This window comes from candidate division WOR-3 bacterium (assembly GCA_039801905.1).
GTDB lineage: Bacteria > Hydrothermota > Tepidihabitantia > Tepidihabitantales > JBDRVQ01 > JBDRVQ01.
Window position 1 is genome coordinate 1 of record JBDRVQ010000012.1, and the last position, 47,231, is coordinate 47,231.

At 41.6% G+C, this 47,231-nt stretch carries 37 protein-coding genes; 21 read left to right on the plus strand and 16 right to left on the minus strand.

Features of this window, described 5'->3' with window-relative positions:
• Positions 1-202: 202 nt before the first annotated feature.
• From ABIL00_03465 to panC, 11 genes are all read left to right on the plus strand, one after another.
• Entirely contained in the window at positions 203-1,531 is a 1,329-nt protein-coding gene (locus ABIL00_03465) for an acetyl ornithine aminotransferase family protein (protein MEO0109818.1), read from the plus strand.
• A gap of 506 nt (positions 1,532-2,037) precedes the next feature.
• Positions 2,038-3,435 (plus strand): tRNA lysidine(34) synthetase TilS, encoded by a 1,398-nt coding sequence (gene tilS, locus ABIL00_03470; GenBank protein ID MEO0109819.1) that lies wholly within the window; start codon positions 2,038-2,040, stop codon positions 3,433-3,435.
• Entirely contained in the window at positions 3,405-5,237 is a 1,833-nt protein-coding gene (gene ftsH, locus ABIL00_03475; GenBank protein MEO0109820.1) for an ATP-dependent zinc metalloprotease FtsH, read from the plus strand. The genes tilS and ftsH overlap by 31 nt, the downstream gene beginning before the upstream one ends.
• Positions 5,237-6,127: a 4-hydroxy-tetrahydrodipicolinate synthase gene (dapA, locus tag ABIL00_03480; protein MEO0109821.1), complete on the plus strand. Its 891-nt coding sequence runs from the start codon at positions 5,237-5,239 to the stop codon at positions 6,125-6,127. The genes ftsH and dapA overlap by 1 nt, the downstream gene beginning before the upstream one ends.
• Positions 6,127-6,843, plus strand: a complete 717-nt coding sequence (gene dapB / locus ABIL00_03485; protein MEO0109822.1) for a 4-hydroxy-tetrahydrodipicolinate reductase — start codon at positions 6,127-6,129, stop codon at positions 6,841-6,843. Before dapA ends, dapB begins: the two co-directional genes overlap by 1 nt.
• Before the next feature lie 17 nt (positions 6,844-6,860).
• Positions 6,861-7,550 carry a hypothetical protein gene (locus tag ABIL00_03490; protein ID MEO0109823.1) on the plus strand — a complete coding sequence of 230 codons (690 nt, stop codon included), beginning with the start codon at positions 6,861-6,863 and terminating at the stop codon, positions 7,548-7,550.
• Positions 7,547-8,431, plus strand: a complete 885-nt coding sequence (locus ABIL00_03495) for a site-specific DNA-methyltransferase (protein ID MEO0109824.1) — start codon at positions 7,547-7,549, stop codon at positions 8,429-8,431. The genes ABIL00_03490 and ABIL00_03495 overlap by 4 nt, the downstream gene beginning before the upstream one ends.
• Complete coding sequence (gene folK, locus ABIL00_03500) at positions 8,428-8,913, plus strand: 2-amino-4-hydroxy-6-hydroxymethyldihydropteridine diphosphokinase (protein ID MEO0109825.1); 486 nt, start codon at positions 8,428-8,430, stop codon at positions 8,911-8,913. Before ABIL00_03495 ends, folK begins: the two co-directional genes overlap by 4 nt.
• Entirely contained in the window at positions 8,882-9,511 is a 630-nt protein-coding gene (locus ABIL00_03505; protein MEO0109826.1) for a deoxynucleoside kinase, read from the plus strand. Before folK ends, ABIL00_03505 begins: the two co-directional genes overlap by 32 nt.
• On the plus strand, positions 9,508-10,317 hold the full coding sequence (gene panB / locus ABIL00_03510) for a 3-methyl-2-oxobutanoate hydroxymethyltransferase (GenBank protein MEO0109827.1): 810 nt from the start codon (positions 9,508-9,510) through the stop codon (positions 10,315-10,317). Before ABIL00_03505 ends, panB begins: the two co-directional genes overlap by 4 nt.
• Entirely contained in the window at positions 10,304-11,146 is an 843-nt protein-coding gene (panC, locus tag ABIL00_03515) for a pantoate--beta-alanine ligase (GenBank protein MEO0109828.1), read from the plus strand. The genes panB and panC overlap by 14 nt, the downstream gene beginning before the upstream one ends.
• 404 nt (positions 11,147-11,550) lie before the next feature.
• Here panC and ABIL00_03520 read toward each other — a convergent pair whose 3' ends face one another.
• Together ABIL00_03520 and ABIL00_03525 are read right to left on the minus strand one after the other, a co-directional pair.
• Positions 11,551-14,145: a UvrD-helicase domain-containing protein gene (locus ABIL00_03520; protein ID MEO0109829.1), complete on the minus strand. Its 2,595-nt coding sequence runs from the start codon at positions 14,143-14,145 to the stop codon at positions 11,551-11,553.
• A 93-nt stretch (positions 14,146-14,238) separates the two neighbouring features.
• Positions 14,239-15,636, minus strand: coding sequence for a transglutaminase-like domain-containing protein (locus ABIL00_03525; GenBank protein ID MEO0109830.1), 1,398 nt, complete (start codon positions 15,634-15,636; stop codon positions 14,239-14,241).
• A gap of 209 nt (positions 15,637-15,845) precedes the next feature.
• On the opposite strand from ABIL00_03525, the gene ABIL00_03530 reads away from it, so the two are divergent.
• Positions 15,846-16,091, plus strand: a complete 246-nt coding sequence (locus tag ABIL00_03530) for a hypothetical protein (GenBank protein ID MEO0109831.1) — start codon at positions 15,846-15,848, stop codon at positions 16,089-16,091.
• 39 nt (positions 16,092-16,130) lie between these two features.
• On the opposite strand, the gene ABIL00_03535 is transcribed toward ABIL00_03530, so the two are convergent.
• Together ABIL00_03535 and ABIL00_03540 are read right to left on the minus strand one after the other, a co-directional pair.
• Complete coding sequence (locus tag ABIL00_03535; protein MEO0109832.1) at positions 16,131-16,397, minus strand: hypothetical protein; 267 nt, start codon at positions 16,395-16,397, stop codon at positions 16,131-16,133.
• A 267-nt stretch (positions 16,398-16,664) separates the two neighbouring features.
• Positions 16,665-17,090: a hypothetical protein gene (locus ABIL00_03540; protein ID MEO0109833.1), complete on the minus strand. Its 426-nt coding sequence runs from the start codon at positions 17,088-17,090 to the stop codon at positions 16,665-16,667.
• 204 nt (positions 17,091-17,294) lie between these two features.
• Between ABIL00_03540 and ABIL00_03545 the strand changes: the two genes are divergently transcribed.
• The 3 genes from ABIL00_03545 to ABIL00_03555 are packed head-to-tail and all read left to right on the plus strand — an operon-like array spanning position 17,295 to position 21,314.
• Positions 17,295-19,565, plus strand: a complete 2,271-nt coding sequence (locus ABIL00_03545; GenBank protein MEO0109834.1) for a YfhO family protein — start codon at positions 17,295-17,297, stop codon at positions 19,563-19,565.
• 1 nt (position 19,566) lies between these two features.
• On the plus strand, positions 19,567-20,229 hold the full coding sequence (locus tag ABIL00_03550) for a DUF1614 domain-containing protein (protein MEO0109835.1): 663 nt from the start codon (positions 19,567-19,569) through the stop codon (positions 20,227-20,229).
• A gap of 56 nt (positions 20,230-20,285) precedes the next feature.
• On the plus strand, positions 20,286-21,314 hold the full coding sequence (locus ABIL00_03555; protein MEO0109836.1) for a DNA recombination protein RmuC: 1,029 nt from the start codon (positions 20,286-20,288) through the stop codon (positions 21,312-21,314).
• Here the strand turns inward: ABIL00_03555 and ABIL00_03560 are convergent.
• From ABIL00_03560 to ABIL00_03575, 4 genes are all read right to left on the minus strand, one after another.
• Positions 21,311-23,938: a sigma 54-interacting transcriptional regulator gene (locus ABIL00_03560; GenBank protein ID MEO0109837.1), complete on the minus strand. Its 2,628-nt coding sequence runs from the start codon at positions 23,936-23,938 to the stop codon at positions 21,311-21,313. The genes ABIL00_03555 and ABIL00_03560 overlap by 4 nt on opposite strands.
• Positions 23,939-24,099: 161 nt before the next feature.
• Positions 24,100-26,646, minus strand: a complete 2,547-nt coding sequence (locus ABIL00_03565; GenBank protein MEO0109838.1) for a T9SS type A sorting domain-containing protein — start codon at positions 26,644-26,646, stop codon at positions 24,100-24,102.
• 736 nt (positions 26,647-27,382) lie between these two features.
• Positions 27,383-30,100 carry a T9SS type A sorting domain-containing protein gene (locus ABIL00_03570; GenBank protein MEO0109839.1) on the minus strand — a complete coding sequence of 906 codons (2,718 nt, stop codon included), beginning with the start codon at positions 30,098-30,100 and terminating at the stop codon, positions 27,383-27,385.
• Between the two features lie 393 nt (positions 30,101-30,493).
• Complete coding sequence (locus ABIL00_03575) at positions 30,494-30,748, minus strand: hypothetical protein (protein MEO0109840.1); 255 nt, start codon at positions 30,746-30,748, stop codon at positions 30,494-30,496.
• Between the two features lie 55 nt (positions 30,749-30,803).
• Between ABIL00_03575 and ABIL00_03580 the strand changes: the two genes are divergently transcribed.
• From ABIL00_03580 to ABIL00_03595, 4 genes are read left to right on the plus strand one after another with little or no spacing between them, the layout of a single operon-like run.
• A complete protein-coding gene (locus tag ABIL00_03580) occupies positions 30,804-31,673 on the plus strand; it encodes a DUF2520 domain-containing protein (GenBank protein ID MEO0109841.1) in 870 nt (289 codons plus the stop codon).
• Positions 31,660-32,601: a hypothetical protein gene (locus ABIL00_03585; GenBank protein MEO0109842.1), complete on the plus strand. Its 942-nt coding sequence runs from the start codon at positions 31,660-31,662 to the stop codon at positions 32,599-32,601. Before ABIL00_03580 ends, ABIL00_03585 begins: the two co-directional genes overlap by 14 nt.
• Positions 32,598-34,553 (plus strand): hypothetical protein, encoded by a 1,956-nt coding sequence (locus ABIL00_03590; GenBank protein MEO0109843.1) that lies wholly within the window; start codon positions 32,598-32,600, stop codon positions 34,551-34,553. Before ABIL00_03585 ends, ABIL00_03590 begins: the two co-directional genes overlap by 4 nt.
• A 3-nt stretch (positions 34,554-34,556) precedes the next feature.
• The gene (locus tag ABIL00_03595; protein MEO0109844.1) at positions 34,557-35,630 is read left to right on the plus strand and encodes a radical SAM protein; all 1,074 of its coding nucleotides are present in this window, start codon (positions 34,557-34,559) and stop codon (positions 35,628-35,630) included.
• Between the two features lie 21 nt (positions 35,631-35,651).
• Here ABIL00_03595 and tyrS read toward each other — a convergent pair whose 3' ends face one another.
• From tyrS to rpsR, 4 genes are read right to left on the minus strand one after another with little or no spacing between them, the layout of a single operon-like run.
• Positions 35,652-36,881: a tyrosine--tRNA ligase gene (gene tyrS, locus ABIL00_03600; protein MEO0109845.1), complete on the minus strand. Its 1,230-nt coding sequence runs from the start codon at positions 36,879-36,881 to the stop codon at positions 35,652-35,654.
• 39 nt (positions 36,882-36,920) lie between these two features.
• On the minus strand, positions 36,921-37,403 hold the full coding sequence (locus tag ABIL00_03605; GenBank protein MEO0109846.1) for a bifunctional nuclease family protein: 483 nt from the start codon (positions 37,401-37,403) through the stop codon (positions 36,921-36,923).
• Positions 37,400-37,849, minus strand: coding sequence for a 50S ribosomal protein L9 (gene rplI, locus ABIL00_03610; protein ID MEO0109847.1), 450 nt, complete (start codon positions 37,847-37,849; stop codon positions 37,400-37,402). Before rplI ends, ABIL00_03605 begins: the two co-directional genes overlap by 4 nt.
• Position 37,850: 1 nt before the next feature.
• Positions 37,851-38,099 (minus strand): 30S ribosomal protein S18, encoded by a 249-nt coding sequence (rpsR, locus tag ABIL00_03615; GenBank protein ID MEO0109848.1) that lies wholly within the window; start codon positions 38,097-38,099, stop codon positions 37,851-37,853.
• Between the two features lie 210 nt (positions 38,100-38,309).
• Here rpsR and ABIL00_03620 point away from each other — a divergent pair, with 210 nt between their 5' ends.
• Entirely contained in the window at positions 38,310-39,809 is a 1,500-nt protein-coding gene (locus tag ABIL00_03620) for a hypothetical protein (GenBank protein MEO0109849.1), read from the plus strand.
• Between the two features lie 5 nt (positions 39,810-39,814).
• Here ABIL00_03620 and ABIL00_03625 read toward each other — a convergent pair whose 3' ends face one another.
• Genes ABIL00_03625 through uvrB form a run of 3 tightly spaced genes read right to left on the minus strand, consistent with a single transcriptional unit; the run spans position 39,815 to position 45,990 of the window.
• A complete protein-coding gene (locus ABIL00_03625) occupies positions 39,815-40,765 on the minus strand; it encodes a tetratricopeptide repeat protein (protein ID MEO0109850.1) in 951 nt (316 codons plus the stop codon).
• On the minus strand, positions 40,755-43,952 hold the full coding sequence (locus ABIL00_03630) for a hypothetical protein (protein MEO0109851.1): 3,198 nt from the start codon (positions 43,950-43,952) through the stop codon (positions 40,755-40,757). Before ABIL00_03630 ends, ABIL00_03625 begins: the two co-directional genes overlap by 11 nt.
• Positions 43,953-43,965: 13 nt before the next feature.
• Positions 43,966-45,990, minus strand: coding sequence for an excinuclease ABC subunit UvrB (uvrB, locus tag ABIL00_03635; GenBank protein MEO0109852.1), 2,025 nt, complete (start codon positions 45,988-45,990; stop codon positions 43,966-43,968).
• Positions 45,991-46,114: 124 nt separating this feature from the next.
• Between uvrB and ABIL00_03640 the strand changes: the two genes are divergently transcribed.
• Positions 46,115-46,342, plus strand: coding sequence for a hypothetical protein (locus tag ABIL00_03640; protein ID MEO0109853.1), 228 nt, complete (start codon positions 46,115-46,117; stop codon positions 46,340-46,342).
• Positions 46,343-46,374: 32 nt separating this feature from the next.
• Here the strand turns inward: ABIL00_03640 and ABIL00_03645 are convergent.
• Positions 46,375-47,231: transposase family protein (locus ABIL00_03645; GenBank protein ID MEO0109854.1), on the minus strand; the 857-nt coding region annotated here is incomplete at its 5' end.

A 47,231-nucleotide genomic window follows, 5' to 3' on the forward strand; every position in this document is an offset into this window, starting at 1 on the left:
TAATTCTCTTACTCTTTTAATTCTTTTTTGAACGCCTATTATTTTAAGAAACTTATTAAATAATTTCAACACATCTACTACCTTAATACCCTTATTAACCTGGTAACCATGTCTTAACACATTTACTTTTTTTAAGGTTGACATTCTCTCTTTTTGGGTTAAAATGTTTTTTAATAATTATATAAAAAATTTGGAGGAAAGAATGACGAAACCAAAAATTATAACGAAGTTGCCTGGTATTAAGGCACAGAAGATATTAAAAAAGGATAAGAAATATATCTCCCCTTCCTATACCCGCTCCTATCCGGCGGTGATTGAGCAGGGAGAAGGTTGCTGGGTATGGGATGTGGATGGTAATAAGTTTTTAGATTTTAACGCCGGAATCGCAGTCTGTGCTACGGGCCATTGCCATCCTGAGGTGGTAGAAGCAATTAGAAAACAAGTTGGTAAACTTATCCATATCTCCGGGACCGACTATTATTATCCCCAACAGGTTGAATTAGCCGAAAAGTTAGCAGAAATTACCCCCGGGGGAAAGAATAAGAAGGTATTTTTCTGTAATTCTGGGGCGGAGGCAGTAGAAGGTGCCTTTAAGTTAGCCCGTTTTCATACCAAAAGGCCTTATGCCCTTTCCTTTTTTGGTTCTTTTCACGGTCGGACGATGGGTGCTCTCTCTTTAACCGCCAGTAAGGTTGTCCATAAGAGAGGTTTCGGTCCTTTAATTCCCGGGGTCTTTCATATTCCCTTCGGCTATTGTTTCCGTTGCTTTTTTAAGTTGGAATATCCGGGATGTGATTTCTATTGCGTAAAATATATTGAAGAAGAAGTATTTAAGAAGATTGTACCACCGGAGGAAGTCTGTGCATTATTTGCGGAACCGATTCAGGGTGAGGGTGGTTACATCATTCCGCCGGATGGCTATTTCCAGAGAATTCGGGAACTCTGCGATAAGTATGGGATTCTTTTTGTGGTTGATGAGGTGCAATCTGGTTTTGGTAGAACCGGTAAGATGTTTGCCATTGAACATTATGGAGTGATGGCGGACATTTACTGTTTAGCGAAAGGGATTGCCTCGGGAATGCCGATTGGGGCGTTTGTCTCCCGCTCCGGAATTATGAACTGGCCACCGGGTGCTCATGCTTCAACCTTTGGCGGCAATCCGGTCTCTTGTGTTGCGGCGATGGCGACGATTCGCCTTTTAGAGAATGGTCTAATTGAGAATGCGGAAAAGATTGGGAAATATCTCTTAAAGGAATTGGAGAAGATTCAGAGTAAGTTTGAGGCGATCGGCGATGTCCGGGGAAAGGGTCTAATGATTGGCATTGAATTGATTGAGGATTCTATTTCCAAAAAACCGATTCCGGAGAGGCGGGATGCGGTTGTTTATAAATGCTTTGAGAAGGGATTAATTCTGCAGGGTTGTGGTCCGACGACGATAAGATTTTCGCCACCTTTGATTGTGACGAAGGAAGAGGCGGATACCGCCTTGGAGATATTTGAAGAGGCATTAAAAGAGGTCTTTAAGTCTTAAAAAAACCGAAAGGTTTTCGGCTATTTTTAACTCTAACCCTTTTGCTCCAATTACGGCACTGGGAATTAGACTGCTGGATAGGTTACTTATCGGAGAAGGGAAGAGGGAGGAAATTAGGAATTTTTTTGGGGAGTTTAGGGAAGAGTAGATTAGGGGAAAGATTGGAGAGAGGAGTAGGGAGGATAAGATTAGGAAAAATGGGGGAAAAGAGGCATATTTTTAACCCCCAGGGATACCGTAGGGGGGACTGACCCCTATCTTTTAAGCGCAATGCTTATAAGTTATTGATAATGAATAACTTAAAGCGATTTTACCACTTCCTAAAAAGTTATCTCATCAGATAATTTTTGTCCGGGAAAGATGCTTGTCTTCAAAAACTTTTTCGGGCATTTTTACCTTTCAACCAAATTCTCTTTTAAGTCTCTCTTGAGGGCAGCAAGTGATTTCCTTGATTTTTTCCGATTATTCCCTTATCATACCTAATTAAATTTAGGGGAACTAGATTGATGAGGAAAGGACTTTTAATAGATAGAGTAAAGGAAACACTCCAAAGACTCATTGGGGAGTTTCTTTCTAAAAAGAAGAAGACAAGCATTTTGGTCGGGTTTTCTGGTGGAAAGGATTCAACTTTTCTCCTCTATGCCCTTTGCCAGTTGAAGGATTGGCTAAACTTAGAACTTTTTGCCTTTCACTTAAATCATTTGTTAAGGGGCGAAGAGGCAAAAAGGGATGAAAGATTCTGTCAAGAATTTTGCCGAAAATTAAAGGTGCCCTTGGTTATAAAGAGATATGATGTGAAAGGTTATGCGAAGAGAAGGAAGATTTCCTTAGAGGAGGCGGGAAGAGTTATCCGGTATCGCTTCTTAGAGGAGATAAGAAAAAAGAAAGGGTTAGATTTTATCGTTTTGGGTCATAATGCCACGGATAATTGCGAAACGATGCTTCTCGGCTTAATAAAAGGGCAAGGGCTCTCGGGAATTGCTGGCATCCCGCCGACAAGGGGTAAGATTATTAGACCTTTAATTGATATTAAAAGGGAAGAGATAGAAGAATTCTTAAAGAAAAATAATATCCCCTATGTTTTTGATACAACAAATTTATCCCTCTCCCATCCTCGCAATTATATTCGGCATATCATTTTGCCATTTCTTAAAGAGGTCAATCCCAATTTGGAAGAGACGATGCGCCAGACCGCCCAAATTTTACAGGAAGAGGATGCTTTCCAGAAGGTGGTTGCGAAAGAAAAGATCGCGGAAGGGGGCATAAAGAAAGTGAGGGAAGGTTATTTTATTGACAATAAGATATTTTTGCCTTATAATTTGGCAATTAAGAGAAGAGTCTTGAAGGAGTTATTTAAAAAGATGCCCTACGAGGATGTGGAAAGGGTAATCGGTTTGGTGGAAAAGCCTTCAGGAAAGGAGGTGATTTTGAAAGGCGGTCTCTGGGCGGTAAAGGAGTCAGATGGGGTATTTATTGGGAAAATCCCCAAAAGGAGTACCTTTTATAAGGTATTAAAGTTTGGGGTAAATCGGATTGAAGGTATGGGTTTAGATTTGGAGATCAAAAGGAGAGAGAAGGGGGGGGAGATAAAGGATTTGCTAGCTGCCCCTATGGTAGAATACTTTGACGAGGATGAGATCTTACCTCCTCTCTATATCCGCTTCTGGCAACCAGGAGATTTCTTGGCCTACGAAGAGGGAAAGAAGAAATTGCAGGATTTATTCGTTGACTACAAAATACCGAAGCGAATAAAGAATGAGATACCAATTCTTTTTGACCAAAAGGGAGTTTTATGGGTTTTAGGTTTGAGAAGGGCAAATCGGGCAAAGATTACGGAAAAGACAGGAATGATATTGGAGGTTAAGATAAAAAGATGGAAAGAGAACCCAATAAGAGGAATATAGCCTCTTCTCTCTTCATTTGGCTCCTAATCCTCACTGCTATCTGGCTTCTCTGGAATTTCTTCAATACAAGGCGAAAAGAAAGGGTCTTAATTGATTATACCCATTTCATCAAAGAAGTAGAGAAGGGAAATGTCCTGTCAGTGGTGATAATGGAAAAAGAGATTTTGGGGCAATTAAAGAAAGAGGCGGAATTGGAAGGGGTGACACCGATAAAGAAATTTACTGAATTTAAAACCTATTTGCCTTTTCCCGACCCAAGTTTAGTCCAGAAATTAATTGATAAAAAGGTCTTGGTCTCTTCTAAACCTTCTTCTCCCTGGTCAAATCTTATTGTGGGTGCTATCCCTTGGATTTTATTTTTAGGTTTGTGGTTGTTCTTTATTCGGAGGTTGACCGCGGGGCAGGACCGGGCATTTACCTTTGGTCGGAGTCGGGCAAAAATTCTTACCGAAAATAAACCGAAGGTCACATTTGATGATGTCGCCGGGGTTGATGAGGCAAAGGAGGAGTTGAAGGAGGTGATTGAGTTCTTAAAGGCGCCTCAGAAATTTCAGAGGTTGGGAGGAAGGATTCCGAAAGGGGTCCTTTTGGTCGGACCGACCGGAACCGGTAAGACCTTATTAGCAAGGGCAGTAGCAGGTGAGGCAGGAGTGCCATTCATCTCTATATCCGGTTCTAACTTTGTGGAGATGTTCGTTGGGGTGGGTGCCGCTCGGGTTCGGGATTTATTCGAACAAGGGAGAAGGAATGCCCCCTGCATCATATTCATTGATGAGATCGATGCGGTGGGTCGACAGCGAGGAGCAGGTTTGGGAGGTGGGCATGACGAAAGGGAGCAGACCTTAAATCAACTCTTAGTGGAGATGGACGGTTTTGATACCTCAGAAGGCGTAATAATTATGGCGGCGACCAATCGCCCGGATATTTTAGATCCTGCTCTTTTAAGACCCGGAAGATTTGACCGCCAGATTGTCGTTGACCGACCAGATGTGAAAGGTCGAGAGGAAATCTTAAAGGTCCATACCCGAAAGATTCCTTTGGCGAAAGAAGTTGACCTTAAAGTCTTAGCCCGGGGAACACCCGGTTTTTCCGGAGCGGACTTAGCGAATATGGTAAACGAAGCGGCACTTTTAGCCGCCCGCCGGAATCACGATGTGGTGATGATGGAAGATTTGGAAGACGCTAAGGATAAAGTATTAATGGGAGTGGAACGAAGGAGTCTTTTAATCTCCGAAGAGGAGAAGAGATGGATTGCCTACCATGAGGCAGGTCATGTTTTAGTTTCTAAGATGATCCCCGGAACCGACCCGATTCATAAAGTGACAATCATACCCCGAGGGAGGGCATTGGGGACAACCCAGCAATTACCAATTGATGACCGAAGGATCTATTCCAAGACTTATTGCCTTAATCAATTGGCGGTGATGCTGGGAGGAAGGGCGGCAGAGGAGGCGGTATTTTCTGATATCTCAACCGGTGCCCGGGATGATATTGATCGGGCGACCCAATTGGCGAGAATGATGGTGACGGAATGGGGGATGTCAGAAAAGGTTGGACCATTAACCTTAGGGAAGGCGGAAGAAGAAGTCTTTTTGGGTAGAGAGATGGGACTCCATCGGAATATCTCCGAGGAGACCGCCCGGTTGATTGATCAGGAGATAATAAGATTTGTGGAAGAAGCCTATGAGAAGGCGAAGAAGATTGTGCGGGAGAATATGGAAAAGTTACACAAAATTGCCAAAGCACTTTTAGAAAAGGAGATACTGGAAGGACAAGAGATTGATGCCCTTCTTATCCCGTGATTAAAAGTTCTATCCTCAAAGGTTCATTTACTGCCTTGGTTACTCCGTTCCAAAACGGAGAAGTTGATTTGGCAGGACTCAGGAGAAATATAGAATTTCAACTGGCTAATGATACCGCCGGTTTAGTTCCCTGTGGTACAACCGGTGAGTCGCCAACCCTTTCTCTTGAAGAATGGGAAATGGTGATAAGGACCACAGTGGAGAGTGTCCAAGGTAGAATTCCGGTTATTGCCGGAACCGGAACCAACGATACGAAGAAGACGATTAAATTGACCGAGAGGGCGAAGGAATTGGGTTGTGATGGTTGTTTAGTTGTTTGCCCTTATTATAATAAGCCAACTCAGGAAGGGCTTTATCGCCATTTTGCCGAAATTGCCCAGAGTGTTGATATACCAATTATTATCTACAATATCCCAAGCCGGACCGGGGTAAATATCTTACCGAAAACGATTGAGAAGTTGGTAAAGGAATTTAATAATATCATTGGGATTAAAGAGGCATCAGGCAATTTGGACCAGGTTTCAGAAATTTTGGTGCGCTGTGGCGAAAGGATTAGCATCCTCTCCGGTGACGATGCCTTAACCTTACCCATCCTTTCGGTCGGAGGTCAGGGGGTAATTTCGGTAATATCAAATATCCTTCCGAAGGCGATGGCGGATTTAGTCAAGAGTTATCTAAAGGGGGATATAAAAGGAGCCCGGGAATTACACCAGAAGTTATTTCCCTTGATGAAAGTATTATTCATTGAGACCAACCCAATACCGATTAAAACTGCTATGAACCTCTTAAAGATGCCTAGCGGCGATTTGCGTCCTCCCCTTTATCCACCGAACGAAGAGACACTTAATCAGATAAAAAGGGAATTAGAAAATTACGGACTTCTAAGATGATGAGGATAATAATTATCGGTGCCGGGGGGAGAATGGGAAGCGCTATCGCCCAAGGGATTCAAGAGACGAAGGATATGGAAGTAATTTATGGGGTGGAAAAGGAAGGCCATTTCGCAGTTGGTTCTCCTTTTGGTAAGAATTTTATCGTTGATAAATTAGAAAAGGTAATAAGGGAAGGGGATGTGGTGGTTGATTTTTCCGAGCGGGAGGCGGTTTTAAGTAATAGGGAGATATTAATTCAAGGTGGTAAGCCTTACCTCTGTGGGGTGACGGGTTTCCGAGAAGAGGAATTGAAGGATTTGAAGGAGATGGGGAGGTATATCCCTTTTCTCTATTCTCCAAATTTCTCCTTTGGTGCCAATCTGCTCATCAGGTCGGTCGGGGAAATTGCCCGTTTTTTACCAGAAGATTACGAAATAAAAATTATTGAGACCCACCATAAGATGAAAAAGGATGCTCCGAGTGGGACGGCAAAGAGACTGGTCACAGAAGTTGAAGAGAAGAAAGGGGAGAAGGTGGAGGTCTTTTCTCTGCGGGCGGGGGAAATCGTTGGTGAACATAGGGTTATCTTTTTTGGTCCCGGGGAGGTCTTAGAGATTACCCATTCTGCCTTATCCCGGAAAGCATTTGTCCGAGGGGTAATAGAAGGAATAAGATTTATTATTAATCAGGCAAGGGGATTTTATACCTTTGATGATATTATAAAAAAGGTATGAACCAAGAATTGGCACAGGTGATAAAGATGTATACAACTGGAACTCACAAGGAGTTGAGCAGTTACCTAATTGGGAAATCAAAGGATACCCTCATTGCTATCCTGGTTGATTTATTAACGATGTATATCAATGATAAAAACTCCTCAACAATACGAGAATTCATAAACGTGACTTTAGCCGGTTATCAACATAAAGAAGGGAAAATTGGTTATAATGGTTTCAAACAAGATACATTTGTTCCCGGGAGGACAATAAGATGTGAGGCGAAACCGAAAAATGTAAATAGCGAGGAGTTTGAAAAATATAAGAGAGGTGAGAGGAGAACACCCCCTGCAAAATTGAATGGTAGGGGTAATTTTACTGATTATACTCCGGAACGATTAGAGAAGGATAAAAGGGAGAAAGATTTGAATATGTTAGTAAGTGGTTTTGTTGATGGCAAACTCATTTATATTATTGAATTTCCTTTTTCCACTCCTGATTTTGTAAGAAATTTAGAGAAGAAATTAAAAAAATGGCAGGAGAAGTTAAAAGGAAGTAAAAGTATAAAAGGTCAGTTCTTAAGGAGTGCGGATTTTGATTACAAAGATTATATTAATTGTCCAGATTTAAAAGTAGTTTATCTTTTAAGTAAGGATGAATTAGCAAAATATGAACCATATATAGCCAAAGGATTTTATGAATTTTTAAGGGAAAAGACAAAATGAAATTGAATGAGTATTTAAATAAGATAATTCAAGGGGATGCCTTAACCGTATTGAAAAATTTACCGGAGGAGATTGTTGATTTGGGTGTGACATCACCTCCGTATAATAAGGGTGAAAATAAAAAAGGATGGCTGGTGACAAGTGTCAAATATTCGGGTGTTTCGGACCGATTGCCCGAAAAAGTTTACCAAAGTCAACAAATAGATGTCTTGAATGAAATTTATCGGATTACAAAACCTGGTGGTTCTTTTTTTTATAATCATAAAATCCGTTGGGAAAGGGGTGAGTTGCTTCACCCGATGGATTGGTTGAGGAAGACCAAATGGATAATTAGGCAGGAGATAATATGGGATCGGATGATTGCCGCAAATATTCGCGGTTGGCGATTCTGGCAAGTAGAGGAAAGGATATATTGGCTTTATAAACCAAAGGGGAAAAAACTGATCGGTGAGGAATTAAAGCCGAAACATGCCCTTTTAACTTCAATTTGGCGGTTTCCACCAGAGAAGAAAAATCCCCATCCCGCACCTTTTCCTTTGGCTCTCCCAGTGCGGGTAATTTATTCTATTATGGATGAAAGAAAGGGGGTGGTAATTGACCCTTACTGTGGAAGTGGGACAACGCTGGTGGCGGCAAAGATTTTGGGGCACGATTTTATTGGAATTGAAATATCTGAGGAATATGTTAAATCTGCTGAGAAGCGGCTTTTAAATTATAAAAACGAAAGGTGTGAGGCAGAAGAGGAGATTGCTAAACACATTGTTATCAAAACATTTAAGGAGAGAAAAGAGAAGGGAGAATTTACTGGGAAATACGGGAAGAGGGCAAATCAAGGAATGAATGCGCTCCTTTTATTTCGGGAGAAGGGTGAGGAAAGATGAACCGAGTCTTTTTTGCCTTAGGCTCTAATTTGGGTAATCGGAAAAGGAATTTGGAAAAAGGGTTACAATTATTAGAGAGGATGGGGATAAAAATCCGAAAGAAGTCAAGGATTTATGAGACGGAACCGGACGGTTTCCCTTATCAGCCGAAGTTTCTCAATCTGGTGGTAGAAGGAGAGACGGAAAAAAGTCCGGAGGAATGCCTTCTGATAATAAATGAGATTGAGAAAAGATTAAAAAGGGTGAGGATTTTTAAGAATGCACCCCGGCCCTTAGATATTGATTTATTATTCTATAATCAAGAGATAATTGAAAAGCCGAATCTTAAAGTTCCCCATCCAAAACTTCAAGAACGGGAATTCGTTTTGCGACCCTTAGCGGAGATTGCTCCCCAACTTTACCATCCCAAATTAAATAAGAGAATAGAAGAGTTACTAAAAGAGAAAGGTAATGGAAAGGGAATTAAACTATATTGCGATTGAAGGCGGTATCGCTTTGGGTAAGAAAGAATTGGCGCAAAAACTGGCAAAACGGATAGATGCGCGAGCGCTTACCTTTGACGAGGAAAATCCTTTCCTTCCTTTATTTTACCAGGACCAAAGTTATGCCTTCCAAACTCAAATCTATTTTCTTTTGGCGCGCTACAAACACCAACTCCTTCTTAAGCAACCAGAACTTTTTTACCCGAAGGTAGTTACCAATTACATCTTTGAAAAAGATTGGATTTATGCCCATCTTAATTTGAAAGGGCAGGAACTTTCCCTCTACGAAAAGATTTACGAAATTCTGAAAAAGGATGTGCTGAAGCCTGATTTGGTCATCTATCTCCAAGCGCAACCGGAAACGGTTCTGGAGCGCATCAAAAGAAAGGGGAGACCTTATGAGAGAGATTTACCAATCGAATATATCAATTCCTTACTGAATCAGTATGATGCCTTCTTTATGCACTGGGAGGAGTCTCCTTTGCTTATTGTTCGTCTGGAAAAAGTTGACCTCTTAAATCGGCAAGAAGATTTTGATAGCCTCTTTCACCAGATATTAGAGACAAAAAGGGGGAGGAAATTTTTTTCTAAGGTATGAAGATCACAACCAAGACCTTAATTAGGATGAAGGAGAGAAAAGAGCCTATTGTCGCCCTTACTGCTTATGATTATCCAACAGCAAAGATTTTAGATGAGGTGGGAGTGGAAGTTATCTTGGTGGGCGACTCTTGTGCTAATGTCTTTTATGGTTACGAGACAACTTTACCCATTGGGATGGAGGAGATGCTTTATCATACCAGGGCGGTAGTGAAAGGGGTGAAAAGGGCATTAGTGGTTGGTGATATGCCTTTTCTTTCCTTTCAGACTGGAATTGATGAGGCGGTGAAAAATGCCGGCCTGTTCCTAAAAGCAGGAGCGCAAGCGGTAAAGATTGAGGGTGGAGAGATTGTCTTTAAGACAATTGAGACCTTAGTTAAATACGGGATTCCGGTGATGGGGCATCTCGGTTTAACTCCGCAATGGGTTCATCAATTTGGTGGTTATAAATTGCAGGCAAAGGGAAAAGAGGAACAAGAGCGTTTAATAAAGGAGGCAAAAGAATTAGAAAATCTCGGTTGTTTTGCGATTGTCTTAGAGAAAATTCCTTTGGCGGTGGCGAAAAGGGTAACGGAAGCAGTTAAAATTCCAACTATCGGTATTGGTGCTGGTCCATATTGCGATGGTCAAATTTTAGTCTTACACGATTTATTAGGGATTTTTGATACACCCAAACTGAAATTTGTTAAGGTCTATGCGGATTTGCACAGGGTCATAAAAGAAGCGGTAAGGAATTATTTTGAAGATGTGAAAGAAAAAAAATTTCCCGGAGAGGAGCATAGTTTTCAGGAAGATGAGAGTTGTTAGGAAGATTAAGACGATGCAAGATCTTGCCCAAGAAGCCAAGAAAAAAGGGAAAATTATTGGCTTCGTGCCAACGATGGGTTATCTCCACGAAGGGCATCTCCGTTTGGTAAGAATTGCCCGAAAGAAAAGCGATTTGTGCGTTGTTAGTATTTTTGTCAACCCCTTACAATTTGGACCAAAAGAGGATTTCAAGGAATATCCGAGGGATATAAAGAGGGATAAGAAATTATTGGAAAAAGAAGGGGTTGATATCCTCTTTTATCCCGAAGAGAAAGAGATGTATCCGGATGACTTCTCAACTTATGTAAAGGTTGAGGGACTAACTGAAGGCTTATGTGGCCGCTCGCGACCGGGTCATTTCCAAGGTGTCACTACAGTGGTCACTAAACTTTTTAACAGCGTATTACCTCACTTTGCGGTTTTTGGAGAAAAGGACGCCCAACAGGCATTGGTGATAAAGAGAATGGTGAGGGATTTGAATATGCCGATTAAAATAATTGTCGCCCCAACTGTCCGAGAAAAAAATGGATTGGCGATGAGTTCAAGGAATGTTTATCTCTCCCCAAAAGAAAGGGAAGAAGCGACGGTTCTCTACCGATCTTTATTAAAAGCAAAGGAGATGATTGAAAGAGGGGAGAGGAATTCCAATGTGATTATTGGCAAAATGCGGGAGATGATTGAAGAAACAAGTGGTAAGATAGATTATATTGCGATTGTTGATACGAAGGATTTAAAGGAGATGGAGGTAATTAAAGGGGAGGTTTTAATCGCCCTGGCGGTTTACTTTTCCAAAGCGAGGTTAATTGATAATATAAGGGTTAAAGTATAAAATTTTATAGAAATCTTAATTGCGAGAGTAATTCGGGGAAAGGGAAATTCTTAAAAGCCGGGATGATGATTTGATTTATAGAATTTTTATGTTTAACAATCATCGGTCACCCCAACTCAACGGTTGATATCTATTCCATCCTACTGGTTTTGTTAATGCTTACTCAATTATCCAGATGAGTGATTACCTTCTCCTCTGGTGATACGGGTACATATTTTTTATCTTTGCCATTCGGATACTGGTCACACATTCCTCAGAGAGCCCTGATTTTGGTGATACTTTTGCGAAATTAATTATATCCTTTTCGTAAGAAGGTGCGATATATGTGTTACCGAAAAGATTATCTCCGGAAATAAAAGAATTAGCCGGAGTTCATTTTAATGGATAGCCAGAGGGAAAATTTGTCAAATGCCCAGCATCTCGGGAAGAAAGCGTGATACCTGTTGAATTTTTCCCCCGATCTTTTTGGGATAGGAGATGTAAAGCCTTTCGGTCGCCCTGGTGATTGCCACATAACAAAGCCTTCGCTCTTCAGCCAGACTTCTTTTATTTAGTGTTGTTCCCAGTAAAGGGAAAAGGCCTTCCACCATTCCTACCAGAAAGACGATGGGAAATTCTAAACCCTTAGCGGCATGGACGGTTAAGAGCCGAACCAAGTCCTTCCCCCAATCAACCAATGCCAGGTCCTCAAGGAGTTGAACCCGTTCTAAAAAGTCTTTCAATTCCTCCCTCTTAAATGCCTTTGCCTCATTTACCAACTCCTTCACATTCTCAATCTTTCTTCTTCCCATCTCCTGCTTCTCCCAGGAAGAAAAGAGGGGGGATTGGAAAATGAGGGGGATGAGGATTTCTTCGGTTTTACTCTCTTCCGCCAATAACCGATTAACCAGAATGAAAAATTCTTTCACTCTCTTTTCGGAACCCTGAAAGAGGAAGCGATTCTCTTTGAGCATTAAACTCCCTTCGGGGATGCCGGCAAGCCAGGCAAGGACCGGAAGGAGAAGTTTTTTGTCTTGCTGGGTGATTCCATCCAAAAGTTGAATAATTTTTCTGATCTCTTCCCGCTCGTAAAACTTTTCATCACCAATCACAGTGTAGGGGATATCCTCATTGATTAACCCTTCTTCGTAAATTCGCGATTGGTAGTTAACACGGTATAAGACTGCTATTTCGGAATAAGAACGTTTCTCCTTCTTCACAATCTCTGTTATCTTTTTTGTTAGAAATAACACCTCTTCCGCTTCGTTTTCCGCGGCGAATAGTTCTAAAACCCCGCCCTCTTTCAGAGAGAACATAGAACCTTTTTCCCTTTCGGTGCGAAGCAAATTTTCGCAGATCCGGCAGATCTTCTCCGGCAGCCGAAAATTGGTGAGGAGGTGATAGGTTTTTATCCCAGGGAAATCGGTTTGGGCTAAAATGATATTCTCCGGTCGGGCATTGCGCCATTCGTAGATTGATTGGCTTTCATCTCCTGTCAAGAAAATATAGCCATGGACGGAGGAGAGGAGGGGTAAGAGTTTGTATTGAACTGGTGTCAAATCTTGTAATTCATCTACCAGAATCCTCTGGAACTGGCGTGAATATTTTTCTCTAATCTCGGGAAATTTTGTGAGGAGAATATAGGTATAGTAGATGAGGTCGTCAAAGTCGATTAAATTATTACTCTTTAAGTGAGTCTGGTATTTTTTGTAAACCGCGGCCGTTAGTTTTTGGAATTCATTTTCTGCTTTCCGTTCTAATTCCTCCGGAGCAATAGGAATTGACTTAAATTTTTCAATTTCCTTCTTTATGCGGTTAATCTGGTTCTTACCGAGACCGATAAATTTTAAGCGAAGGGATTCAGAAAAAGGGGGGACTACGTTAAAATCTTGACCAAAATCTAAAAATTCCGCTTCCGCCTTCAGGAGGGAGAGGCAGAGATTGTGAAAGGTGCAAATATTGATATTTCTCACCTCTCTCTTCATTAGTTTTTCTAACCTTTCTTTTAAATCTTTTGCTGCCTTGTGGGTAAAGGTTAAGACCAAGATTGATTCGGGTTCAATCCCTTCCTCTTTTAGAAAGTAGTAAACTTTATAGGTTAAGACGGTTGTCTTGCCGGTTCCCGGGCCGCCAGTTACCAAAATCTTTTTTTCCTTAGAGTTTATTATTTCCCTTTGTTGGGGGGTGAGATTGATCTCAGATTCTCGGGGGAGGAGGACTAAGGGTTTTATCTCCAGACTTTTACGCAAAAGGAGTTGTGAAAATTCTTTTGCAGAGCTTGGCCGCTCTTCCCGGTTTTTGCTTAAAGACTTTATAATCGCCTTCTCTATCGTCTCCGGTAGGGAGGGGTTAAAAAATCTTGGCGGGAGGGGATTTTTTAGAAAAACCAAATTCCGAATCTCTTCCAGATTCTCTCCCAAAAAGGGAGGTCTTTTGGTTACCATTTCGTAAAAAACCGCACCAAGGGAATAAAGGTCGGATTCTGGATAAAACTCTCCCTTCCAGGCTTCCGGCGGCATATAGATTGGGGTGCCGGCAATGGAGGCGGAGAGGCTCCCTTTCTTTAGGAATTTACCGAGTCCAAAATCAGTAATCTTCACTAATCCTTCTTTTGAAACTAAAATATTCTCAGGTTTTAAGTCCCGATGGATTATTCCTTTTTTATGGGCATAAGCCAAAGCGGAAAGACACTGCTCAATAATATCCAGCGAGCGGGTTAAATCCAATTCCTTTTTTTCCATCAACTCCCTTAAGGAATCCCCTTTCACGTATTCCGTAATTAAAACCAATTTGCCTTCTAAGTAATCAATATTATAAAAACGGACAATATTTTTATGCTCTAACTGACTTAAAAGTCTTGCTTCTTCTTTTAGGATTTGAGTATCTTCTCTGCGCATTCGGGAGATTTTTAAGGCAAAACTCTCTTTTAAGATGGTATCGTAGGCTAAGTAGACATCACCAAATTGACCACCCCCGAGCCATTTAATAATTCGGTATTTTCCCAAATTCTGAGTAAGCATATCTAATTTTAATAGAAGAACCTTTGCCGTCAAATAGAAAATAAAAGTAAAAATGAAATGGATAAAATTCTTTCGAGTTAATGCCGGATGAGATTAATTAAATTCTAAAACCTTTATTTTAATTTTTCCCACTGCGTTTAAGACCTTTGCTTGCTCTTCAATTTCTCCCACCTTTAAGATGATATGGGTGGGATTGGCAGGAAATTCGCCGAAGGTCGGGTCACAAGCAACCCATCGGTCAAGATAGATCAAATTCCAGGCGTGGTAGTAGAAACTACCTTGGAAGTAGACAAGACCAACACAGATTTTTGCTGGGATACCAGCGGCCCGGCATAAGGCGGCAAAGAGGATGGAGTGCTCATTACAATCCCCTTCTTTACTCTTTAAGACATCAACTGCGGAAGGTAAGGAAGCGGTTGGTACTTTTCTCAGGTTTTCATAAACCCAAAAAAGGATTTTTTTCGCCACCTCTTGGGCATCTTCCTTTTCCCCTTTTACCTCTTTTGCTTTATTGATAATATCTCTATCATCAGATTGGATATAAAGGGAAGGTTTTAGAAATTCCTTTTGTTGATTGATGGGTAAAGGAATAGGTTTTTCTTGAAGGTGCGGATATCTTATCTCTAAGATTAATGGGTCTTCAGAAATGACCTTTTGCTCAGCAAGATTTAGGTCAAAATCCGAAGGTTTAATACCCGTGATTTGGATTTTTAGATATTCCAAGCCCTGGGCTTTTGGAATTACGGTATCTGCCTTAATTGAGAAATAGGAGATGATGTCAATTGCCTCTTCTCCTTTTTCCTGAGATAGCGCTTCTTGGGGCGATTCCCTTATTGCCAACATCTGGGGTGGAGTCTCTTCTTTAATCTCCCGGCCAAGAGTGTCAATCCAATAGAAGGAAGTATTATTTGCCATTACCACTTTCGCTTTGGTGCAGAGATAAGTTGAATCACCGATTTTCACTTCTTCCTTTCCTAAAACCGTTACCGTGGCTAAGAGGATTTTATTGAGAATAGGTTCAAAGATATGGAAATTATAATCTTTATTCGGTGTCAATTTCTTCTGGTGAACAATCTTACCCAGAGCAAAGGAGGGATAAATTTTATCTTCTAAGGAAATTTTTGTGCGCCGCGGACCTTTTTCGGTAAAGACTTCTTGGTAAAGTTCATTTTCCCTCACTAAGGCGTTTATCCGCACTTTTTGTTTTGGGGCAATTAGGTCAAAACGCAAGCCTTGAATACTAAAATCCGGATTGGTGGTGCAGTCGGTGGTGGTCAAAAGTTCTTGGACGCTCCCCGCCATTGCCAAACGCATTTTGGCGCGGTTGTAGAACCGAAAGTTTTTCGGTCCGATTTGAAATTTTTGGAAGGAATAGCCCACCTTTTTTCCGTTGAGATAAAAACCAAGCCAGGTCTCATCTTCTCTTAGGGTTTGTCCCTTTTGGCAAAAGAAAAAGAGAAACCAAGTAGAGAAAAGAATTATTCTTTTCATAATTGATTATAAAAGAAGAAATTAAGAAAGTCAAATGTTCATTTGGCTAAAATGAAGATATTACGGAAATAGAGACGACACCGATTCCTCTCTCCTTTGCTACTGATAACTTTAATTATATGGTATCTAAGGGTTGAATTTGGCGCCCTTCAACTAGTGCTATTTCCCGATTGTTTACAATTTTTTTTCTTTAAGATTGGCGTAGGGTGATGGAGAAAAGAAGGGAAAAGCGAAGAGGGAAAATAATTAGCCAAGGGAGAAGGAAAAGGGGGAGGGAAGGAAATGTGAGAGGAAAGATAGGAGAAAAGGGGGAAGGAATGGGGAAGGAGTTAGGGGAGAGATGGATGAAGAGGATAAGTGGAGGGATTAGGGGGAAATTGTCCATTTCTACCCCCAAGGAGGCCGTAGGGGGAACTGACCCCATCTTTTTCGTCCGAATGGCTTCAAGTCTTTGAAAATGAAGAGTTTAAAGCAATTTTCCCATTAATAAAAAGTTATCTCATCAGATAATTTTTATTATAAAATATGAGAACGATCCGCCTGAGGCGGATAAAATCTTCTTCACTCTTTATCTTTATAAGATGAGGAATATAAAACTCATAGTCATCAGTTTGATGAGACCTCTCAACAAATGGATTATCTTCTGGATGTCCCTTGCGAATAATTCTCCTCTCTACCCCTAATGGTCGCCAAAACCTCTCATTCGCCTTTTCATAAGCCCCGGGTTGAGAAGCATCAAATTCTAGCCACCATCTGACCAAATCACTATCTTTTCTCTAAAACCAAAAAACCTCAACCACCAGAGTGCCATCTTCCCAAATACTTGACCACAAGACCAATCCCAAAAATAAGACCAAGCCAAAAATCGGGTTTTAGAAACCACATCAATTAAAGTCCATTGGTAGTAAGGAATAAAAGTGGATGCCTTAAAATAAGAATAGACTTCTTTGGGAAGTGTCCTTTTATCAAAGATTTTTTGGTATCCATCTCCATCTCTGCAAAGGGCAATATCTTATCCCATTAATATTTTATCCGCCTGGGGTAGATATTTCTCGTCGCACCCGCCTTTTAGAACGGATTAATCTCTCCCTTTTTAATATCTTCCCGATAGTACTTTCTGGGATTAAAAGTCCCTTTTTATTAAAGAGATAGTGACGCAATTTTCTTTTCCCAAAGCCGGTTTGTTTTCTCTCTTTTATGATGATAGAGACAATCTCCTTTTTTGTTGTTTTCGGGTGAGGTCTTTTGGGGATATGGGGTTTATCGTTGAGGTCATTTCCTTTTTGTTTATTTAAGGTAAGGTAGATGGTATTTTTTGAGCATTGCATCTTTTGGGCAGTCTTTTCCACATTTCCTTTATTTCTTAATAGGTTTTCTAAAAGGACTTGTCGGGCGTATTGGGGGGAGGTCTGTTTTTTGAGGTAAAGATAAGATTGAGAGAGGACGATTGCCATAACTACTTACCTCCTTAATTTGAGCGAATAGTCTTTTCTTTTTAACAGACATTTTAATTGCCTTTACATTTTGTGTCCATAATGCCTTTATTTTAGCCAAAATATTCTTCCGATTTAAGCCTGAACGGTCTATAGACCGTTCAGGAACATTATAACCAAGTGAAGTCCTTGACAAACTCTCTCTCATCTTTAAACTTCCTTTTGATGAAATTACTGAAAAGACTTCTTCCCGGGATTGTTTTGATACTCTTACTTTTTATTTACTTCTGGCCGATAATTATTGGAAAGAGTTACTTCTGGGAGGATGTGATTGAACATTACTATCCTTACCATTTTTTTCTCTTCAAAAATTTACGCCGCTTCACCATTCCTCTCTGGAATCCTTACATCTTCTCCGGAATGCCTTTTTTGGGTGATGTCCAATCCCAAATTTTTTATCCCATAAATTGGCTTTTAGCCTTCTTCTCTTCACCCGGCTCGGTCTTTTGGCTTTTGGAGATGAAGATAATTTTTCACCTCTTACTGGCGGGAATCTTTTTTTATCTTTTCCTTCGGGAGTTAAATTTAAGTTATTTCTCTTCCTTTTTTGGTGGGGTTGTCTTTACCTTCAGTGGTTTTCTTATCACCCATCTGATTCATGTGACGATGGTCAATGCTTACATCTGGCTCCCCCCCCTCTTTCTTTTTCTCTTTCGGTGGGTTAAGAGAAAATTTTTGAGAGATCTCCTTTTTGCCGGAGTTGTTTTTGGGCTGGCGAATTTAGCCAGTCATCCCCAAATTACCCTTCATATTCTTTATACCATTATCTTCTTTTTTATTTTCTGGTTATTCTTTTGGGAAAGAGAGAAGATATCCTTGCGATTAAAAAAAGGTTTCATCGCTCTCTTCCTTATTTTCGGTATTGGCTTTGGTTTGGCGGCCATCCAATACCTTCCTGGTTATGAGCATTCAAAATCTACCCTAAGAGAGGAGATGACTTTTGAGGAATCAGCCGAGGTTTCTCTTCCCCCTTCTTTTCCCCTTCTTCTTCTGATTCCTAAGTTTTTCGGCAGTATCACAGGAAGGGGAACTGATTCTGTTCCTTTCTGGGGTAAGGAGGTGGGATATTATTATTGGGAGACGGCTTGCTATTTGGGAGTAATACCTCTGCTCTTTGCTCTTTTCGGAATAATATTTTGGCAGAAAAAGGAGAAGCGCTTCTTTATCATTTTAGCTCTTCTCACCCTTTTGGCCGGATTGGGTAAATATACCCCCTTTTACAAATTCATATTTCGTTTCCTTCCTGGTTTCGACCGTTTTCGGATTCCGGCTCGATTCGTTGGTTTATTCACTTTCAGTATGGCTACTTTGGCGGGATTGGGAATGGAGTCTTTCTCCCAAGCAGACTGGGAAAGGGTGGCTAATTTCTGGAAATTTCTTTTGGCATTTCTCTGCTTGATACTTTTCTTTTGGTTTTTATTCCTTCTCGGGGCCTTCCGGGGTTTAAGCCAATTTTTAAAAGTTCCCGTAGTGGAGAGAAATATCAATAAGCAATTTGGCATCTTTTTTGTTTTTCTTCTTATTGGAATTGTTCTTTTCTTGGGGAAAAAATTTTTCGGAAAGAGAAAAGGGAAAGATTTCCTTTTTCTCCGGGCAGGTTTGAGCATTCTGGCAATTTTCTTTACTTTTCTTGATCTCTATTTTTTCGGTAAAGATTTCAACCTCGGTCCTTATAGTTCAGAGGATTATTATCCCCAAAATCAGAATGTGCGTTTTTTAAAAAACGAAAGGGAGAGAGAAATCTTTCGCGTCAATGCTCGGAAGGGGCGGTATATGATATTAAAGAGAAATGAAGGAATGATTCACGGATTGGAACTCTTAGAAGGTTATACCCCTTTGGGTTTAGCGGATTATGCGACATTTGATGTGCCGTTAACAAAGAAATGCGATTTATTGAATGCGAAATATAAAATAAGGGTTGATGAGTTGAAAAGGAAAATGGAATTGGTATCAAATCCAACTTATCTTCCCCGTTTTTGTTTTTTCTATCAATATTTGGTGGAACCAAATCGGAAGCGAATTTTAGAAATTCTTTCCGATGATAATTTTGACCACAATCATATTTTAATCTTAGAAAAGGAGCCGAGCCTTTTTAATTCGGGAAGGGAGGTTAAATTTCCCGATTCGGTAAGGAATTGGATAAAGGTTTTGCGTATGGAAAATGACCGGATGGAACTAAAAGTGTATACCGAAGAACCGGGTCTTTTTTTTCTCTCTGAGGTCTATTATCCAAACTGGCGGGTGAAGGTTGATGGGCAAGAGAGGGAAATTTACCGTGCGGATTATTGTTTAAGGGCAGTGCCTCTGGATAAGGGGGAACACCATTTACTTTTTTATTATGATACGAAGACCTTAAAATTTGGTGCCGGTCTCAGTTTTTTAACCTTAATTTTTACCCTCGCTTTGTTATTTTGGGAAAAGAGGAGGAGAGGATAATATGTTCTTCTTTCCTTTATCTTTTTTGCTCTTTTTTGCTTTCTTATTACTTTTACCCTTTCTTTTCCTTTTGTTCCAGCTCGGGATAATTAATCTTGCCTTTGCTAAGTTGGGCTTACCTTCGGAGGTTGGCTTCCTGTTTTTCTTCTTCTCCCTGATTGGGAGCGCGATAAATCTGCCACTGGTCCGCAAGGAGATTGAGGTAGAGGAGGAGATCTCTTTTTCCGAAATTTTTTATCTCTTCTATCGTCTTCCGAAAAAGGTTTTTCGGGAAAGGATAATTGCGGTTAATCTTGGGGGGTGTATTCTACCGTTGCTTCTCTCTTTGTATCTTCTCACCCGGGCATCGTTTTCCGCAGTCGTGATTTGCACTATTCTGATGACCTTGATTGCTAAGTTTTTAAGCCGGCCGGTTAGAGGATTGGGGATTGTGATGCCGGCTTTTATCCCACCGATATTTTCGGCAATTCTGGCTTTAATTTTTTCCCGGAGTAATCCGGCACCAGTTGCTTATATCTCTGGTGTCTTTGGAGTACTCATCGGAGCAGATTTACTGAACCTTCATAAATTAGAAGAAGTTGGGGCAGGGATGCTCTCCATTGGTGGGGCAGGGGTATTTGATGGCATTTACTTAGTTGGAATAATTGCGGTCTTAATCGCTTAAAAAGAAATTTTTGCCAATTCCTCTTGCCTTTTTACCTTTTTTTTGTATTCTTAATTATGATTTATATCATTCTTTTAATTTTATTAGGCGTAATAATTTTTTTAATTCTCTATCTTCTTTTAAAGAAAGAATCAGGGATAAAGTCAAGCGAATTTCTCCAATTACTGCAGGAGCAAATTTCGTCTTTACGCCAGGAGATGAGCCAAAACTTTGCTACCTTCCTCAATTCTCTCCAGCAGACCACCGGACAAGTCAATACCCGGTTAGACAATGCAGCGGCGGTCATTCGGGATGTGAGTAAGAGTTTAGGGATTTTACAAGAAGGAACCCGGCAGGTTTTGGAGATCGGTAAAGAGATCTCTCGCCTTCAGGAGATTTTGCGGGCACCAAAAGCACGGGGCGTTTTGGGTGAACTCTTTTTAGAAGAACTATTAACTCAATTATATTTTCCCGCGGATGCCTACCGAATGCAATATGGGTTTAAGAGTGGGGAGAAATGCGATGCCGTGCTTATTTTGGGTGGGAAACTACTGCCGATTGATGCTAAATTTCCCCTGGAGGGTTTCAAAAGGATACTGGATACGGAGGAGAAAGATGAGCGAAAAAAACGGAGAAGAGAGTTCTCCCAGCAAGTTAAAAGACATATCGATGATATCGCTCGCAAATATATACGACCTGAGGAAGGGACATTTGACTTCGCCTTGATGTATATCCCGGCGGAGAATGTTTATTACGAGATGATAATTAAAGAGGAAGGGGAAGAAAGCCTTTCTTCCTATGCCTTAAACAAGAAAGTGATTCCTGTTTCTCCTAACAGTTTCTATGCTTATCTCCAGGCGATTCTTTTTGGGTTAAGGGGATTGGCGATTGAAAAACGGGCGGAAGAGATCCTCTCATCTATTAATAACCTTTCTTTGGAATTCTCTCGCTTTCGGGAAGATTTTGAAACCTTGGGGAAGCATATCGCTAACGCCTTTAATAAGTATCAGGAGGTGGATAAGAAAATCTCCCGCTTGGAGGAGAGATTCTCCCAAACTAAAACAATCGGGAGGGAAGAGAAAATTTCTTTACCGCCGTCAAATTAGGGGGGTCTTTTTAATCCGTATTTTGCCATTAGACGATAGAGATGGCGGCGACTAATTCCTAACTTTTGAGCGGATTTAGTTATATCCCACTGATTCGTTTGTAGGGTATTTAAGATAATTTCTCTTTCCGATTCCCCAATCTCTTTTTTCACTTTTGTCTTAATTGCTTTCAATTCTGGCCTTTTGTCTTCCTGAGGAAGGAATTGTAAATGGGGCGGTAAATCAGAATTGGTAATCACTTCTCCTTGGGCTAAAATTATTGCCCTTTCCAACACATTCTCTAACTCCCGGATGTTACCGGGCCAGTGGTAACGGAAAAATTTATCCATTACCTCTTCGGTTACCCCTTGGCAAGACTTCTGAAATTCATTGTTGTACTTTTTAATAAAGTAATCAACTAAAAGGGGAATGTCTTCCTTCCTTTCCCGAAGAGGGGGGAGGGAGAGGGAGACGACATTTAAGCGGTAGAGGAGGTCTTCGCGAAATTTGCCTTCTTTCACATTTTTTTCCAAGTCCTGGTTGGTAGCAGCGATAATTCGGACATCGGTTTCAATCGTTTTTCTTCCTCCGACCTTTTCAAACTTTTTCTCCTGTAAGACCCTAAGAATCTTAGCCTGGAGGGAAAGGGTCATATCTCCAATTTCGTCTAAGAAAATAGTTCCCCCCGAAGCCAGTTCGAACTTCCCCTTCTTTTCCGTCACCCCGGTAGCGGTTCCTTTTTCCACGCCAAAGAGTTCGCTTTCCAAAAGGGTTTCCGGGATGGCGGCACAATTGATGGCGACAAATGGCTTATCGGGACCAAAGGAGAGATTGTGGATACAACGGGCAATCAGTTCTTTACCGGTGCCGCTTTCTCCTTGAATCAGGATAGAAACTTTGGTGGGCGCCACTTTTTTAATTATGGCAAAAACTTCGCGCATCTTGGCAGTTTTACCGATGATGCCTTCAAAGGGTATCTCCTTCTCCGTCTCTAATTCAATAGGTTTGGGAATCGCCTGACTCTTCGCCTTTTCCAGACCGAGGGCAATGATATTGGCTACAGCTTCTTTAATTGTTTCACTAAGGGAAATTGGTGCCGGCGTAGGAAATTTGAGATAGAGAATACCCAGTTTTTCTCGCCCCGAGGAGAGGGGGATGGCGACTGCCTCTGCTTCCTCGATCGTTCCCAAGGTGAGGTGGTGGCTATCAATTCGGATGGCACAGCCTTCCAAGAGAAGAATCTCTTTGAGAAGACTGAGGCATTTCCGGCAAAAATCGGTTAAAGGTGCGGGGTTAGCGCAAATGGTGGAGAGACTGCGGAGGAGAGCGACGCCTTTATTTTCCTCGCGTTCTAAGCGATAGAGATATTTTTCTAACTCTTCTCCCTCTTGGAATATCTCCAAGTTCTTAAAAATCGTTTTTGCTTCATTAAGATAGGGGAGACCGATATTTTTGGCGTAGTTCTCCACTAGAAATTTGCCGTATTCTAAATAGGCCTTTCCCAATTCGTATCGGATTCCTAAATTTCTAAATATCTCACAAGATTCCTGAAAATACTTTTTAGCGGTCTCTTTTTCTCCTAAAGCCCAATAGAGATTGCCCAGTGCCTTCCGCACATTCCCCTCTTCTTTTTTTATTCCGGTTTCTAGGGCTAAGGAGAGGGCTTTGGTTAGAAACTCCTGTGCCTCTTTTATCTCCTGGGAACGGAGTAGTAGTTCTCCCATTCGCCGATAAGTCTTCGCCAATTCATCCTTTTGGTTAATTTTCGTACAGATTTCCATTGCTTCCACATAGAGATTCATCGCCCGAAGGAAGTTGCCCATAAGAAAATTTGCCTCCCCTAAATTCCCTAATGCTTCCGCCTTTCGGGGTAGGGAACCAATCTTTTCGGAATATGAGATGGCAGTTTCAAAAAGGGTAATTGCTTTATCCAACTTTCCCCTTTTTAGATAAATCTCCCCAATATTGTTATAACAGAGGGCAATGCCGGCACAGTCCTTAATTTTTTCTTTTTCTACCAATGCCCGATAGAAACACTCCGTTGCCGATTCCCACTCTCCCATATCTTCGTAAATTACTCCCATATTTAACCGGGAGACTGCAACCGCAGCACTTTCGCCCCTTGCTTCTTTGATTGCTAAACTCTTTTTTTGATATTCTAATGCCTCTGCCAACTCCCCCTTGTACCAGTGAACTAAAGACAAATTATTGTAAGCAATTGCTAAGCCCAGTTCATCATTTTGGGCTTGGTAAAGAAGGAGGGCTTCCTTGTGGCAGGTAAGTGCCTTTTCAAAATCGCCATTGGCTTGATGGATAAGACCGAGAATTTGGTAGGCGGTGGCTTTGATTGATTTATTATTTTCCATTTCCCCAACTTTTAATGCTTTTTGAGCAAAAGAGAGTGCCTCTCCCATATTACCTTCTATCCGGAGGATATTGGCATAAAAGTTTAATGCCTCCCCAAACGATTTTCTCTCTTTCCCCCTTTTAGCTAACGCGATGGCTTGAGTTGCGAAATACTTTGCCAGTTTTAAGTCGCTCCGGAGGTGTCTCTTGCTGATTTCAATTAAGATTTCTACCTTTTTGGGTAAAGAGGTTTCCTTTTTTAATTTTTCTTCCAAATTGACCAGGTCACCGTCCTTCATCTTGATTAAAATATAAATAAAAATAGAAATTTGTCAAGGAAACCTCTTTTTCTTATCGGGTTTTTAATTAACCTTTTGGTTAAATTGAACGAGCGATTACTCTATAGGATGTTAGATTGCCCATCTGTAAAGTCCATTAGATGGTAGAAACAGGCTTTGCCTTACTTCACAACGATTAACTTTCTTTCTTCCTTAGATTTTAATGTTTCAAAGTGCAAGAGATAGATTCCCGCTGGTAATTTTTGGATCGTGAATTGACCCGCATCACTTTCCTGGGAAGAGATGAGTTCCCCTAAGATGTTGTAGATTTTCATAATTACTTTTTCTTTTTTGGGAAGTTTATAAGAGACGTTAGTTAAGCCTTTTGTGGGATTTGGTTTAATATCAAAGGTGGGGTGATTGAATACTTCGCCATTCACTGCTGGTTTAAGAATCTCAGAGGATTTCTTCCCACCGTAGAACCAAAACTCATTGGTATTATTGCCGATAATGCAGTAGATGCCCTGGGAAGTTGATGTCAAGGAACGGCCACATTTTATTCCCTTTTGTGTTTGTCCGTTTCCGACTTCGCCGAGGTATTGCCAGGAGTTTCTCAGAGGAGAGTAGGTCCAGAACTCTTTTGAATTACCGCCTTTCACCGCGTAGAAAGCACCATTCCAATATTCTAAGCAACCTCCCTCTTTAACCTTCCTCTTTCTCCGACTATTGGGGGCGTTGAGGGGTAAATCTTGTTTTCTCGTCCAGGAATGGTTTATCAGGTCAAAGCAATAAAACTCATTAGTTTTACCCCCAGCGCGCAGGAAGTAAATTTTTTTATCACCATCCCAGGCAAGGGCACTTCCCACTTTTGCCTTTCCTGGTAAAAACGGGGTAATCGCTTCCCAATTCCGGCTGGAAATTTTGTATCTCTTCCATTCGTCGGTTCGGGAGCCGCTTCCCGCATAAATATAATCTTCACCGTCAATCTCTACAAAGGTCCCAAATCCTCCTTTTACTCCTTTCATAAATCCCGGAGATGGCAGTAATTCCCAACGGTTATGGATTGGATCATAGAGGTAAAATTCTTGAGTCCCACTACCCTTAAAGATATAGACTTCGCCTTCCACACCCTTATCGTTGCGGTCAGTATCAAAGATGTAGGCGCCTTTTTTTACTTTCTTATTATCTGGGCCAATCGGCACCGAGGGGAGAGAAATCCATGAGTTGCGATTGGCGGAATATTTGAGAAAATCAAGGGTATTATTACCGGGGATCAAGAAGACCAGGGAATCCCCGCGTGCCGCAATCCCACCTCCACCTTTAATTGGTTTGGTAGGGTTGGGTGATGCTCTTGGTTCCCAGCCGGAGGGGCTTTCTTCAATTCTTTCTATCAAGGCTCTGATCAACCAATCGCCGTAGTATAGATTACGTTTCCAAACTCCCTCAAAGTACTCCCAATTTTCTCCGGAAAGAGGCGAATTTCTATCAACTCCTAATGCCGGGGAATTGGGATAAGTGTCGGTTTGGATGTAGGCAACATAGAATGACCCATCATCAATACGAAGAGGTGGATAAAGGTTGATGGTGTTGAAAGTTCCAGCGCTGACAGTTGTGGTGTCAGAATAGTAGAGGATAGTGCCGGGCGAATTATTAGGTCCGTCGTCATCCAAAATCCAAGCTACCATTCTTCCTCCAACCGAAAAATAGAATTTTAGTGCTAACAATTGGCAAGGGTAGTAAGGGGGCGTAAATTTATTCGCCCAGCCATTTCCGGGGAAATACCAAGTGAAACTAAGTTCGGGATCGTTATCGTCGTATCTTAATTCGGCAAATAAGGAACAAACTTGGGTTTCTCTTATCTTCCCGTCATTATTTGGTCGCATATCTGAAGGAAGGAGAGAGCGCACAACGATATGATAGACGCCATCGGTATTTGGTGTCCAGTTTGGTGAGAAATAGACCGGAAGTGTCTCATTCACACCAATTGAACCAACCGATTGGGACCAGTTAGCAACCGCTACTCCGGCTTCAGTATAAACTGTGCAAGCAACGGTAACTGTTGGTTCATCAACTGTTCCGCTGTTCGTAATAATTCCCGAGAGTTGGGCATTACCAGGGTTGGGCAAAAAGAACCCTTGGCTATTACCGACCGATAAAACTTCAATATCGTGAACATCGACCTCTTCGTATTTAACAATCGCTCGATTGAAGAAATTGTAAGGGGAGAAGTTCCAAGGTCCATTGGAACTAAAACTATAGGCATTTCGTGTGTGATCACCCGGCTCGTCAGCCAGGGGATGGAGCGTATCGGTTGGATATATTTGCACATACTTATAGCCGACCCAAAATTCTTCCGGCGTAAGGGAAATGGTTTCATTCGGAAAAATTTCGTAGACGAACCAATTGCTTGTTAATCCTGCTGGTAAACTATCTCGGAAATAGTCAATGAATAATCTCTCTCCTGGATAATGCTTCCAATCAATAAGGGTGTCTCTGCAGATGAGAAGGGAGCATCCCGCGACTACTGGATTAGAGGGATTGCTTGATAATCCTCTTCTTTTAGCAAAAATCAGGGCAAGAAGGGTGCAGGGTTGGGCAGGAGAAAGGCGCGAGAGGAAAAAGATATTTGGTGGACCAAGATATCGCTCCGGTGTGCCGTCATCGTTTTTTAAAGTATCAATGGGCCATCCCTTCTCTGATGCTTGGTAATTGGTGCTCTGAAATACCATAGGGACTGAGAGAATGTTTGAATTTGGGAAGAAGTATGAGGAAAGAGGTTGCACGAGAGGAATTTCACCTCGGGCGAAAAATATAAGGAAAGGAAGAAATAAAAGTTTTTTTCTATTCATACCCTCTCCTTACTAAAACCTTCTTTTACTTTTCATTATAGAGGGATTTTGCTATTTGTCAACAAAATTTTCTGTCTACTTTTACAAATTCTTGTGTCATTCTAAAACCTCTCCACCAATTCATCCCACAAAAGTTATACCGGCTTCATTTCTAACCTGCAAAGTAAGCCAGAATAAAAAGAACCGCCGCCGCTACTCCGAGGAGAGAGACAATAGTCCAGAAAAAATCTTCAAAAATCGCACTTAAAAAGATACTAATAAAATCTCTCATTTTACCCTCCTAACATTTTCATACACAATATAATATCATCAAATTTTATGCCAATAAATCCATTTTTAAGTATATAAAAATCAATAACTTATTTTTAGGGTTTATATTTTGGGACACAGTATGTCACAAAATATAAGGTATTAGAAATTATCTTTTTGAAAATCAATAATTTATTTGTGACAAGTAATGTCACATTATGAATTTTTGGACAAAGGCTACGATGAATGTAATTAGGTTTGTAACCTTTTATCTAATTTTGCTCTAAAATAGAGTCATAAATTTTACTCTTTGCAAAAATAAAAGGGCGGGAGAAAATCTCCCGCCCTTCTCCTTTTAGGTCTTGGGCTACGGCAAGATGACCATTTTTCTTTCTACCGTACAGCCCTTTGTTTCCAGACGAATCAGGTAGATACCAGCAGGTAGTTTGTTCAATGTAAACGAGTTTTTCTCACTCTTTGCCGAATAGACGAGTTCGCCTAAGGCGTTATAGACTTTCAGGGTTGCTATCTCTTTTTCTGGTAGGTTATAAGAGATAGTAGTTAAACCTTTGGTTGGGTTTGGTTTAATATCAAGGGTGAAGGTATTGGTTGGCTTGCCGCTGATTGCTGGTTTCAGAATGTCAAAGGATTTGCCCGTGCCGTAGAACCAGAATTCATTAGTATTATTACCGATGATACAGTAAATACCTTGGGAAGTGGAGGTTAAGGAGCGACCGCACTTAATACCTTTTTGCGGTTGACCGTTTCCGACTTCACCGAGGTATTGCCAGGAGTCGCCATCTGGGAAGTAAGCCCAGAACTGTTTCGTATTGCCACCTTTTACCGCGTAGATTAAACCACCAAAGTATTCAATACAGCCACCTTCTTTCACCTTCTTTTTCTTAGTTGTCCCGGGCACTTGGAGTGGTAATTCATTCTTTGTGCTCCAAGAGGAGTTCGTCAGGTCAAAGTAGTAGAAATCATTGGTTTTGCCGCCACCGTGCAGGAAGTAAATCTTTGTGCCACCATCCCAGGCAAGACCGCTTCCGACTTTTGCCTTCTCTACTGGTAGAGGCGGGTTGATTGCTTCCCAAGTTTTGGTAGAGATTTTGAATCGCTTCCATTCGTTAGTGTTAGAACCGCTTCCGACATAGATGTAGTCTTCACCATCCTTTTCCACGAAGGTGGCAAAACCGCCCTTCACGCCCTTTGTGAAATCAGGTCCCGGTAAAGAATCCCAGCCTTTGGTTAGTGGGTCGTAGACATAGAATTCCTGTGTTCCACCACCCTTTAAGACATAGACCTCACCTTCTACACCTTTATCGTTTCTATCGGAGTCAACGATGTAGGCGCCTTTCTTCACCTTCTTATTCTTTGGACCAACTGGAACATCCGGGAGTTTTGTCCAGGAGTTAGAGTTGGTTGAGTATTTATGGAAATCAAGGGTATTATTACCGGGGATTAAGAAGATAAGGGAGTCGCCCCTGGCGGTAATACCGCCACCACCTTTAACCGCTTTGGTTGGGGTTGGAGAAGGTAGTTGTGTCCAGCCACCTGGCGGTGGTCCACCGATTTTTTCCACTACCGCTCTAATCATCCAATCACCAGGGGATGGGTCTAATTCCCACGTATCATATTCTGCCAAATAAGTCCATTTCTGACCGGCAAAAGGTCCATCCTCATCAACTGCCAGACCAGGACAATTGGGATAGGAATCGGCTTGGATGTAGGCAACATAGAATGAACCACTATTGACGGTATATGGGGTTGGGAGGTTTATTGTGTTGTAGGTGCCGCGGTTAATAGTCACCGGACCAGAATTATAGATTTCGGTTCCGGGTGAACCATCAGGACCATCGTCATCAAAGACCTTAGCGATGATTCTATTGCCACCGGGATTTGGCCAATCAGATGACCAGAGGTAATATTTTAATGCGGTCAGTTTGCAGGGATAATATGGTGGGGTGAACTTATTCGCCCAGCCATTATTTGGAAAATACCAAGCCCAGGCATTATCTGCTTCATTGTCATCATATCTCAATTCCGCAGGTGAAGAGCAGACTTGGGCTTCTCTCATTGCCCGGTCATTTTGTGGTCGGTCATCGCCGGCTAAGAGGGAACGAACAACAATCCGATAGACGCCATCGGTATTTGGTGTCCAGTTTGGTGAGAAATAGACCGGAAGTGTCTCATTCACACCGATTGGACCAACCGATTGGGACCAGTTAGCAACCGCTACTCCGGCTTCGGTATAAACTGTGCAGGCAACAGTAACTGTTGGCTCACTAACTGTTCCGCTATTCGTAATAATTCCCGAGAGTTGGGCATTACCAGGGTTGGGTAAGAAGAACCCTTGGCTATTACCGACCGAGAGGACTTCAATATCGTGGACATCAACTTCTTCGTATTTGACAATCGCCCGGTTGAGCCAGTCTAAGGCATAGAAATACCAAGGACCGTTAGAAGTCGGACCATAGGCATTACGAGTTGCATCCCCTGGGTCATCCGCGAGAGGGAATAAGGTATCGCTTTGATTGGTTGTGAGTCTCACATAGCGATAGCCAACCCAAAAGTCTTCAGCACTGAAACGGAAGGTATCGTATGGAAAGATGTTATAGATAAACCAAGCCGCATACCAGCCATGAGGTAGACTATCTTTGCCATAGCCGACAATTAATCTCCGACCCGGGGTATGTTGACCACTAATCATTGTATCTTTACAGATAACTAAGGAGCAACCAGCAACGATTGGGAAATTGGTATCTCTGGTCTGCCAATTCCTCTGTTTAGCAAACATCAGAGAGAGAAGGGTGCAAGGGGCAACTGGGGAAAGCCGGGAGGCAAAGAAGAGGCTTGGTGGAGATAAATACCACTCCGGATCGCCATCATCGTTTTTCAAGGTATCAATCGGCCAACCTTTAATCGGCTCACCAGGATTGACGACCTTTAGTTCCATCGGAACTACGACTTTTTTCATCTCCAGGTTAGGAGCGGAAGACGTCGGTTGGTTTAAGGAGATTTTTCCGGTAGCGAAGAGAAGACTGACCATCCCAAGGATGGCTAAGGTTTTGATTAACCTACTCATTGTATATCCTCCTGTTTTTTGGTATCCGGCACCAAGATACCTTTTCTTACCATTGGTCGGTGCCACCAGGAAGTTTCTCTTTTACCTAATTCGGTCCTTCCCAAACCGAATTTAGGATTTTTATCCGCCACCAGTCCAACTATCTATTATAAAGATTTTTTTTTCTTTTGTCAATCACTATTTATTATAATAGATAGAAAGAAAAAGTCAAGGTAGAATTTCATAAAAATTAATCTTAACTACCTCAGGCGGATTATTTAATCAAAAATACCTTACAAACAATAAGAAAAAATTATCTGATGAGATAACTTTTTATTAAGGGAAAAACTGCTTTAAGTTTTTCATTTTCAATAACTTAAAGCCATTTGCCAAAAAGATAGGGGGCAGTTCCCCCTACGGCATCCTTAGGGGGTAAAAAGGAATAATTCTTTCCTTAATTTCTTCTCTAATCCCTTCCTTCATTTCTTCCCTCATTTCTCTCCTACTTTCTTTCTCCGTCCCTTTCCTCCTTTCTCCTCTCTTTTTCCTAAAACTCCCTTCCTTCCTTCTGCCACTCGCCTCCTGCCCAATCTTCCCACTCCTCGTCCCTCTCCTTCTTTCCCCAATCGCCTTACGACAATTTTGAAAGAAAAAATAATTTGAAAACATTATAAACAAACGAACCGAAGAGTTGACAGGGATTTCTTTTCTACTAAACTGGAATATGATAGAAACGATAAGAAATAAAAGATTTGGTTTAATCGGTGCGGGCAGGGTTGGTAGTTTTTTTGCTGCTCTCTTAAAGAAAAAAGGTTTAAGGGTGGTAGGGGTCTCTGATATTAATGAAAAGCGAGCGGTTCAACTCTCTCGTTGGTTAGGACTTAAAGGTAAAAATTGGAGGAGTAGAGATTTGGCAGAAATCTCCGATGTCTTATTCTGTGCTACCCCCGATGATGTAATAATTGAGGTCTATGAAGAGATAAAAGATTATCTAAAACCGGGGGCAATCTTTTGCCATTTCTCTGGTAGCCTTTCTCGTAATGCCTTCTCGCCCCAGGCAGCAGTCCTTTCTCTCCATCCAATATATACCTTGACCAAAAGGGATAGAAGAGAGATTTGGAAAAAGGGGGAGGAGATAGAATTTCCTTTTGCTTTGGAAGGGGATGAAAGGGCAATCAATTTTGGGAAAAGGTTAATGAAGGCGATTGGTGGAAATTATATTCTCATCCCAACGGAGAAAAAGGAGATTTATCATCTCGCTTGTGTCTTTGCTTCCAATTTTCTTTGGTCAACCCTCCGCGTCGCCTTCCATCTGATTCAGGATATTGTTGATGATTACCATATCCTCTTACCCCTCGCTTCGGCTTCCTTAAATAATACCTTTTCTTATCCGCCGAAATTATCTGCTACCGGACCAATTGTCCGGGGAGATAAAGAGACAATCAAGAAACACATTAGGGTATTAAAAGAGAGATTCCCGCAATACCTTTCCCTTTATAAAAGTTTATCCCAGGTAATCTTTCGCCTATTAAAAGAGGAAATCCCAGCCGAGGCGCGAAGGGAGATGGAAAGGCTAATCCATGTTACTCGGTAAGGGTCTTAGTGTTGTCTGGAATTTATCCTTTTTCCTTATCTTTTTTCTTTCCTGTGCCAAAAAAGCTTTACCCCCGAGTCCTGACCGCTTTGGTCCCCGTTTATTAGAAATTATCTGCCCCAATCGCACCCAAGTGATTTTAACCTTTGATGAAGGGATAAAGGAAGGGAAATTTCTCATCTTTTCGGCAAAGGAGACGATTGGTATCAGGTCCATAAAGATTAAAGAAAAGAAAGTTAATATTTATACTCAACCAGTAAAGAAGGAAGATTATCTTCTTATAGGTGAGGTTGCGGATTTATTTGATAATCTAAAATACTTAAAGGTTCGTTTTTCTGGTTCTGCTGAAAGGGAGACAATTAAGCCGGAGATAAGAGATATCTCTTGGGTTAAAGATGGTATAATGGTTTCTTTTTCGGAGCCGATGGAGACAACCAATTTCCAATTTCTCACTGCCCCCGGGAAAAGAGAAGACTTTTCTATCTCCTGGTCCGAGGAAAAAGATAAGGTGATGGCAAAGTGGTCAGGGATTTTTAATTTACCTTACCTCTCTTTCTTAATCCTACCAAGTTTAACCGACCTGGAAGGAAACCATCTGAGAGCGGGAAGGGTTTACCAAAGATTTTTTGACACCCTTATTGTAACCAAGAGGCAGGAAGGGAAGGTTGTGGAGAAAGAGAAAGGGGTTGGGGGAGCAATTATTTTCCTTTCTGATTCCTTCTCTTTCTTTGCCCTAACCGATAAAGATGGTAATTTCCGATTAGATTTACCTTCCGGGGTCTATAAATTGGTTGGGATTTATGATGAAGATGGGGATGGTTTAGTTGATTTCTCTCTAACCACTGATTTAGAGGTACCAGCGGAACCGGTCTTTTTAAGGTTACTGCCGGTGGAGAAAAAGATGCCAATTTCGGATTATCTCCGATGATTTTAAATCTCATTTTAATTCTTGGTTTTGTCTCCCTTCTCTTTTTTTACGGGAGAAGGAATCGTTTTCCCTTTTTTTTATTTCGGCTCTTGGGAACTCTCTTTGCTCTAATTCTTATTGCCAATTTTAATTTTCGTTTAAATCTTATTAAGAGGCCAAAGGATTTGCTCATTCTCTTGGATGTTTCGGAGAGTATGAAAGAAAATCTTTCTCTTACCGAAAAGGTTATTAGTTTCTTTTCCCAAAAGAAAGAGATTAAAATTTTCCCTTTTGCCGAAACAATTGGTGTTGCCCGAGAGAAATTAAGTGGGAAGCGAACGGAAATGGGGCGGGCGTTAGAATTTGCTCTTAGTAAAAAACCCGGAGCAATCGTTTTAATCTCCGATGGTTTGGACAACGGAAGGGAAGACCCGATAAAAATTGCGGAGAAGTCAGAGACACCAATTTATACTATTGCCACCGGTAAGGAAAAAGGAAGGGATTTGGCAATTAGTGAATGCCTCTATCCGGAGATAATAAACGAAGGGGAGAGTTTGAGGGTTAAAGTCTTAATCCGAGCAACGAATCTCCCCGGAGAAAGGGAATTGTCTTTGCAGAAAGACGATAAAATCTTAGAAAAGAAAAAGGTAAATTGGAAAGAAGGGGAGTACTATAAAGAAGAAGAGTTTATTTTCTGCCCGGAGCCGGGAAAATATTCGGTTTTGATTGAATCGGTCCCCAATGAGGATGACTACACGAATAATCAGTTTCCTTTAACTTTTGCGCTCCGAGAGAAAAAGAAAAGGATTTATTATATTACCAACTCCCTCACCTATAATTTTAAATTCCTTCAGCAAATTTTAGCGGAAGATAAGGATAACGAATTAAATATTATCTTCTCCCTTGACGGTCAGAAATTTTATCAATTGGTTGGTGAAGAGAAGAGGATGATTTCCGAACTCAATCTGCCGAGAGAGGCAATTCTTATTTTGGACAATATTCGGTTTAATCTTTTGCCTCCAAACTTTAAGAATTCCCTCCGCGATTTATCCCTTAACTGTCTGGGGGTTTTATTCCTTTGTGGGGAGGAGGATTATCGGGAGATGGAAAATTGGCTCCCCTTCGCTTCGGAAGGAAAGGTTGTAAAGAAGGAGATTGAGTGGGCGATAACCAAAGAGATGTTTAATAGTTCTTTATTCTATCGGGAAGGGGAAAATCTTTTAATGAATGCGCCACCATTTTTGGGGATGATAAAAAGTAAGGCAAAGGCAAATACGAAAATTTGGTGGGAAGGTGCGGAAGGACCATTATTTGGTTATTGGCGGTATCGGGATAAAAAAATTATTCAACTCACCGGTTTCCCTTTTTGGCGTTTATTCTTTTTCCCTGATGAGAATTGGGAAAAACGAAGGGAATTTTTAAGGAATCTCTTTGATTTCTTTTTATTTGGGGAGAAAGTCTTCTCTCTCCGAACCGATAAGAAGAGATATTTTTCCGGAGAAGAGATTCGGGTTCGGGTCTATGCTTTTGATGAGACGGGAAGACCACTGGCTAATCTTGATTTGGAATTGATTGCCGATGAGGTGAGAATTCCGATGGTGGCGATGGATAAGGGTCTATATACCGCAAAACTTTTTTTACCACCCGGCGAACATCTCTTGCGGGTAATCGGTCGGGAGAACGGTGAGGAGCGGGGAGAGGCGGAAGGGGAGGTAATTGTGGAAGAGAAGAGTGTTGAGTTTCTGAGGCGAGGAATTGATAAGGAAGTTCTCTCTTCTATTGCCCAAAGGAGTAACGGGGAATTCTTTTTCGCCGATAGTATCATTGCCCGAGGAGAGATGCCAACTTTCCGCTGGGCGGAATATAAGAGGGAATTAAAATTTATTCCGAGAAGAAGTTTGCCGATTTATCTTTTAATTGCCGGCATCTTTATTGGCGAATGGATTTTTCGGAAAAAGAAGGGTTTGCCATAGAAGATGAGATGTCAAATTTGTAATAAAGATTCGGAGGAGATTAGTAAGTATCTTCCCTTCTGTTTTGATTGTCTAAAGAGGGAGTTTCCTAAGGTGAAAGAGAAGATTTCGCAGATCCACGTCGCAACGAGAAGGGAATTTAATCTACCAGAGGGAGTTCCCAAAGAAGGTATAAGATGTGGACAGTGTGGAAATAATTGTTCTCCGGGGAGAGGAGAAAGGGGTTACTGCGGATTGATTAAAAATGAGGGAGGGAAAATAATCTTTCCGGATTTTGGTCTCCTTGACTTTTATCTTGACCCTTTGCCGACCAATTGTGTGGCGGATTGGGTTTGTCCCGGGGGTACCGGAGTGGGTTTTCCCAAATATGCCTATCGCAATGGTCCAGAATACGGTTATAAGAATCTGGCAGTCTTCTTTCGCCACTGCACCTTCAATTGTCTTTTTTGCCAGAATTGGCACTTCCGGAAACCAACGAGCCACTTTTACCAGATTGAAGATATTCTTTCCGTCTTAAATGATAATATCTCCTGCATTTGCTATTTTGGTGGTGATCCGACACCGAATATTAAATTTGCCCTCAAATTATCCGAAAAGATCCTCAGTTCGGTCAATCGGATATTCCGAATCTGTTGGGAGACAAACGGTTCCGCTAATAGGGATTATATTAAAAGGATGATGGAACTCTCTCTCATCTCCGGTGGGATATTGAAAATTGACCTGAAGGCTTTTTCCCGGGAGATCTCTTTTGCCCTCTGTGGGGTGAGCAATGAGAATACGATTAAAAATATTGAGTATTGCGCTCAGTTCTTTAATAAAAGAGAGATTCCCCCTCCCTTAGTAGTTTCCACCCTTCTCGTTCCTGGTTACATTGGAGAAGATGAGATTACTCTGATGGCGAAATTTTTGGCTGGGATTAATAAAAAAATCCCTTGGGCGCTTTTAGGTTTTTCTCCCCAATTTTACCTTTCTGATTTACCTCCCACTTCTCGCCGACAAGCAGAAAGGGCATTAGCCATCGCCAAAGAGTTCGGCTTAGAGAATGTCCGTCTTGGGAATATCCATCTTCTCAAATAGATACCCGAGGAATTGAAAAGATTAAACGGGAGGGAGAATTTTGAGGAATTTCCTTTTGCCCACCTTAATCGTCCTTTCCTTTTCTAAGGAAAGGAGATGATTGATATCGGTGATCCGCTCCCCATCAACATAAACTGCACCTTCGGTAATTTTTCTTCGCGCCTCGCTTTTGGAAGGGAGGAGTTTGGCAAGGTGGAGAAGTTCTACCAATAACATCCTTTCCTTTGGCGCTTGAAAGGTTGGAATCACCTCGGGTAATTCTTTATACTTAAAGATGCGGTCGAATTCCTCCGCTGCCTTTTCTGCTTCCGCGGCGGAGTGGTAGATGGTGACAATATCCTTCGCCAATAGGGACTTTAACTCTCTGGGATTTTCGCCAGATTTTAATTGCGTCTTTATCTTCTTTATCTCTTCTGGGGAACGATTGGTAGCAAGGGAGAAGTAGCGGACAATCAGCGTATCGGGAATGGACATAATTTTCCCGTACATCTCTAAGGGCGGTTCGGTAATTGCCACATAGTTTTTGTAGGATTTGCTCATCTTCAATTTCCCATCCAGACCCTCTAAAAGGGGAACGGTGATGATTACCTGCGGGGGAAGGTTATATTCCTTCATCAACTCCCGACCGACGAGGAGGTTCCAATACTGGTCGGCACCACCTAATTCCACATCCGCTCTGGTAGCAATGGAGTCATAACCCTGAAAAAGAGGATAGAGGATCTCATGGAGATAGACCGGATTTCCTTCCTTCAGTCTTTTAGCAAAATCTTCTCTCTCTAAGATCCGCGCCAGGGTGTATTTAGAGGTGAGGTTAATTATCTCTTCGGCACTTAAAGCATCGTTCCATTCCGAATTGTAGCGGAATTCGGTCTTCTCCGGAATGAGTATCTTAAAGATCTGCTCTCGGTATCTTGCCATATTTTCCTTGATCTCTTCCTTAGTGAGTTGGGGACGAGTCTTGGAGCGTCCCGAGGGGTCACCAATCCGACCGGTGAAATCACCGACGATAAGAACGGCGGTATGTCCCAATTCTTGAAACTGACGCAACTTCCGTAGGACAACCGCAAAGCCTAAATGAATTTCTGGACCGGAGGCGTCAATCCCTAATTTTATCCGCAATGGTTTCTTATGAAGGATTGAGTTTTTTAATTTTTCTATCAATTCCGATTCGGTTATTAAATCCTGGCAGGGAACCGGTCTCTCCTTTATTACCGCTAATTGTTCTTCTGCATCCTTCAATAATTTTAACATTTTTTAGAAGGATCAGTTAACCGTAGCCGAGAATGGGAGTTAAATTTGAAAGTCGCCTAAGTCTTCCGGTTCGGTTTTTCTTAACCAGTCCTCAATCTCTTTAATGCGGTCTTCGTCAGTTTCGGGGATAACAATTCCGCAACTTGCCATTACTTCCTCCTCGCAGAAAATTGGGCAATTGACCTTTAAGGCTAAACCGACAGAGTCAGAAGGTCGAGCGTCAATGACGATTTTGTTCCCTTCCCTTTCCATGATTATCTCAGCAAAGAAGGTGTTATCCCTTATTTCGGTAATCACCACCCTTTGAATCTTTCCACCCAGTCCTTCAACCAATCTTTTCATTAGGTCAAGGGTCAAGGGTCGTTCAAATTTTACCTTTTCTAAGGCGTACATAATAGCCGCGGCTTCGGCGGGTCCAATGAAAATAGGTAGCACGCGGTTACCCGAGACTTCCTTTAAGAAGACGACCGGGGACCGGGTCTTTTCGTCAAATTTCACTCCGGTCACTTTTACTTCAATCACTTCTCCTCCCTTTTTAAGACCCAAAGTTTTAGGAAGGTCTTAATTTCGGGTTCTAACCTGATGGGGATGTCATAAACCCCAGGGGACTTGATTGGTTCTTCTAAGATGACTTCCTTTTTATCAATTACCACCCCTTCCTTTTTGAGAAGTTCCGCAATATCACCAGCAGTGATGCGGCCGAAGCTACCTTCTTCTCCGAAAGTTAACTCCGTCTTAAGGATGAGCGTTTCAATTTTCTTGGCATACTCCTGGGCTTTTTGTTTCCTTCGGATAATTTTGGCTTCTTTTTGCCGCTTTATCTCTTCCCAATGTTTTATGAGAGAAGGAGTGGCGGGTAGAGCCAGGTTTTGGGGTATAAGATAATTCCGAGCGTAACCATCCCGGACATTCACAATTTCACCTTCTTTTCCTAAATTAGGGACTTCTTTTTTTAGTATCACCTTCATTTCACTTCACCACATAAGGTAAGAGGGCAAGATTTCTTGCTCTCTTTATCGCCTTAGTTAGAGAGCGTTGGTGCTTAGCACAGAGACCGGTAACCTTCGCCGGCAAAATTTTTCCCCTTTCGGTTAAAAAGTTCCTTAAAGTCGGTTCTTTATAATCAATCTTCTTTATATTCCGTTCGCAAAAAGAACAACCCTTTTTCATAGAAAAGTATAATAAAGAAAAAAGAGAAAAAGTCAAGCGCAATGTCATGAAAGGACAATCGGGAGGGGATAATAGAGGAAGTGGCAGGGCTCACTTCTTCATCTTAATAAATGGGATAAAAGTTGCCTTTTTCAGGACAAAAGCATAAATTGCTATTAGTCTTATTGATAAACTGTCCGAGATAACGTCGGAACCTAAGAGAAAACCAAACCTTTGACATTTTCCTAAATTATAATATAATAAAAAGTGGAGGGATATATGAAATACTTAATTTCAGTCGTCTTTTTAGTCTTGCCACTCCTCGCCCAAGATGTGGGAGTGACGAAAATCTTTGCTCCCTCGGGCATAATTGAACCCGGCCCAGTAAATTGCCGGGCGCAGATAAAGAATTTCACCTCCCAAGAGGAGAGCCTCTTTGTCTACTTTTCCATTTCTCTTGTTAACGGGGGAAGGGTTTATTATGAGTCTTCTTTTGTCAAGATTAACGGGAATGCGACCCAGAATGTCTCTTTCCCCTCTTGGAACGCAACCCTGGGTAGTTATCTTCCGAGATGCTCAACCGCTCTTTTGGGTGATGTCAATCCAATCAATGATACCATAAGCGAAAAGGTTTTGGTCTTAGCAATCACACCGGGTCAGTGGATTTCCCGGGAGAGTATGCCGGCCGGACCGGACAAAAAAAGGGTGAAGGACGGCGGAGCGATGGTTGACGGCTCAAAAGGGAGGGATAAGTTCATCTACGCGATAAAGGGAGGAAATACCAGGGAGTTCTATCGTTACGATGCGATTCTTAACCAATGGTTGCCGAGGAGAGAGGTTCCGGTTGACCCATTAAATCCCAAGAATGTGAAGAATGGTGGTTCTATCTGCAAAGAAGGAGATTATATTTATCTGATAAAGGGAAATAAGACCTTAGAGTTCTGGGCTTATGATATTGGGGGTGATAGTTGGCTCCGAAAGCGAAGTGTACCTTCCGGACCAGAAGGAAAGATGCTCAAAGGCGGTAGTTTCATCACCAGAGGAAAAATCCTGAATAAGAACTATATCTTCTTGATTAAAGGTGGCACCAGAGAGTTTTATGCTTATGATATTGCAAACGATACCTGGATTTCGCGGCGGGAGACTCCTTATTTGGAAAGGGAGACAAAGATAAAGGATGGCAGTTGTCTCGTTTATGATGGTGAGGGTCATCTCTATCTATTAAAAGGCGGTTACAATGAGTTATTCCTTTATGATTGTGATAATGATACTTGGAGTCCAAGAAAGCCGATGCCTCTTTACGGTCGGGAGATGAGGAAAAAGAAGGCGAAGAAGGGAGCAGCGATGGTTTACGAACGGGGTAACGATATTATCTATGCCTTAAAAGGCGGTGGGACAAATGAATTCTGGGCTTATTTTGTGGAAGGTGACTCCTGGCACGAATTGGCATCAGTTCCCTTAGGGGAGAGAGGGAAAAAGGTGAAGGGTGGTGCTGGCCTCTCCTTAACTGCGGGTCAGGTCTTTGCCCTTAAAGGTGGTGGCACTAATGAACTCTGGATGTATACCCAACCACAATTTCCTTTCCTCTCAGGAGTTCCTTTGGGAAAAGGGGAAGAAGAGAAATTATCTTCTTTCATCAGGTCGGAAGATTTGCGGCTCGTTGGCAAATCCCTTCTTTATGATGCTTCTGGACGATTGATTTACCAAAACCGATTGAGAAAAGGTATCTACTTCTTAAAGAGGGGAAAGGATTTTATTAAGGTAGTGGTGATAAGATAAAAATTTTAGTGAACCCCGCCCTTCTTTTCCGGTTTTAATAGAGAACGGGCGATTGGGGCAGAAGAAGAAGAAGGGTAGCGCGTGATTAACTCTTCTAAGATATTCATTGCCCTTTTCTCATCGTTCATTCCTTGGTAAATTTTTGCCAGTTGGAGAAGAGCCTTACTGACGAAAAAGGCGGTGGTATCCCGATTGATTATCCCTTCTAATAATTTTATTGCCTGGTCGGTTTTTCTATTCTTTTCGTAGATTTCTGCTAAGAGGATTTGGGCAAGAGGGGAAGGAGATTTCTTCAATTCTTCCTCCGCTTCCTTATCTTCACCAATCTCTAAGAGGCGATAGGCTCTAATTAGGGGTTTTAGGTCCTCACCCGAAGCGGAGAGGAGATTTAATTCGTAAAGGGTGTTTCTTAAATCACTTTTGGGAAACTTCTTAGAAAATTGTCGGGTATACTCCAAGCAAGAATCAAACTCTTCGGCTAAGAAGAAGAATTTTGCTAAGTAATATAATTTCTTCTCGGTTTCCTTTGGGATTTCCCGAATTTTTTTTTGGGCTTCTTTGAGATTATTCTTTTTTAATAACGCCCTTGCCTCTTGAAGATAAGTTTCCTCCATCTCCGACGATAGTTTTAAACCCGCTTTTGCTATTTCTCCATATATCTCTTGGGCAAGATTAAACTCCCCTTTCTCTTCGCAGTATTTCGCCAAACCTTCCCACTCCTTTATCGGTATTTTCTTTAATTCTCTTTTTGCCGATCGGGCGTCTTTCAGATTTACATACAAGCGGAATAGTTCTGGGGCGTGAAGCCTTTCGTCTTTCTTTTCTTTACGGTCTTTGAGGTAAATCCCAATTGCCTCTTTATATTTTCCTTCTTTAACTAACTCTTTTGCCTTCTTTAAGTCCGCAGCAAAAATAATGAGAGAAAGGAGAGAGAGCAGGAATAGTTTACTCTTCATAAATTAGGGCATCAAAATATTCTTTGATGAGGCGATAATATTCTCGGGGATAATTTTCTTGCAGTGCCTTCAGAAGTTCCTCTTGGAGGAGCCTCTTCTTTTCTCCCAGGTCCTGGGGGAGGATTGGTCTCTCTTCAATCTGAAACTCCTTTCCCACTTCCCTTTCTCTTTTTTCTTCTGCCTCCTTTTTTCTGATGCTTCGCTCCACATCCAAAAGTCTTTGGAAGACCTTCTCTTCTCTTTCTACCAGTTCTCGGGTGATATTTAATTTCTCCATATCCTCCTCAATCTTTTTCATCTCCTCAATTATCCCTTCCATCGCTCCGGTCAAACCCGGTTTCTCACTCAACCCTTTCATCATCTCTTCTAATCTTTCCCTTAAGGAACGGTGTCGTCCCAAAATTCTTTGGAGGGCAGATAATTGTTCACTGGATAGGGGAGAGGGAATCGGGATGGGCATCCCTCCCATTTTGGAAAGGATTTCCGACATCTCATTTAATCCCTGAGAGAGGGCAGAAAGGAAGTCGTCTAAACCACCACCCATCCCACCTTTCTGGGCAAGGGTTAAAAGGAAAAGGATGTTTTCTATTGTGTTATTGAGATTAACCTTGGCTTCCGAAAATTTATTCTCGCCTCCGGAATAATTTTTTTCAAATAAAAGATTCCCACCTTCTTCTAAGGCACTAATCGCTTTGAGGAGGTCATCGGCTAAACGGGGAGAGATGGAAAGGGAGCGGGCGGAAAGGGCTAAGATACTATCTGCCACATTTTTTGTTCCTTCGGCAAGCCCTCGGCTTTTGCCGATTAAATCATCCACTTCTCTTCGCTCTTTGGTCGCCTTCTCCAAGTCTTCGGTGTATTCGGTAATCTGGCAGAGTTCTAAGGCGTAGTGCCATAACTTATCAATAATTTCTTGGTGGCGTTTCTTTTTCATCCCTTGAGTTAGTTCGCGCAACTTCTTTTGCATCTGGGATAGTTGACGGCGGAGGTTTTCGGAGCGGTTTTTTGCCTCACCCAATTTTCCTTCTCCTATTTTCTCTCTTATCCTTTCTGCCATTTTGGAAAATGGCTTCTCTGCCAATTCCTTTTTTATCTCTTCTAAAATTTCCTGTAACTCTTTTTCCGAGAGTTGTAAATCGTTCAGTTCTTTCTCCCAGGACTTTAATGCATCCGCAATCTCTTTTTCCCTTTCCGCCAATTTCTCCTTAGGGATCTTATTTATTTCTTCTTCCAAAGACTTCTGTTTTTTCCCCATCTCCGCCAGTTTCTTTTCCAGTTCCGAAAGTTTTGCTTCCTCCTGCAACCTTTTTAAGATTTCAATTGACCTTGCCAATTGGTTTTTTAATTCCTCAGTCGTCATCTTCATCTTTTTCAAGATTTGAGAGAGGTCCGCTGATTTCTTCTCTAAGGCGTCACGGAGTTTGGCGATGGCGGATTTTAGTTCTTGGGGTAGAATCTCGGAAAGGAGTTTTTCCAATTCCTCTAACTTTTCCATCGTCTCCCGGTCGTAGACCGCACTCTCTAAAAGTTCTTCCATCATCTCGGCCACTTCTTCTCGTAATTTTTTTAAGGCGGAAAGGATTTCTTCTTTTTTCTCTAAGGTGGCTTCTAATGCCCGCTTCTCTTCCCAGGATAGTTTTCTTTCCTTTTTGAGCGAAGAGATAAGGTCTTCAATCTCCTCGGAAATCTTTTCCGATTCTTGGAGTTGGGTGGAGAGAGAAGACTTTATTTCTTCCCTTTTCTCAATCGTCTGGGAATAGATTTCGGTGAGGGTGGGGAAGCGGAGTTTATATTCATTAGATTTGCTAAATTTTGCTCCGGCAGGGTCATTATCCGAAATGAGGGCATAATAGATTAACTCATCACCGGGTAAAAGATTTATTTTCGTTAAATCCCAAACGAAGGCGACGGTATCGGTCCTTTTCTTAGGGAAGCGGGAATAGAATTTTATCTTTTCTTCTGGGTGCTCTTTATGATGATAAAAGAGGGATATTTCACCGATGCCAAAATCATCTAAACCGACAAGATAAAGTAGAATCTTCATACTTTCGGGAATATCCAGATCGCGCCCGGGAAGGAGAAAACGGACGAAAGGTTGTTCATCCGGGAGATAACTGATTTTGATTGGGTAAGTTTTCTCGGCCTCCTTCTCTGCTAACTTTACTAACAAGGTGGTATCACCGGTCGCAAAAAAAGAGAAAGAGAAGGTGTCGGTTTTAGGATATTGGGTAGCGAGTTTGCCATCGCGCAAAAGGAGAATGTCAGTCAATTTATTAGCCTTGCCATTAATTCTAATTTCTGTGCCTTTGAGGCAGTTAATCTCCTTGGGGAAGTCAATCCGAGAAGAAGGGAGGACAGTATAAGGGGGAGGGGAGAGGAAAACTTCTAATCGCAAAAGTTCGGGTGGAATAAGAAGTCTAATTATCCCCTTTTCCGAAAGCCGATTGAAGACCTTAACATAATAGGTAACTTCCTGATTGGGAGACAATTGATATTCAGTACGATTATTCTTGAATTTTAACGGCAGGACCTTTCCTTTTTTCCCATTGGATAAAGGCTCAAGATAGAGCGAACCGGAGGAGAATTGATAAGGTGATTTGATTTCAATCCCAATTTTTACTTCCTGATTGGGTAAGGTGAAAATCTCTTTTGGGTGAAGGGAAATTATGAGAGGGATTTTGTTAGGCGAGAATAGGGAATAGAGGGAGAAGAGGAATTTTTTGGGAAAGAAGAAAGCGAAGATAGTTAAGATAGTAACGGTGGCAAGAAAAGAGATTACCCCTTTTCTTAAAAGTTGGCGGTTGACAATTTTGTTTACAGGTAATTTCTTAATGATTTCGTAGGTCTCATTAATTGCGGCATCAATCAAAGAAGGGGAATAATTCTCTTTGCCCTTTATCAGTTGCTGATAATCTTGAGCCAGGGAGACACCAGGGACGATCTTCCCTTTTGCTTCGGTGAATTTTTCTTCTAAGAGATAAGCCGTCTTAATTCGGGAGTAGTTTTGGAAAAAGGGAAAGTCTCTAAATGACCGGTAAGTATAGAGGAGGAAAAGGAAGAGAAGGGAAGAGAAAAGAAGAGCCAAAGGTGAAGGAATGTTGGCGAAGAGAAAGAGGAGGAGAAGGAGGAAGGTGAGAAGGAAAAAAAGAGAGGCAGAAAGGTCATTGGTCAATCTCTTTTTTCTCAATTGGTCTATAAAATTAAGAAGTTTCACTTCGCCTCTTTTTCCGCCGGATGAATTTTAGGGTCTCTTGGGAGAGTTCTTCCCGAATCTCTTTAATCTTATCCCGAATCTTTGCCGCCTTTTCAAATTCTAAGTTTTCTGCAGCTTTTTTCATCTCTTCGGTCAAAATCTCTAAGAGTTTTATCTTATCCTCTTCGCTAATCTCTTCTATCTCCTTATCATAATCCCCTTTGGCATCAGCAACGACCGTTGTCTTTATCACCTGCTCGTAAGACTTTTCAATACTCTTCGGTGTGATATTATGCCTTTTATTATACTCAATCTGCTTCTGCCGCCTTCTTTCGGTTTCCGCCAATGCCCTTCTAATGGAACTGGTGATATGGTCGGCATAGATAATTACCTCTCCCCGGACATTACGGGCGGCGCGACCGGCAGTCTGGATTAAAGAACGGGCATCCCTTAAAAAACCTTCTTTATCACCATCAAGGATTGCCACTAAGGAGACCTCAGGTAAATCTAAACCTTCTCGGAGTAAATTTATACCCACTAAGCAGTCAAATTTTCCCAGACGCAACTCCCTTAAAATCTCCACTCGGTCAATGGGCGCGATTTCGGAATGGAGGTACTTTACCCTAATCCCCATCTCTGACAAATATTCGGCCGTATCTTCGGCTAACCTTTTGGTTAAAGTTGTTACCAGTACCCGTTCCTTTCTTTCCGCCCTTTTCTTAATCTCGTTTAATAGGTCATCAATCTGTCCGGTGGTTGGTCTGATAGTCATCTTTGGGTCAACTAAACCCGTCGGTCGGACAATCTGCTCCACGAATTTTCCATCGCACTTCTCAATCTCGTAATCGCCCGGGGTAGCAGAAGTGAAGATGACCTGATTGATTAATGTTTCAAACTCCTCAAATTTTAATGGTCGGTTATCAAGACAGGAGGGAAGGCGGAAGCCATATTCCACCAAAATCTCCTTTCTTGCCCGGTCACCCCGATACATCCCGTAAATCTGCGGAATTGTGACATGGGATTCGTCAATGACCATTAAGTAATCCTTCGGAAAATAGTCTAAAAGACAATAAGGCCTCTCTCCGGGTTTCCGACCGGAGAGGTGCCGGGAATAATTTTCAATCCCTGGGCAATAACCGAATTCTCTAATCATTTCTATGTCAAATCTCGTCCTTTGGGTAAGTCTCTGGGCTTCTAAGAGTTTCCCTTGTTCTTTTAACTCTTGGACCCTCTCTTCCAATTCCTCTTCAATTGAGGCAATCGCCCTTTCCAAACGGGATTTATTACTAATAAAATACTTAGCCGGATAGATGACAACCCTCTCTTTTTTCTCTATGGTGTCCCCGGTTAAGATATCAAATACCCGAATCTCTTCTATCCTTTCTCCGGAGAAATAAAGTCTAATTCCATAGTCCCGATGGGAGGGATGGATTTCCATTGTCTCACCCCGAACTCGGAAGGTGGCGCGTTTCAACTCTAAGTCGTTTCGGGCATATTGGAGGTCAACCAATCTTTCTAAGATTTCGTCCCGGGTTAGAGACTTATTGATGTCAATTGGGAATAGACTCTCCTTAAATTCCCAGGGTTCACCTAAATTATAAATACAGGAGACCGAGGCGACAATTATCACATCCCGTCTTTCAATTAAAGAGGAGGTGGCACAGAGCCGTAATTTTTCAATCTCTTCATTGATGGAGGCGTCCTTTTCAATATACAAATCAATCTCCGGGACATAGGCTTCGGGCTGGTAATAGTCATAATAAGAGATGAAATATTCCACCGCATTTTCTGGAAAGAACTGCTTAAACTCACCGTAGAGTTGGGCGGCAAGGGTCTTATTGTGGGAGATGACAATCGTCGGTTTTTGCACCCTCTCAATAACATTGGCAATAGTAAAGGTCTTACCAGAGCCAGTGACGCCCAAAAGGGTCTGAAATTTTTTGCCTGCTTCTATTCCCGCCACTAACTTCTCAATCGCTTCCGGCTGGTCACCGGTTGGCTTAAAAGGTGCCTTTAACTTAAATTTCATCAAAAAATTATAGACCGAAAATTATTTAAGTCAATCTTTGCCTTTTTATGATTGAAAATGGAATAGGAAGATGAGCAAAATCGTGTCCAAATTAAAAATCTGCTAAAAAGTCGTCATCGGGGATTTAATGAGGAACTTAATTCCAAGCCTAATAGAGGATGTAATGGAGGGTGTAATCGGAGGCGTAATAAGGGGTCTAATAGGAAGCCTAATAGAGGGTGTAATAGAAAATCTAACCCCGAGCCTAATCAGGGGTTTAACCCGAAGCCGAAATGAGAGCCGAAGGCATAATTATCTGGAAAATGGAAAAGGATTCACAGCGTCTTTCATCAAAATAAAATCTTACCATAGTTAGGATATGAATTTTGTTGATAATTTGGATGTTTTTCATTCTTCATCTCCTAGGGAAAGAGTATATTTCTTATGGTATGCCTCGTCAAGTCTTTTTAGAAGTTGGGTTATTTCATTAAACATTTCTAAGTAAGAGAGGGAAGATTTCCGTTTTATTATCTCCTGTTTCTTCTCCTCCTCTACTTCCTTTGCTTTTAAAACCCGATTGAATGGCGTATCAACTTCATACTTTTTATATACCTTACCGCCAATCCGTTCTCTCTTTACCAATTTCATTGTCGGAAGGAAATAATTATGCAAAAGGGAAATAGTTCTTAAAAGACGGTCTAAAATTTCATACTCCTCTTCGGTATCATACCGCCGATAACCAACATAAGACCGCACCATTGTCCAATGCCGACTTTCCACATAAGGGGCATCATTTTTATGATAGTCACGAGAACGGGTATATTTAATCCCCTGCTCTTTGGTATAACCTAAAACAAAGGCATTAATAAACTCACTGCCATTATCAACATGGCGGGTATGAATCTTAAAAGGGACAGTTTGGTCAATATCTCTTAATGCCTGAAGGGTCCAGATTTGAGCCTTGTTCTTTAATGCCCTAAGTTCTGTCCAGCCGGTATTGATTTCTGTTTCCGTTAGCGTATAACAGAAAGTCCCTTTTGAAGAAACCCCGCCGTGATGCACCAAATCAATCTCCGTATAGCCAATCGGGCTCTCTTTTGGTTTATCAAAATAACTCTCCACCGGAATTTGCTTTTTTATTATTGAGGCGTGGGGATGTGGCTTATATCGCCGTTTTAATCTTGCCTTCTCTTTAACTCTTCTTAATAGTCTATCACAAGTAGCTGGGCTAATTTTGAGAAGTTTTTCTTTGCTCTCCTTTGGGG

What these genes read in the sequence shown, in the direction of transcription:
- ABIL00_03465 (MEO0109818.1), top strand. Translation starts at nt 203, where the DNA reads ATGACGAAACCAAAAATTATAACGAAGTTGCCTGGTATTAAGGCACAG.
- tilS (MEO0109819.1), top strand. Translation starts at nt 2,038, where the DNA reads ATGAGGAAAGGACTTTTAATAGATAGAGTAAAGGAAACACTCCAAAGA.
- ftsH (MEO0109820.1), top strand. Translation starts at nt 3,405, where the DNA reads ATGGAAAGAGAACCCAATAAGAGGAATATAGCCTCTTCTCTCTTCATT.
- dapB (MEO0109822.1), top strand. Translation starts at nt 6,127, where the DNA reads ATGAGGATAATAATTATCGGTGCCGGGGGGAGAATGGGAAGCGCTATC.
- ABIL00_03495 (MEO0109824.1), top strand. Translation starts at nt 7,547, where the DNA reads ATGAAATTGAATGAGTATTTAAATAAGATAATTCAAGGGGATGCCTTA.
- folK (MEO0109825.1), top strand. Translation starts at nt 8,428, where the DNA reads ATGAACCGAGTCTTTTTTGCCTTAGGCTCTAATTTGGGTAATCGGAAA.
- ABIL00_03505 (MEO0109826.1), top strand. Translation starts at nt 8,882, where the DNA reads ATGGAAAGGGAATTAAACTATATTGCGATTGAAGGCGGTATCGCTTTG.
- panB (MEO0109827.1), top strand. Translation starts at nt 9,508, where the DNA reads ATGAAGATCACAACCAAGACCTTAATTAGGATGAAGGAGAGAAAAGAG.
- panC (MEO0109828.1), top strand. Translation starts at nt 10,304, where the DNA reads ATGAGAGTTGTTAGGAAGATTAAGACGATGCAAGATCTTGCCCAAGAA.
- ABIL00_03520 (MEO0109829.1), bottom strand. Translation starts at nt 14,145, where the DNA reads ATGCTTACTCAGAATTTGGGAAAATACCGAATTATTAAATGGCTCGGG.
- ABIL00_03525 (MEO0109830.1), bottom strand. Translation starts at nt 15,636, where the DNA reads ATGAAAAGAATAATTCTTTTCTCTACTTGGTTTCTCTTTTTCTTTTGC.
- ABIL00_03530 (MEO0109831.1), top strand. Translation starts at nt 15,846, where the DNA reads ATGGAGAAAAGAAGGGAAAAGCGAAGAGGGAAAATAATTAGCCAAGGG.
- ABIL00_03540 (MEO0109833.1), bottom strand. Translation starts at nt 17,090, where the DNA reads ATGGCAATCGTCCTCTCTCAATCTTATCTTTACCTCAAAAAACAGACC.
- ABIL00_03545 (MEO0109834.1), top strand. Translation starts at nt 17,295, where the DNA reads ATGAAATTACTGAAAAGACTTCTTCCCGGGATTGTTTTGATACTCTTA.
- ABIL00_03550 (MEO0109835.1), top strand. Translation starts at nt 19,567, where the DNA reads ATGTTCTTCTTTCCTTTATCTTTTTTGCTCTTTTTTGCTTTCTTATTA.
- ABIL00_03555 (MEO0109836.1), top strand. Translation starts at nt 20,286, where the DNA reads ATGATTTATATCATTCTTTTAATTTTATTAGGCGTAATAATTTTTTTA.
- ABIL00_03560 (MEO0109837.1), bottom strand. Translation starts at nt 23,938, where the DNA reads ATGAAGGACGGTGACCTGGTCAATTTGGAAGAAAAATTAAAAAAGGAA.
- ABIL00_03565 (MEO0109838.1), bottom strand. Translation starts at nt 26,646, where the DNA reads ATGGTATTTCAGAGCACCAATTACCAAGCATCAGAGAAGGGATGGCCC.
- ABIL00_03570 (MEO0109839.1), bottom strand. Translation starts at nt 30,100, where the DNA reads ATGAGTAGGTTAATCAAAACCTTAGCCATCCTTGGGATGGTCAGTCTT.
- ABIL00_03575 (MEO0109840.1), bottom strand. Translation starts at nt 30,748, where the DNA reads ATGTTTTCAAATTATTTTTTCTTTCAAAATTGTCGTAAGGCGATTGGG.
- ABIL00_03580 (MEO0109841.1), top strand. Translation starts at nt 30,804, where the DNA reads ATGATAGAAACGATAAGAAATAAAAGATTTGGTTTAATCGGTGCGGGC.
- ABIL00_03585 (MEO0109842.1), top strand. Translation starts at nt 31,660, where the DNA reads ATGTTACTCGGTAAGGGTCTTAGTGTTGTCTGGAATTTATCCTTTTTC.
- ABIL00_03590 (MEO0109843.1), top strand. Translation starts at nt 32,598, where the DNA reads ATGATTTTAAATCTCATTTTAATTCTTGGTTTTGTCTCCCTTCTCTTT.
- ABIL00_03595 (MEO0109844.1), top strand. Translation starts at nt 34,557, where the DNA reads ATGAGATGTCAAATTTGTAATAAAGATTCGGAGGAGATTAGTAAGTAT.
- tyrS (MEO0109845.1), bottom strand. Translation starts at nt 36,881, where the DNA reads ATGTTAAAATTATTGAAGGATGCAGAAGAACAATTAGCGGTAATAAAG.
- rplI (MEO0109847.1), bottom strand. Translation starts at nt 37,849, where the DNA reads ATGAAGGTGATACTAAAAAAAGAAGTCCCTAATTTAGGAAAAGAAGGT.
- rpsR (MEO0109848.1), bottom strand. Translation starts at nt 38,099, where the DNA reads ATGACATTGCGCTTGACTTTTTCTCTTTTTTCTTTATTATACTTTTCT.
- ABIL00_03620 (MEO0109849.1), top strand. Translation starts at nt 38,310, where the DNA reads ATGAAATACTTAATTTCAGTCGTCTTTTTAGTCTTGCCACTCCTCGCC.
- ABIL00_03625 (MEO0109850.1), bottom strand. Translation starts at nt 40,765, where the DNA reads ATGAAGAGTAAACTATTCCTGCTCTCTCTCCTTTCTCTCATTATTTTT.
- ABIL00_03640 (MEO0109853.1), top strand. Translation starts at nt 46,115, where the DNA reads ATGAGGAACTTAATTCCAAGCCTAATAGAGGATGTAATGGAGGGTGTA.